The organism is Mucilaginibacter paludis DSM 18603, assembly GCF_000166195.2.
Lineage (GTDB): Bacteria > Bacteroidota > Bacteroidia > Sphingobacteriales > Sphingobacteriaceae > Mucilaginibacter > Mucilaginibacter paludis.
In genome coordinates this window covers 1,152,415-1,210,085 of the sequence record NZ_CM001403.1, presented here as the reverse complement: position 1 = coordinate 1,210,085, position 57,671 = coordinate 1,152,415, and the positions used below count along the sequence as shown (strand labels likewise).

Sequence of the window (57,671 nt, the reverse complement as noted above, 5' to 3'; positions counted from 1 at the left end):
GGAGGATGCAAAAAATTGTTGCAGGCGGATTTGTCAAACAGCGCTATCACATCCACCCAGGTTTTTACGTCTGATGCTACAGCATTGTCCGCAGTTGATGGTATATATGCTTATATGGCCTTGTTTACCGGCCCGCAATATTTAACGGATGATGGTATTGGCGCCATTACCAGTATTGGGGCCGATGACCTGCTGGATTATACCCAAACTTACGCTGATTATCAAACCAACACCATCAGCAGTAGCGGCACGCTAAGCCCCGTTTATAACGTTTGGCGAAACGGATATAAAGATATCTACCTGACCAATGCCGCTATAGAAGGGATCAGTGCGTCGTCGGCTATTTCGGCGGCTGTAAAAAGCCAGTTGCTGGGAGAGTGTTACGTTATACGGGCGTTTAACTACTTTTACCTAACCAACCTTTACGGCGATTTACCACTAACCACCAGCACCACCTATCAGCAAAACAGTACCCAGGGAAAAGCACCCGCAGATGAGGTTTATAAACAAATTATTGCCGATTTACAACTGGCAGAAACGATGCTGCCAGCCACCTACCCATCGGCAGATAGGGCCCGGCCTAATAAATATACCGCCGCCGCCTTGCTTGCCAAGGTTTATTTATACAACAAACAGTGGGCCCTGGCCGAAGCACAGGCAAGCACCGTTATACAGAGCGGCTTGTATACTTTAGTGCAAAACACCGACAATGTTTTTTTGAAAACGAGCACCGAAACCATTTGGCAACTGGCTCCGGTAGGTTCAAAAAATAATACCAACTCCTACCTGCAATATACTCCAACCGCCACAAACGGGCCTACTTTTACACTTACTACCGGCTTGTTAAGTAGTTTTGAAGTAAACCCGGTAACTAATACGCCCGATAAACGCAGGGGCTCTTGGATTGGATCAATCGTTTATAATACCAACACCTATTATTATCCGGCTAAATACAAAGCAAAATCAAGTGCGGCTAATGTAGAGGATAATATTCTATTCCGTATGGCGGAGCAATACCTGATCCGGGCGGAAGCAAGAGCGCAGCAAAATAATGCCGACGGCGCTATAGCCGATTTAAATATCATTCGTAACAGGGCGGGCTTAGGTAACACTACGGCAGTTTTGCAGGCCGACTTACTTGCGGCCATATCCAGGGAAAACAGAATTGAATACTTTGCCGAATGGGGCCATCGCTGGTTTGACTTGAAACGCACGGGTACGATAGACGCGGTTTTAGGTGCTGCCAAAACCACTTATAAGCCTTTTGCCAAACTTTGGCCTTTGCCACAAACAGAAATATTGGCCAACCCGAATTTAATTCAGAATACGGGTTATAATTAAATTAAAACTCATGTTAAAAAAAAGCCTGTTTATCAGTTTTATACTTCTTCTGGCTATATCGGCTCAGTCGCAAAATAGGTTTAATATCATCCCGGCTCAGCCAGAGCCGGGTGATATGATAACCATTACCTATCAACCCGTTGCAGGCATAACAGAGCCTGAAGCAATTGCTTTTATTGCCTCGCATGGCGAAATAAGGGCGATTGATATGAATATGAAAAAAGTAAAAAACCAATATGTTGCTACACTCAAAACAGATACCGCCGATAATTTTGTTTATTGGGCAATTGCTGAAGCGGGTGTTTACGACACCAATCAAGGGAACGGTTACTGGACGGCCTTATATCATAAAGGCAAAGTTGTTAAGGGGAGTTACTTATCGGCTTCCCGGTATTACAACAGTGGGGCCTGGCAGATCGGTATAGAACGAAATACAGACAAAGCTCTTGAGTATATGGAGCGTGAGTTACAGCTGTATCCCGAAAGCAAAAAAGAATTGCTTATCTCTTACCTCACCTTGCAATTAGGGAGCCATCAGGAGCAAACCAACGCTTTGCTGCACGCGCAAATTGATCTCGCATTAAAACAGGGTTTAAATAGCAAACTCGATTTTGCCAACCTCGTGGCTTTGTACAGGCTTGCCAGGCAACCGGAGCAATCGGCTAAGATTAAACGTTTGATGAAAGAGAAATTTCCTGAAGTATTTGACGAGGACCTATACCAGGAGAAATTGGCTGCCGAAACCGATACCGTAAAAATGGATAGGTTGATAGATACCATCAACCAAAAATCGCCATTACAGCAACACTGGAAATTTGCGTATGGGTATATCGCTAAGAAAGATTGGAAAGGTTTTGAAAACGCTATGCGTAAGCTTCAAATAGAAAAAAGCATTAGCGTGGGCGTTTATAACCTGGCTACAAAAGCGATGCTCGCAGACAGCAGCAACCTGGATTATTGCCAGGAAATTGGTTTAAGAGCGTATATCCTGATCAAAGAAAACCTCCTAAAACCTGAAACCGATCTTCCGCATTATTTTAGCGGCAGGCAATGGGATAAATACAAGCATGAACTGTATGCCCAGTCTGCAAGCTTATACGCATCGGTACTATATCAAAAGAAAGAATATCAAAAAGGTATGGTTTATGCACAGGAGGCAATCACTTTGAGTAAAGATGCTATAGCGGAACAAAACCAAACCTATGCTCTTTTAGCCGCCAAATTATTGCCCTATATCCAGTACCGGGATACCTTGCTTGCTTTTATTAAAGCCGGTAAATCTACCCCGGTTATCCGGGGAATTTTAAAGGCAGGTTATAACCAAAATAATACCACGCCTGTTTCCTTTGATGCCTATATTGCCCGGGCTGATGAGCTGAGCAATGAGCTTAAAACTGCCGGTATCCATAAAATGATGCTTAACCAGCCGGCGCCGCTGTTTATGCTGAAGGATTTAGAGGGTAAAAGCGTATCGTTGGAATCGCTTAAAGGCAAGGTGATAGTACTCGATTTTTGGGCAACCTGGTGCGGCCCTTGCAAGGCTTCTTTCCCTGGTATGCAAAAAGCCCTTCAAAAGTATAAGGCGAATCCTGATGTGGTATTTCTATTTATAGATACCTGGGAGAAAGGTGATCAGAAAGAGAAAAAAGCCCGCGATTTTATCAGGCTAAATAACTACGATTTCCGGGTGTTGATGGATAACCAAAATAAAGTAGTAGATCAGTTTAAGATTTCGGGCATCCCGTCAAAATTTATCATAGATGCTAACGGCCACATCAGGTTCAGGCTAACTGGTTTTTCAGGCTCGGTTGATGAAGCCGTTGCCGAAATTTCAACCATGATTGAATTGGCAAGTAAAGGCTGAATATAGGGATCATCAATAAAATTTAAACATTGCCTGAAATAAAACAAACTGCTTGTTAGGCAAGCTTTTGGCTACAACTATTAACATGTGCTAAGTGTGAAAGACGATGCCTGCCCTTTCCGTAGCAATGCGTGCTAATCCCAAAAAAGCAAACCCGCTGCTATACTTTAGCCAGCGGGTTTATATAAGATAGGTTAGTTGTACCTTAAGAGTGATTTACCAGGCTTTCCAGATCGTGTTTGTCTGCGCGGAGTTTTTTCTTCGGATGTGGCTTTAGGTAATCTGAAGCATGTTCCTTCAGCTCCGCTGCGGCAGCGGCAATTTCTTGCCTGCGGCGTATAAACCAGTAAGTAAGGCCGCCCAAAGCGGCGGTGCTGATAGCCAGTGTAGCCACCAGTGCCGTGTTATGATTTTGCGTTACAAATGGATTTTTCATGGTTGATCTATTTTTATAAAGCAACGCCTCAAATTAACTATAGTTTTATTTTTTTTCAATCATCATCAGCCCCCGGCTTAATCCGGATATTGGTATAAAGCTTTGGCCCTGCTATTTCAAATGTTCGGTAAAAAAGTCAATTGTCCGTTTCCAGGCCAGCTCCGCGGTGGCTTTGTCGTACCGGGGCGTGGTATCGTTATGGAAGCCGTGGTTAACGTTTTCATAAATATAAGCCTGGTATTTTTTATCGTTGGCTTTTAAGGCTGCTTCGTAGGCCGGCCAGCCACCGGTGATCCGTGTGTCGAGCGATGCGTAGTGCAACAGGAGCGGAGCCTTAATCCGGGGCACATCTTCTGCCGCGGGCTGGCTGCCATAAAACGGCACCGCAGCCGCCAGATCGGGAATGCGAACGGCCATCATATTGGCAATACCACCACCATAACAGAAACCCACAACGCCAATCTTTCCGTTGCAGTCGGGATGATTTTTTAGGTAATTGTAGGCGTCTATAAAATCTTCCTGCATTTCCTTGGGGTCTCTTTTGCTTTGCATGGTACGCCCTTCGTCATCATTGCCGGGGTAGCCACCCAAAGGGGTGAGCGCGTCCGGAGCCAGGGTGATAAAGCCCGTCAATGCGGCCCGCCTGGCTACATCCTCAATATAAGGGTTCAGGCCGCGGTTCTCATGTACCACCACAATACCGCCTAATTTCTTTTTGTTGTCTTTGGGTTCCGAAAGCAAACCCTTAATGCTCCCGCCGCCTTTGGGCGAATCGTATTTAATATATTCCGATTTTAAATGCGGGTCGTCTGCCGTAATCTGTACATTACCCTGGTAATCGGGCATCAGGAAACTCATTAAAGAAGTAACGGTTAAACCGCCAACGGCATACAGGGATAATTTTTGCATAAAGGCGCGGCGGTCTAACCGGCTGTGCGCGTAATCGTCGTACAGGTCGAATACTTCCTGGCGGATATCTTCTTTTTTAATCTGGTTCATGTTTTATAGGTTTACTCAAATATAAGCATTTGGAGTACTTGGTCGGGGATATTTTTAAAGGCGGTGAGATGCGGGGGATTCGCTTAGTTAATACACTGCTTATAGCTATTACAAGTGGCCTGGCGTAATGAGGATGACGGGATGCGGTTGCGTAGGTTGATAACTCTCCGGTGTACTATGTATGTACTTAAATAATCTACAGGTATAGTCCTTAAAATCATATAAACTGAATATCTTAACTAACAATAAATAAGTTAGTTGGCACTCCCTGACACTACAACTTTATTTCTGAACGAACGATTAAGTTTGAATGGGAAAAATATGGATAAGATTTGCGGGGCCATTCAATGGTTTATACACGCAAACAATTGAAGCAAAATGGTTTGGATGTAATACAACAGGTGTTGCATTACAGAAAAATTTGTAGTTCATGCCATTCTTCAACTGAAAAGAAACAGCAACCGGCACATGCCTTACACCAACAAAGCCTTTCATAGCTTCTTCAAATGCAAGTTTTGCTGCCTCGTCAATTATGCAGGTATATATACTCCATGTACCTGCCGCTAATTCGTCTTCTTTGTTTGACATGATTTTTTATTTTGTATTCTCATTCTCACATGGTCAATAACGTCCTATACATTGTTAAATGCGAAACATAACAACTGCAAAAAAATTGCAGAGCTCATTAATCTTAAGAGCTCTGCAAAGAAATATAATACAAACTTTAATCAAAACAATCCACTACAATACAAGTTTCCAAAGAAAATTATCCGTTGTTGGTGTATCGGCCTGGCAGGCTCCTGCACCATTTGTCTGGCTTGCGCCTGCAATATTTAAATATTGTCCACTACTTTTTACCTGCAGTTTAATGTAATCTCCTTCCGCAATAACCTTCCAAAGAAAATTGTCCGTTGTTGGAGTATCTCCCTGGCATGCCTCTGCACCATTTGTCTGGCTTGCGTTCAAAATATTTAAATATTGCCCACTACTTGCTACTTTAATCAAATAATAGCCAACGGTGGATGAAGGAATAAGTTGCCACAAAAAATTATCCGTTGTTGGGGTATCGCCCTGGCATGCCTCTGCACCATTTGCCTGGCTTGCATTCAGAATATTTAAATATTGCCCACTACTTTTTACCTGTATTTTTAAATACTGGACCGGTTGGATAATATTGGTTGTTGGATTTCTTAGCCAGGCTTCCGCCGTAATCGCAATCATCGATGGAACATCAATAATTCCAATACTATTCCAGGTAAACATAGCATAGCCTGGATCGTTCCCATTGATTTGAGGTGGAACGGAAACACCGAATTGCGTCGCCAGCCAGGATATCGTTCCATACCCACAAAGACTAACACAATGATCTTCGTTATGGTCTTGATTGAAATTTGCTGCAAACCATCCATTTCTACCTGGCGTAACCACATTGTTAAGTTGATCGGCAGCAACACCAATTTTCACAGGTCCTTGAGCGATAGCATTTTGAAGAATGTTAGCGTTGGTCCAGTCTACAGATGAGCTCACCCCATCGTTATACTGAAAATAGTTTTCGATAAAACCATTGTGCACCATTTTTTCTAACACAGAACTAAGGTATGCGCCATTAAGAAAACCATTTGCACTAGCCCAGTTTATAGCAACCTGGTCTGAAATAAATATTTCAGGATTATAACAGGCCTTTGCAAAAGCCTCTTCAGCGGTAACACAGTCACCATATTGATCATTACCCCAAAAGGAGATGTTGGCTGGATTGTACAGAAAATTAGGTGGTGTACTTCCAATTATTTCATGTGGCTTTGCTGCCGCAAGTTTGTATCTCGGAGAGGGTATCGCCCCACGAAAAAATCGTTGATTTTCATTTACGTTTGCCATTTTGATTAGATTTTAAAATGTGAATACTCTCCTACTCTTATGGCTTTTCGGATTCCGCCCCTGCAATTATTCCTTTGCAGAAAGGTTCGTTTATTCAAGTGGTTTCTGCTCCACCTTTTGTCAAAAGCTTTTGCCACAACAAAATTGATCTAATCAAATACCTGAAACAAGCGCATAAATCATCGCTTTTAAAAACAGGCATTTCTATCTGTTTTTGACATAGGCATAGGTATTTGTAGCTGGTTTTGGCAAAGCGATACTTGCATAAGTAAAAAACCTGGAGGATGTTCAATGAATGCAGCCTCAGACTGCCAAAGGAGAGACCCCAGTGGTCCGTTGGAACACTGGGGCCGTTAAGTGTTCCCTTATTCTTCAGTAAGTTATCAAGCATTCCAAAAGAATCAAAATCAATCTATGACCATACATTCCGATAGCCCAAGAAAAATAGAATTCGTTGACGATGATCTTTTGCGGTAAATCCGAATTAACAAGAATGTTAAACATTATGACCCAATCCAGCCACATTGATGGGGCACGTAGCCGAAAGGATGAGCCTGTACTGAAGGCAAAAGATAGCAGCCCAGATGAAAAAATGGCTAAAATTCTTTTGGGTTGGCATTATTGAGACCGAAAAGGATGTGATAGATACAGTCTCTGAAATTATTGCATTAAGAGATAAGATTGAAAAGGACACTATTGTATCATTAGGTAAAAGATTGCCTAATGCAAAAGCATTACTCACTTATTTATACAGCAAAATAATCCGCGAATAGTGCTATAATTACCCTAAACCATGCATTGCTATTCAACTGGTGCGTAGGTTTCTTTGCATCAATGTACTTGTAAAAGTTATGAAGTACGGCAAACACATTACTATCAATAAAAACATGCGAATAGTTACACTCGAAGAACATATCTCTTTTCCGGAAATGGCCGATCAAATACCCAAAGCGGCGCTCGGTAGTTTTGGCCGGTCGGAAGCGATGCAACGTATAGCGCCAAAACTGGCCGATATTACCGGGGAGCGTTTAAAATCAATGGATGCCAACGGCATCAGCATGCAGGTACTTTCGGTAGATAGCTCGGGTGTTAACTTGTTAAGCCCGCAGCAAGGCCCTGCTTTCGCTACGCAATATAATGACCTGATTGCGAATCGTATTGCGGGCTTCGAGAAACGGTTTACAGCTTTTGCCCATTTACCCATGACCGCCCCGTTTGCCGCCGCCGACGAATTGGAACGTGCAGTTAAAGAACACCATTTTTGCGGCGCCATGATCCGGGGCCTAACCGGGGACCAGTTTTTAGATCATCCCCAATTTGCGCCGATATTTGAGCGGGCCCAAAAACTCGACGTTCCAATTTATCTGCACCCCGGCCTGCCGCCCAAAGGGGTAGCCGATATTTACTATAGCGGATTGCCCAATTACTCTGGCATGGCAGAGGCGCTGGCCTGCTACGGTTGGGGATGGCACTCAGAAACGGCTTTACATGTTTTGCGGCTACTTTTTTCGGGCATTTTTGATCAATATCCCAAACTGAAATTGGTGATAGGCCACATGGGAGAGATGCTGCCCATGATGATGGCACGGTCGGAGAAAGCCTTTAAACCCGGCAACGGAGGAGCTAATGTGCGTACGCTTACCGACACCTTTCGCAGCCAGGTGTATTTAACTACCAGCGGCTTTTTTACCCAGCCACCTTTAAAAATTGCATTGGATACCTTTGGAATTGATCATGTGATGTTTTCTGTTGATTATCCCTTTAGTACAAACGAAATGGGAATTGAATTTTTAAATGAGATTGATCTTCCTGATGAAGAAGTAGCCAGGATTGCCCATGGTAATGCCGACAAACTTTTGAATCTGAAAGCATAAACGCGTTTTTTTGGAAGGTGAAAATATTGTGGGATAATTGATTGCCAGCAGTTAAGACCAACTAAGCTTTTTATATCTCAACCAATAGATGAGGTGTTTAATCGTATGTATCCTGGTTTTGGAGTACCCATGGCCTTAAAGCTCCATGGTGAAATATTGTGCTCTTAAATTAATATTGAGGTAATACCAACTTCTTTTCTTTGCGCTTTACTTACTCAATAGAATATAGTAGGCGTAAATGTTAGATGTTACCTCAATAGCGGATGCTGAACTGGTTGTTCTTTTAAAAGAGGGACACCGGGCAGCTTTTTCTGAAATTTATGCCCGGTACCAGGGCTTACTATACATTTATGCCTGCAAAATTGTAAAAGACGAGGACGAAGCTGAAGATATTGTACAAGACATCTTTATTTATTTGTGGAGCAAGCATAGCCAAATTCAGTTCAATTCGTCGTTATCCGCTTACCTGTACAGTGCTGTGCGCTACAAATTTTTTGATTTGCTTGACCGGAAAAAAGTAAGGGTTGACTATGCCGAATCATTAGGGAAGTTTTTAGATACCGGTGTGGCTATTACCGACGAATACATCCGCGAAAAGGAATTAGCCAACCTGATTGAAAAGGAGATAGCCCGGTTACCAGCTAAGATGCGGGAGGTATTTGAATTGAGCCGGAAAGCTCACCTCTCGCATAGGGAAATTGCGCAAAAGCTTAACTTATCAGAAAAAACTGTAAAAAACCAGGTTAATAACTCACTTAAAGAGTTACGATTTAAGCTTGGCCTGTTCTCGATATTGCTTTTTTTATTTAAATAAAAAAAAGTAGCACCCATCTGGGCCCTGCCCCTAATTTAGCCTACATGTATTAAACCGGCTCACAAGCGGTAGCATGATGGATAAAAAAATAGCCGAAGAATTAATAAAAAAGTACAATGAGGGCACCTGTACAAAAGCGGAGGAAGCCCTTGTTGAAAGTTGGTTCCTGCAATACCTGGAAGAAAATCCATCGTATCCCTCACGGGAGAAGATAGATGAGGTAAACCAGCGGATGGAAAAAGCTATCAGCGATACGTTTGCACCCGCAAAACCTGGTTATTACAGGGTATTGTACAGATGGAGTGCGGCTGCGGCCGTCCTGGTAATACTATCCATTGGTGGGTATTTTATGGTTTTACATCGGCCAGCAGCTCAGTCAATCGTTAAAAAAGAAATTCATGATGCCGGTCCCGGCGATAACAAAGCTATATTAACTTTAAATAATGGGCAGCAAATTGCATTAACAACCGCCCAAAATGGTGTGCTAAGTCACCAGGGCGCCGTCCAGATCAACAAAACCAGCAAAGGCGAGGTGGTTTATCAAAAAAACGGCCCGGCACATGTTGCTTCAGCTATCAATTACAATACTTTGTTAACGCCTCGCGGCGGACAGTGGAAGCTTACCCTGTCTGACGGTACACAGGTTTGGTTAAATGCCAGTTCAAGTATCCGGTACCCCACGGTTTTTCCGGAGGGCGAACGTAAGGTGGAAATTACCGGCGAAGCCTATTTCGAAGTGGCTAAAAATAAATCTAAGCCATTCCGCATTTTGAGTAACGGGCAAACGGTTGAAGTTTTAGGCACACATTTTAACATCAATGCTTACGCCGACGAGCAGGAAATTAAAACCACCTTACTGGAGGGTAGTGTTAAAATTATCAAAGGGCAAAACGAATTGATTATTAAACCAGGGCAACAGGCCCGCACCAAGGCAGGCGGAACAGAAATAACAATTAACGATCAGGTTAAGGCCATGGATGAAGTAGCCTGGAAGGACGGGTATTTCCGGTTTAATAATGCCGATCTGCCAACCATTATGCGCCAGTTTGCAAGATGGTATGATGTGAAAGTGATTTATAACGGCAAAATTGGCGAGCATCAGTTTAACGGCAAAATTACCCGGCAGGCTAACCTGTCCAGGGTGCTCAAAATACTGAGTCTGGGCGGCGTGAATTTCAAAATAGAAGGAAAGCAACTCATTGTATTGCCCTGAACTGCATTAACCTATTGCTATTTAAGGAGAAAGGAGGACATGAACGTTATTACACAACTTTAACAAGAGCTGGCCATAGAAAAGAACCGGAAGTGCTGGAAACACCCCCGGTAAATATCTGGGCCACAAGCTAAAAAAAAATCCGACCAAGAATTATTAATTAACAACCCAAACATTACAAAAGTATGGTTTTAAACTTATGTGGTAAAATGCCGCATGCAAAGAATGTTACGCCGAAAATTATCGTGGTAATGAAACTAACATTAATGATTATAATTGCCGCTTCTCTCCATCTGTCGGCGGCCGTATTCTCCCAAAGTATCAATCTCGCTGAAAAAAATGTGCCGATGGAAAAGGTGCTCGGCAGTATACAGGAACAAAGCGGGTACGAATTTTTTTACGATAACAAACAAATTAAACAGGCCGCCAGGGTATCAATCACGGTAAAAGGTGCCACCGTAAAGCAGGTATTGGATCAACTTTTTAAAGGCCAGCCATTTACCTATACCATTGACGACAGAACGATCATCCTTCGCAAAAAAGAAGAAATTCAGCAGCCGGAAATTGCTGCGCCAGTTGTTATTGCCATTACAGGTACCATTGTTGATGAGCTCGGCAATCCCCTTCCGGGTGTTACCATTAAAGAAAAAGCCACCAATCATGTAGCGGTAGCCGATAATAAAGGCCTCTTTACCATCAATGTTACCAATGATAAGGCAACGCTTGTTTTTTCATTTATAGGTTATACTACTCAGGAAATTAAAATTGGCGGTCAGCAGTCGTTAAAAGTGACGCTATTGCCCAGCGTAAACAGCTTAAATGATGTAGTTGTGGTAGGTTACGGCGTGCAGAAAAAAGTTAACCTTACCGGAGCCGTAAGCCAGGTTGACGGTAAGATATTTGCAGACAAACCGGTGGCCAATATAGCGCAATCATTACAAGGGGTTGTGCCTAACCTCAACATCACCTTTAGCGACGGGCATCCGGGCAGCGGCGGAACCTATAACATCCGCGGAACAGCTTCAATAAACGGTGGTACGCCTTTAATTTTAGTTGATGGTGTTCCGGGTAACATCAACATGATCAACCCGAGCGATGTGGAATCCATCTCCGTACTTAAAGATGCCGCATCATCAGCCATATATGGCGCGCGCGGCGCATTCGGCGTTATTTTGGTTACTACCAAGCAAGGCAAAGCCGGAAAGCTGACCGTGAACTATAACATGAATTACGGCATTCAAAAGCAAACCACCAGAACCGATTTTATTACAGACGGCTTTACCATGGATTCGCTTGTTGATGTTTCTTTCTCACGCCACAATGGTAGCTCATACACCAAATATACCGATGCAGATTACGCGGAGTTAAAAAAGCGGCAAACCGATAAATCGTTACCATCAGTTGTGGTTCAAAACCGTAACGGTGTGGATCAGTATGTTTATTACGGCAGTACCGACTGGTATCACTGGCTGTACCAAAATTCGCAGCCTTCCGTATCACAAAATCTTTCCCTATCCGGAGGATCCGACAAGGTTACCTTCCTGATATCAGGCAGGGCGTTTGAACAAAAGGGGATGTATCAGCCATATTTAAATACCGATATTTTTCACTCCTATAATTTCAGGGCTAAGGTTAACGCGCGGGTAAATAACTGGTTGAGCATGTACACCAATACCCAGTTTTCGGCAAATGATTATACCTGGCCGGGTTACGGTATCAATACTAATTTTTTCAATTTCGCGGTTCACGCTATGGCGTCTTATGTTCCGCAGAATCCTGATGGTACTTTTACCTATAAAACCAATTTAAACAGTTATGATATAGGTAACGGTATTTTTGCCGATCTGCAACATGGCAAAACACACGGCGGAAACCGCAATTACGATATCACCAATACAGTCGGCTTCAATATTGATGTCTCCAAAAATCTCGTGTTCACAGGGAATTACACTTTCGAATTAATTCCGTATTCTGATTATCAACGCAAAACGTTGATACCCTACTCCATTTTTCCGGGCAAAGTATCCTATTTAGGTACCGACCAGTTAACCCAGAACACGCATCTGGATAACCAGCATACCGTTAATTTTTATGGCACCTATTCGCAAAACATCAGTAAGCACCATATGAAATTAATGGCCGGTGTTAACCAGGAAATTAAAACCTATACTTCTAACAGCGGTTCGGTGCAAAACCTTTTATCCGAAGATTTGAACCAGCTTGATTTAGGTACTGGATTAGAGCAAAACGGTGGTAACAGCAGCCAATGGGCATTGCTCGGTTTTTTTGGTCGCGCCAATTATGATTACGATAACAAATACCTGGTTGAATTTAATGGCCGCTACGATGGCACATCTCGTTTCCGGCCTGACAGCCGGTTTGGGTTTTTCCCTTCGGTATCCGCAGGATGGCGTGTGAGCCAGGAGCCGTTTTTTAAACCGTTAAAGAGCGTAGTATCTGAATTAAAGCTGCGTGGCTCATACGGAACTTTGGGCAACCAGGACGTAGGCTCGGGTGCCAGCAATTTATACCCTTATATTCCGGTAGTCAATACCGGCCTTTCCGGTTGGATCAGTAACGGAAGTCAAACCCAGACACTCAAATCGCCTACGCCGGTATCGCCCAATTTTACCTGGGAAAAATCGGCTACCATTGACTGGGGTGCCGATGTGAACTTTTTTGATAACAGGTTGCAGGTATCCTATGATATTTATAAAAGAAAGACTACGGATATGCTGGTGAACGGACAAACCTTGCCCGCTGTATTTGGCGCAGGCTCACCCAAGCAAAATGCCGGTAATTTAGAAACCGATGGTTTTGATCTGTCGGTGCAATGGAATAGCAGGTTGATGCTGGCCGGTAAAGATTTTAGGTACAATATAGGAGTTGTACTATCAGACTTTACCACCAAAATAACCAAGTTTGATAACCCCACCAACCAGTTAAGTAACTATTATGTAGGCCAAAACGTTGGCGAAATATGGGGCTATGCCATTGGAGGATATTTTAAGACGGACGCCGAAGCGCAAAGCTATCCCGTTAATCAAACGGCGGTAAACACGCAGATATTGGGATCGCCGGGCGAATGGAAATCGTTACATGCCGGAGATATTAAATACTTAGACCTGAATGGTGACGGTGTGATCAATAACGGCCAAAATACATTAGCTAACCATGGCGATATGCGGGTTATTGGTAACCGGCTGCCAAGGTACTCTTACGGCATCACCGGCGGCTTCAGCTGGAATAACATCGATATGTCGTTCGCGTTTCAAGGTATAGGCAAGCAAAACTGGTTTCCGGGGTCGGATGCAGGAATGTTCTGGGGGCCTTATTCCCGTCCGTACTTTTCCTTTATCCCGAAAGATATGCCGTCACAAATGTGGTCGCCAAGCAATCCGGATGCTTACTTCCCGCTATTGCGCGGATATGAGGCCTACAGCGGCGGCGGCGAGTTGCATACCACTAACGATAAGTATTTGCAGGACTTAGCCTACATTCGGCTTAAAAACCTCACCGTAGGCTATACCTTGCCCAAGCAATTGGTTGAGCGTGTTAAACTCCAAAAGGTGCGCGTTTACTTTAGCGGCCAAAATTTATTAACATTCACCAAGCTGAAAAATAAATACATTGACCCTGAACAAGTGGCTTCCGGCTCAGCAGATGATACCAACGGGAATGATTACCCATTCTTTAAAAACTACGCTTTTGGCATCGATATCACCTTTTAATTACCGATAAAAACACAATGAAAAATATTTTTATAATAGCGATATTAAGTTTGATTTTGTTTGAAAGTTGTACCAAGGTGTTGGACCGGCAGCCGCTTTCGCAAATCTCGCCCGAAAATGCTTTCAACTCCGAAAGTGAGCTGCAACTTTATGTAAACTCGTTTTACGACAGCATGCTGCCGCTGGCTGATAAAGATGATAACGCCTTTACCAGTTTGTATAATGAAAGTGCAGACAATATCGTAAGGGACAGCTATTCTGACCTGCTGACCGGCAACCGTACAATCCCCATTTCAGGGGGAGGGTGGAGCTGGGGTAACTTGCGCAACATCAATTATTTTTTACAGAATTACAAAATTGGAGGCCTCACTAATAACATCACCAATAAATATGTTGGCGTAGCTAAGTTTTTCAGGGCTTACTTTTATTTTAATATGGTGGCCCGCTTTGGCGATGTGCCCTGGTATTCCAAACCTTTGGAATCAAACGACGTAGCCATGCTGACTACCCCCCGTACACCGCGCACTGTGGTGATGGATTCTGTTATGAATGATATTGATTTTGCAATTGCAAATTTAGGAACGGCTAAAGATGTTTCGCAGATTACAAAATCAACGGCACTTGCGCTCAAATCGCGTATCTGTTTATTTGAGGGTACCTTCAGAAAGTACCATACTGAGTTTGGCTTACCAAACGCTACAGATTTTTTGCAGAAATCGGCGGATGCCTCGTTGTTGTTAATGCAATCGGGCCTGTATAAGATTTATAAAACTACGCCCAATATAGCGTACCGCGATCTTTTTGCATCTTACAACCCCGTTACCGACGAGGTGATTTTGGCCCGGCAGTATAACGTGTCGCTGTCTATCTATCACAGTGTTAATTATTATACCATGGTATCATCCTACGGAAGGCCGGGGATGGAAAAAAGTTTGGTGAACAGTTACCTGATGAAGGATGGTAGCCGCTTTACCGATCAGCCAGGTTATGCAACCATGGCTTTTTATGCCGAGATGCAAAACCGGGATCCGCGGCTATATCAAACAGTGCGGGCACCGGGCTATCAGCGGATAGGCGGCACAACTAACCTTACACCTACCTATACCGCGGCCACAACCGGCTACCAGATGATTAAGTTTGTAACCGCAGCCACCGAAGATGGGATCAGTAAATCGTACAATGCCTTGCCTATCTTCAGGTATGCGGAGGTTTTGCTCAACTATGCTGAGGCTAAAGCCGAAACCGGTACCCTGAGCCAGGCCGACGTGGATGCGTCCATCAAACTACTCCGTGACCGGGTGGGGATGCCCAATCTGAACCTGGCCGATGCCATTAACCGCCCCGATCCATACCTTGCCAAACAATACATCAATGTAAGCGGCGCCAACCAGGGTGCCATTTTAGAAGTGAGGAGGGAGCGCAGGTTAGAGTTAGTGATGGAAGGCTTCAGGTGGAACGATTTGATGCGCTGGAAAGAAGGCCATTTACTCGCGGTACCGTTTAAGGGCCAGTATTTTCCGGGAGCGGGTAGCTTCGACCTGGATGGCGATGGCAAAAATGACCTGATCATTTACACCGGCACCAAACCCAGCGGATCGGGCGTCCAATTTTTGAAACTGGGGAATGACGTGATTTTAGATAACGGGTCGAGCGGTAACATCGCCGTGAACGGCAATATCCCCAAAACGTTCAACGAAAATCGCGATTACCTTTTCCCGATACCCGTGCAGGAATTGCAGCTTAATCCAAATTTGAAACAAAATCCGGGCTGGCAATAATATTTTTAGCAGGTTAAGCATGCCTACAGCGTGCTTAACCTGCTTTTGCCTTTTACATCAAGGTATTATAGCAAGCGTGATTTTAGCAACAATTACCCGCATTTAAAAGAATGATTTATGTTGAATAATAAAATACCCCGCAAATCTTTTTTAACCTCTCTATCCCTGGTAACAGGGGCAACATTACTGCCATCCTTACTGCGTGGAGGAATCCGTATGCCCGATAATCAGGAGTTGATTAAATGCGGTCCTTATCTGCAGTCGCCCCGTCAAAATCAGGTAACCATCAGGTGGATAACCAACAAGCCTGTTTACAGCTGGATAAAATTTGGCGAAAGCCCAACGCAATTGGATCAGATACAACATCAATCGACCGACGGATTGGCTAATGCAAACACAACAATACAGGCCATCACGATAGACGGACTAAAGCCTGGCAAAATATACTATTACCAGATCCTGTCGAAAGAAATAATTGATTTTAAACCTTATAAGGTGACTTACGGCAACACCTACACCAGCGAAATTTTAACATTCAAAACCTTAAAGGCTGCCGGGGATGATGCTGAGATCTGGATTTTGAACGATATTCACGACAGACCAGAATCGTTTCAACAAATATTACAATTTCACCACCCCGATGCCGACTTTATCTTTTTAAACGGCGATATGTTTAACTGGCAAAAAGACGAACAACAATTAGTTGATCATTTGATTAGTCCCCTGGTTAAGGCGGCCGGTGCAAACATCCCTTTTATTTTATCTCGTGGCAATCACGAAACACGGGGCGCTTTCGCCCGCGATCTACATGCTTATTTTAACGGTGTGGATGAAAAATACTATTATTCTTTTACGCACGGCCCCATGTATATCATCGTGCTCGACTCGGGCGAGGACAAAGCGGACGATCACCCGGAATATGCTGGCCTGGTTGATTTTGACAGCTACAGGGAACAGCAAAAGCAATGGCTTGAAAAAGAACTCCAGAAAAAGGAATTTAAAGATGCAAAGTATAAAATAGTATTCAGCCATATTCCCTTGTTTTACGCCGGTACCGGCCACGGCGTTCAGCACTGCCGCCAGCTATGGGCGCCCCTGTTAAACGATGCAAAGATCAGCGTGCTGATTAGCGGCCATACCCACGTTTATGGCTTACACCCGCCGAAAGCCGGGGAGCACAATTATCCGGTGATTATAGGCGGAGGCCCGTTGGATCACATCCGTACTTTAATCAAATTAAAATACGACAAAACAGGGTTAAGAGCCACCACCTTTAACGATAGCGGCACCCAGCTTGATTCGTTATTGATAGGTGCTTAATAGTTTATGGTTAACAAACCGTCACAACAATAAAGCCTGCGGTTTTGTTACCGCAGGCTTATTATTTTTTGTTTTGTAAAAAAAATACAGGTGTTATACCGCCTCGGTTATAAAGTAGTTACCGTTATTTTCAACAATATAGCGCTCTCCATCAACAAAATAAATCAGGTCGAAAATAGTAACAGCGCCATAGGGCACATCAATATCTGGCGTAGACCAATCCGTCAGTCCATCTTGCCGTGGTATTGAAACAAGGCCAACCGGAATTTCTGTTAAAGGGCTCGATCCGTTACTTACCCGGTAGCGTATCATTACTTGGTCTACCGTTGCTGATGTAGTAACCTTCACGCTAAAATTAGCTAAACCGGAAGTTTCATGGTTTGTTACCGATGGTTCGATAGCCTTTATATCCTCTGTTTCTAAACGGAAATGAAAGTTTTTCCCGAAATCGCTGTCATAGAAATATTCGCCGTGGTTATCCTTCATGCTGATCCAGGTTATAATCTCTTCCGCGTTTTCCGGTATCTCAAAATTACCGGTTAGCATAGCACCCTGGCCGTTGCGTTGTGGTACTGCATCCGGAACGATGCCGGTATCAGAGCTTAGTTTAACGGTTTGTTGGCCGGTAGGCTTAAAAAGTACATAAGCAGTAAATTCGAAATCGGGGCTACCGTGTACAAAGCCTTCTTTACTGGTAGCCAGCCGCAGCGGATCGTAATTGATGGTGCACTGTTGCCCTTTTTTTAGCTTTCCGCGAACTATTTCGTGAAAGTCTAACGTGAATATTAAATGACTCATGATGCTTTTTATATTTAAAATGTCGCGTTAATTACAAGGCTCGATGCGTTATCAAATACCTTGATGAAAGTGATCTGTATGCTGGCGTTCCAATAATAGCTGTTTACCGGAGCTGAAGCCAGTTGCCCGGGTGTACTTAGCTGCGGAAGTACCTTGTTTTGAATATTGACTGCCGATGGTTTGCCCGTTTGCAGTAAAGCTATAAAATAATAAGGTTCAGCTGGTTGATAATTATCGGTGATCCTGGTGAGCGTTACCGACCTTGTATTGTTGGCTGTATGATGCGCTATCTCAACATAGCGGAACTGCCCGTTCTTTTCCGCATTGGTTGTAGTGCCGTCATCCAGATACAAATGGTAGCTGTCGTCTTTCCCGGGATAAATATTGATGGTTAACGGGTTCACGGGAAGCTGCCCAACATATTGCTCCAGTTCGCGGGTAGGGATGATAGCGCCCTCGCGGATGTAGATCGGTACCAAGGTAAGGTCGGCATAATAGTTGATGGTGGTGCCGCCCGGAACAGGTGCTGATAGCGGGTATTGGTTATTCATGAAAGCATACCAGTTGCATCCTGCCGGCAGGTAAACTTGCCGGTAGGGCGGCGTAGGATTAGGCAGGGATTCGTGCTGGGTAAGGATGGGGGCAACCAGCATATCCTTGCCCACAAAAAACTGATCATTTAAATGATTGTATACATTTGGGTCGTGCCCGTCATTAATAAACAGCGCCCTTGCAATAGGGGTGCCGTTTAATGTCCATTCGTACATGGCATCGTAAAATAACTGGATCAGTCTGTACCTCAGTTGGATGTACTTGCGGCAGTTAGTGGGCACGGGCTCCCCGTAGGCGTATATCTCCTGGAATTGCTTATTGTACCCGTTATAATGGTTGCGGAACCAGGGTAAAAATGCGCCCAGTTGTATCCATCGGGTAAACAGCTCGTAATTGGTAATACCGCCATATACCTTGCCATAGCTCACATAAAAGCCTGAGGTGGTGCCATTGGGGTCGTTTGAAACGGCAAAGCCCCCGATATCGCAACCGCTGATGGGTATCCCCGATAAACCGATATTGAGCACCTCGGGTATATTGATTTGTAAAAAGTCCCAGCTTGAGGCCGAGTCTCCCGTCCATAATGCTGCGTAACGCTGCATGCCTGCATAGCCGCCCCGGGCTATAATGAATGGCCTTTTTTCTGGGCTGAGCCTTTGAAGCCCGCTATAGGTGGCGTTTACCAGGTTAAGCGCATATTCGTTGTGTATGGTGGCATGGGGCACATAGGTAATTCCGTTGCTCTGCATCAGATCAAGCGGAAAGGTGCTGGCAGGTGGATTAGCTATCGCCGGGTCAGTCATGTCCTGCCATATCATATCCATGCCAACTTCATTAATCAGGTGTATGTACTGGTCGCCCCATTTTTTTCTCACATCTTCCCTGCTAAAATCGGCATAGTTGCCGGTGGCTTGTAAAGGTATTTGCCCCTGGTTATTGGGTTGGAGCGGTGGCGCAGGGTAAGGATTATTACCCAGGTTCATGCCGTACGAAACAGTACCCGCGTATAGATTGGGGCTTTCTCCCTGGCCTGCCCTGGTATTATAGATCAAGCCGTTGGAGCCGTTGACGTCCATCATGTTTTTACGCTGCTGGTAAACGGAGGCCTCACCGTTTTCGTCCAGGGGATTCGCCGTCATTAGCGGGGTGATATTGGTACTGCATTTAAAGCCGATGGAATGCAGATAGTCCATAAAATTACTTACGTTCGGGAATTTCATTTTACTGCTGGTGAAAGTGCGGTAATTGTCCTGGAAATCCACGTCGATATGAAGGCCGTCTATCGGGATGTTAGCCGCCCGGTAAGAGTTAGCTACTACAGCCAATATCGAGCTGTTGAAATAGCCGTAGCCGCCCTGGTGATAACCAAATACATACTTCGGCGGCATGGCCGATCTGCCTGTGAGTGTAGTGTATTGTTTTAGTACACCCGTTACCTGGTCGCCATACATAAAATAGTAGTCCATATCGCCGTAAAGCGCTCCAAAGTAATATTTACCTGTCATGTCCGAATAGTCGTTGGAACCCACATTGAAATAAGACTGCGACGTATTGTCGAAGAAGATGCCATAAGCATAGGGGCTGCCCGCGTAAGCACCCTGCGGAGCTGGATTGATCTCCAGCAATAAAGGTACCGAGCAATACAATGGCTCCGACGGATTGAGGGGGCCACCGCTGTTACCGGCGGGAATAATACCCGAAGAATAGCTGTAGTTATCAAAGTTAAAAAACGTCATGGTATAGTTGTTCTTCAACAATGTACTACCTGCCTTTTCGCCGAAACCGCAATATTTGGCATTTTGCGGAGTGGCTTTAAAATTAGCTATCACCCGCTGGCCGGGTATATACACCAGGTTTTGGCCTGAAGTATCCTGGTTGATGAGCTGCCCGTTTTTGAATACCTGGATAAGGTAGGGATTCAGAGCCACACAGATTTGTATCGTGCCGGTGTCTATCACCAGCATGTTGGCAGTTGATTTGGATGTATTAACCGTGACCGGCGCTATAGACCTGTTGATAACAGCCGGAGAGGTTTCTATAGTATAATTGAAATTAGCCGAAGGATTAAACCTTACCCTGAAAGTACTTGGAGATAATACCGATATCTGCAAACTCAAGGTAGCATCTCGCTGTAGCTGTAAAGTAAATACATTGCCGGTTTGCGTATATTTACTGATATTTCCAATGGTGGTCCACCCGCTGGTATTGGGGGTGAACGCGTTAACGTTGACGAATCCGTAACTCATGCTGGTTATTTTTTAGAGGTTGATATTGTACTTGCCGAAGTTTTAAAGTGTGCCTTGCGCTGTAGCAACCACTCGAAATCGCCTATACGCGGAGGGCCAAACTTTGCTGTTTTTATGCCGCCGATAAGGGTATCGCCGATGGCTATACTGGCCGACGAGTGGCAATTGACACAACCTTCGGTGCCGAAGATCATTTTATTTGTATTGGCAGGATCATTATGCGGACTGCCCTCAATCTGGAAATAGGCCGGTTCGTTGGCGATGTACTTATTGTAGTTGGATGTACTGTCGATATTAGTGCCGCCCTGAAAATAGGTTTCCATCACCATATTGGTTAAAAACACCGGCGTAGGTTTACCTCCTGATTTATTGGCTACAGCATCGGGCAATTTATAAACCGAAGCATTGAGCGGATAAGCGGGCGAAGTTGGGTCGGTGGGCCATTGTGTGCCTATCAGCTCATAATACTGCCAGAAAGATTTTTTTTGTTTCAGCAGGGCTTGAACCTGTTTATTCAGGTTTTGTGTGGCCAACGGGATTGGGAAGATACGTTGGATCTGGTTCTTTTTTGGTGTACTGCTGGGGTATAGGTTAACCGGGCAGGTAGCGCAGTCGGGGTCGTAAAAAGAGGGTTTCAGATAATGGCCATCAATTTTTTGGAGCGCATCAGTTGCTACGTTATCTACCTGTTCAAATGTAGCCCAGATCCATTGTGGTGATGATACAGTTTTTGTTCCGATATGCATTCCTACAAGCCCCACGGTTACTTCCCTGCCGTCGGGGTTTTTAGGATCAGGAATGATCACTTTTTTGGCGAAATACCTTTCGAAAATATCTTTACCGGGTACCAGTATTTTCCAGGCGAATTTTAGTTCGATGGAGCCAGGTTGATCTACCGTGCCCGAAGGGAAGGCTACCTTGCTACCATGCTTGTAAAAGGCTATTTGCCCGTCAAAATTATAAAGTACGCTATCCGTAATGTATTTAACCGTTGGTTTATTAAGCCTGATCTCGTAACGCACCACGTTTCCGCTCTGATCCCAGATAGGGGAGGTGAATGCCTGGTCTACATCATCGGGCTGAATGAAAGGCTTCCTACCTTTGCCGCCCCTTTTCCAGCGCTCATCCTTAAATTCAGCAAATTTGCTGGTACGGTACAAAACTTCCTCGCCTTCTTTTACTTTCATGCCTTTAAGCTCATCGGGCAAGTCGGCTTTACTTCCCCATACATGCGGTTTATCGCCGTTCACCCTGAAAACTTCATAACTCTCTTTCCAGCCTTCCCATATCCGTTTGCCGGCATCTGTAATGTCGGCCTTAGGCTCGCCCTTGTCATTCACCGGCCAGTTTAAAGAAATGAACATTTGCCATGATAGTACCTCGAACAGCCGCTGTGCCTCCGCAAATTTTTGCTCGTGCAGCAGTTTGCGTTCCAGCGAGGTATCCACATCATAAGGAGTAACGGGTGTTAATTTCTCGGGGAAGTTGAGATAAGCATCCTGCCCGTCGGTATGCGTAAGCGTACTACAGGCGATAACAATCAGCAGGAGGCTGCCGATGATAAGCAGTGGTTTGATTTTTTTGAAGTTTTTCATAATTGTGATTAAGTTTATAGGTATTATTTAGGTATTAATATTAAATTTTTGGGCATAGCAGATCCATGGCGCCGTCTGTCATTTTTTTAATCATGCGAAAACGAAGCAAGTGCAGGTTGTCAATGGAAAATAAACCCAGTAGTGTTGACTTCCAGCAATATATTACCTTATGTGTATTGATAATTAGGTCTTTGTAGATTTATTCAATTGGTAGCGGCCTCTCCCCATACTGCTAACGATGCAGCATGCCTGGAGCAATGTTATAATTGGGGGAGCAATTACTTTATTGATTACCAACACTTAAAGGTGATAAATTAATATGTTAAAAGCAATTTTTTTGTAAATAATATTTAACCTGAAAATATTGGCGAATTAACGGCCTTAGCCGGGTTTTAGGCAGAATAATGTTATCATACTACTGAAGGATAAACGGGGATGAGGCGAAATAGATGGAATAGTCGGCTTACCAGCAATAGGTGTTATGCCGATAGAAAGTGTGCTGGCGTATGGTAAAAGAAGAGCAGCTAAGCGAGCAGGGTATTCTTAAGATCAAAGGTATCAGCAATAAAAACAAACCCTGATGAATGCAATATAGTTTACCTGATACAGGCAAGTGCTTATACCGCTGTTTTTACAGTCTAACTATCCTGTATCTTCATTTTTTTTTCGCCGGATCATTTTATAAATGTAATTTTAACAGTTATAAACCAATTGTGTATTGTGGCCGTAATAAACGCTATCAATTTTCGATACCTGAACATCCGGGCATGGTACAGATCACCCAAAAGGAAATTCAGCGTATTGCTTATCAGCGGAAACGGATATGCAATTTTAAACCATCGATATGAAGAAAACTTTCTTTTTGCTGCTACTGAACCTCGCATTTTTAATCCCGGTTTCTGCCTTCAGAAACGAGCCTGATTCTGTTTACCTGTTCGCTTACGGAACCAACGGCCTGCGTTTTGCCTGGAGCTTGGATAAAATCAGTTGGACGCCCGTAGGCGATGGCTATACTTATTTAAAGTGCGATTACAGTACCTGGGGCAGCGAAAAGAAAATGATTGCGCCCTGCCTGATACAAGGTCGCAAAGGGGGATGGCAATGCGTATGGCAATTGAACGACCGGGCTTTGCAATTTGCCCAAGCCGGTTCGGCCGACCTGGTACATTGGGGGCCGCAAGCTTACCCTTATGTTAAAAGCGGTAAAAATGTGCTGCGTCCTGTTATCAGCTATAACCGGGCTGCCGATAATTATACTATTGTTTATACCGATGCCAACGGCCAATATTTTAAAACCGTAACCACAGATTTTAAAACTTATACCCCGGCGGTAATTGTTCCCTTTTCTGCTTACCGCAATGTTAACGTAACGGCCAATATCAATGGCCCGGTAACCGGGCAAATGCATCGTGTTGCCTGGACGGTGGTTGACGGCTTGACCAAAACCTACGAGTTACAGCAATACCAAACCAGGCAAAACGCGGAGATCACCAAAGATGATGCCCAACGATTTGCCGGCCTGAAAACCATCGATGCCAAATTGACGCTGCTGCCCGAAAAAACCAAGGCGATCAGCACAATGCTGACGGGCGTTTTTTTTGAAGACATCAACTACGCTGCTGATGGCGGCCTTTATGCCGAGCTAATTCAGAATCGCGATTTTGAATATTTGCCGCGCGATAAGCAGTTCAGAGATACCAAATGGAACAGCAGTTACGCCTGGAGTTTAAAGGGCGATGGTGCAACTTTTTTTATCGATTCGGTAGCGCCGGTGCATTACAATAACCCGCATTATGCTGTACTTGACGTGAAAACGCCCGGAGCTGCTTTGGTTAATACGGGATATGATGCCATTGCTGTGAAAAAGGGAGAGACGTACCATTTTTCGGCTTTCCTGAAACAGCTAAACGGTTTAAAAGGCCAGGTGGCAATCCAATTGGTAAGCGATAAGGCGGGTGTATTGGCCAGGGCCGATGTTAACATGGCGGCTTCATCATGGGGACAGGTTAAAGCCGAACTTGTTCCAACGGAAACGGCCAGCGATGTCAGGTTGGAATTACAGCCACTCCATGCCGGGCGTATGGCGGCAGACATGGTATCCTTGTTCCCCGCAGCCACTTTTAAGAACCGGCCCAACGGATTGCGCGCCGACCTGGCCCAGGCCATAGCCGATATACATCCACGTTTTGTGCGTTTCCCCGGCGGTTGCCTTTCGCATGGTGATGGCTTGCAGAATATTTACAGGTGGAAAACATCGATAGGCCCGCTGGAAGCGCGGGTGCCCGACCGTAACCTGTGGAACTACCACCAAACCAAGGGACTGGGTTATTTTGAGTACTTCCAGTTTTGCGAGGATATCGGCGCCGAGCCTGTCCCGGTGATTGCTGCAGGTGTTCCCTGCCAAAACTCGGCAAACGGCGGCCAGCAAGGCGGGATACCCATGAGCGAGATGCCGCAATACACCCAGGATATTATTGACCTGGTTGAATATGCCAACGGCGATATAAATACTACCTGGGGTAAAAAACGTGCCGAGGCAGGCCATCCGGCTCCTTTTAACCTGAAATATATCGGCATTGGCAATGAAGACCAGATTACCCAGGTTTTTAAAGAAAGGTTCACCTACATTTATAAAGCGCTGCATCAAGCGCATCCCGAAATCACTATCATCGGCACTGCCGGACCCTTTTTTGAAGGTGCGGATTACATAGAGGGCTGGAAGATAGCCACCGCGTTAAAAGTGCCATTGATAGATGAACACTATTATCAAACTCCGGGCTGGTTTATCAATAACCAAAACTTTTACGACCGTTACGACCGCAAAAAATCAAAAGTTTACCTTGGCGAATACGCCGCGAGCCTGCCCGGCGGAAATAAAAGCTATTGGGAAACCTCGCTGGCCGAAGCGCTGTACTTAACCTCGATAGAGCGCAATGGCGATGTGGTGAGCATGGCCTCTTACGCACCCTTGATGGCCCGTGATGGCCATACCCAATGGGATCCCGACCTGATCTACTTTAACAACACCGATGTAAAACCCACCACAGGTTATTACGTACAGCAACTATACGGACAAAACGCTGGCGACCATTATATCCCAGCCAGTTTAACGCTCACCAATCAAAACGATGCTGTCAAAAAGCGGATAGCGTACTCCATTGTAAAGGATAGCAAAACCAATAACCTCGTTGTTAAACTCGTTAACTTTTTACCGGTAAGCGTAAAATTGGCCATTAACCTAAACGGAATTAAAAGAACAGGCGGTACTATCACCAAAACCATACTCTCCGGTAATCCGGCAGATAAAACGGTGCTTCCTGTTGTTAGCCAAATAGTATTCCCGGATGATGATGCGATTGAGTTGCCGCCTTATTCTTTTATTGTTTTAAGAGTGGGGGTGATGTGAGGTTGATGGTGGGGGTTGGGGTGCGGTAAGTGATTGATTTGCTAAGTAATAGATTGCTGGGATAGTCTGTTAGTGGGGTGTTCGCTGGTTCGCACTTCGATATGTTATTATTTCAACATCTTGTTTCGAGGTAGTTAAGGCATTTCTAATTAACGTCTGGTTATTTTAAAAAAAAAGGAAAATATTTTAACCGGTAGTCTGAGACTACCGGCATAGTGGTTCGTAGACGAAGTCTACGAACAGCGTGGGAAAATATATTGTAGAAGGGGCTTTATTAACCGACATACCTGCCGGTTCAATAGTATATATTTATGGTCTTGGCAATTTCTCCATCGCGAAAAAATTATATGCTTCATTTATTCAAGATAAGCTTTTGGAGATAAAGGATATTCAAAAACGATTGAAAGGCGAGCCTACTACATTAGAAATTTGCAGACAAGCACATCAAGATTATTTACACAACCCAAGCAGAAGCAATCAAGAAAAATTAAGAATTGCTTACGAAAATGTACCCAACCATCAGAAAATATATATTGGTGATATGGACACAAAAGATATTGAAGTACGAATGATAATTTATGGGGAACAGGAAATAGAAAATTGGTCTCACTACGTGTTGGCTAAGAAAAAAGGTGAAACACTGCCAACGATTAAGTTTCCAAAGCCGAATGATAGTTAAAGTTACGCAAGGTAAAGCCTTTTTTGCGCGCAGCTACCACAATACTCCTCACTTATGGACCCCAAGCAGCCTATAATGCTTATCAATCCATTCACAACACGTACCCCATAATAGGCTGGTTATTCAGCGCGATGATCACAGGTGAGAGTGCTTGCGGCAGTGATCGGGCGGGCTGGTGTTTGTTTGTTGTGCGCAGTTCCCCGCCCCTCTGCGAGAGAGGAATCGCACGGGGGGCTTCTCTGGATAAAACATAGGCCCTGCTGCTACTGGACGTTTTTAACTTCGAATTACTACCGGCACAGTGATTTTTCGACTTAGGCTAAAATCGTGGGTTTAATTACCGGTTGATAGGTCAAAACGATACCTTCTTGAACGAACTATATTAGGAACAAAAAATATGCTTTGTGTTGGCAAGAAGCAAAATATTCTCCGATATTTAGAAAATATTAGCATGTTTCCTGATGCGATTCTACTTTCTATCTATTATTCTGGCGTTATACGTCTCACCCGCATTGGCGCAACTTAAACTTTCCATGGGTAGCCATTTTTTAACCGGGCAAAACATTAAAAAGGTAGAAGTTTCACCAGAAGATTATACGGTATGGGCGCTAAGTCAGGATCATAAAGTCTATTACAAAAAAGCTGCATCGTCTAATTTTGATTTATATACCCCGGTGAGTGGCATGCCCGTTAACGATGTGGCTGGATACACCATTGATGATATGTATTTTTTGGTTGGCAGTACAATTGTAAATGTTAGAAACGGGGTTGCCACCCAATTAACCATTCCCGACCCTTTGGTGACTCAAATCAACGGCATCGCCATTGTTGATCCGGCATATAATGCATCGCAGGATTTTTACGACTTAAAAGGTGGCTGTTTGATGATCACAACTAATAATAACGTTTACTTATTGCCCAAAGGTAATACTTCGTTTCAACAGTTTACGGGTGGGCGCCCTATACCGGCCCCATCCAACAACTGGGACTATATTCGTTCCTCGTTTAAGGGAATTTCGATGCGAAATAATATACCGAATAATTACTGTACAACTACTGCTGATTACTCGTTTTATAACATTTTTGACTTTACATTATTTGTAAATGGCGATATGAAATTCACGCCTGACAAGGGACAATTTACCGCAAGTATAATGCCGTTCCATTCTTTTGATCTATTTTCGGGTGGCCTCTACGGCTCAAATTATCGCAATTATATTGTATGGTCAAGCACCACCGGCTTGTATGCTTTTTATTCCCTTTCCTGCAATTTAACCCAACTCGTCCATCCTATAACCGAACAGGTAAATGCGATAAGTGAAGCTATGGCCCTGACTGAAATTGCCCCGCAGCACTATTTAATAGCCGGAACTAATACCGGATTACAATATACACCTAATACTATTTTTCCGACAGAAACTCAAGCTGTGAATTTGACTGCTATTAAGTTTACATCGTTCCCGGATTTTCCTGTTGTGAAAGTAAACGACGTTTTGATCGATTCACGAAAAGATCCAGAGCCATCATACTTTACGTTTGTTTGTGATAACACTGCTTACATTGCTACAGCAGATGGTGTTTACCAAGTATATTTATCTTATAATCAGCAAGGCTATGATAACCTTCGTGTTCAAAATTTTGCAACTTATGGTGGTACTACGCCAACTTATAACGCAGATGGTAACGCGGTATTTAACCGATGCGACAACGCACAGCCTGTAAATTTGCAATTGTTGAATCATCCTAATACATCGTTATTAATCAAGTGGTTTAAAGATGGTGTTGAATTGCCGGATAGGTTGAATAAACAAGCTGTAACATTTACGGATGCGGGAATTTATCACGCCGAGGTTATTTCGACATGTGAAGGTGTAGCTATAAAATCTGTCAATTTCATTATTCAATCAGCTTCTGATCCGCAAATTACATTTAACTATCCGGATAAGATTTCAATATGCGAAGGAACGTCTTACACTCTTGCAACAGGATTTTTACCGGGTTATACCTATCGTTGGTTTAAAGACGACGTACAAATATCGGGAGCTACGTCAAGCGATTACACTGCCACTCAGCCGGGACAATATCATGTTGAAGTAAGCAATTGTGGCACTTTTTATAAACAGTCAAAAACCATTACTATTTCAAGGACAGATATACCAATGCCTGTTATCACAACAGACAAAGTATCATATTGCAGTGGTGAGACTGCTATTTTATCAGTAACCAACGATAATCAGTACAATATGAAGTGGTACCTAAACGGTAATGAGCTTATCGCCAATGCCAACCAAAACACAATTTCAGTTACTACTCCCGGCGCTTATAATGCAATATTTCTGAGCAACGAATGCCAAAAGCTGTCATCGGTTTATAATCTCTCTTTTAATCAACCCATTAAATTCAATATCTTAAAAAGCAAGTCCGGATCCATTTGCTATGGGGATCGGGTAACTTTGAGTACAAGCGTTACTGCAGACTCTTATTTATGGTCGACAGGAGAAACTACGCCCCAAATATCTGTAAGCAAATCAGGGCAATATACAGTAAAGCTTAAATCTGCAGGCAGTTGCGAAACTACGCAGGCAGTAGATGTAACGGTGTTGCCTCAAGTGCAGCTTGCCGCAATTGAAAACAAAACCATCTGTACCATGGCGGGTGATAAATTGCGAATTGAGGCACAAAGCGGTTTTGTAAATTATCAATGGAACGGGCGATCTACAACCGTCAATTATCTTGATGTAACATCTCCCGGAACTTATTTATTGATTGCAACTACTGCTGATGGATGTATGGCCCAAACTACCTTCGAGGTAACACCCTGGTGCGAACAAGTTATTATCCCTAATACTTTTACACCAAACGGTGATGGAATAAATGACTTATGGGAAATAGGGGGAGTTGAACATGATGGTACAGCAACTGTTCGAATTTATAACCGATATGGGAATATATTAGTGAATAAACAGGCTAACGGATTTAAATGGGATGGAAAATTTAACGGAAAGGATTTGCCATCCGGTACCTACTATTACGAAATCAAGACAAAAAAGAGTGCTACACCGCTAAGTGGGTGGGTTGCGATAATTCGTTAAGGCTATACACCGGCTATTCGAAGGTTTTGGCTTCGAATCACTATGCTTGTAGTCCCGACTATGTATAACACCGCTACAGCAAGCGCCCCAGCTTGTAGTTAAACAACCACAACTAAAGCAACCTGTATGCAGCGAGGACTCATATAGATCATGTTTCGTCGGTGAGCTGCTCACCAGGAAATGGCAAGCTGAAACAACAGGTGGTACCTATGTTAACTTTGCTTTCGAGCCATAATTTGCCACCATTAAGCTCAATAAATTCCCGGCAAAGTACAAGGCCTAACCCGGTACCTTTTTCGGCGGCTGTGCCTGGGCTGGTGTAGCTTTCGCCTGTTAACATCAGCTTCTTTTGCATGTCATCTTCAATACCTACGCCCGTGTCTGTCACCTTGAAGATGAGCTCTTCGTGTATTTGTACCGTACTTAAAACAACGGTACTGCCCGGGTGACTGAATTTGATGGCGTTGCCCGTTAAATTGCGCAATACTGTGCCTATCATTTGTTCGTCGGTGTTAATTTTTACATCCGGGCTATCCTCTATCACAATAACGATGTTTTTGGCTAAGGCCATCGGTTCGCCAAAACGTTTGGCTACCTGTAATAACTGCATAGCGGCTACAGGTTGTGGATTGACCCGCAGAACACCGGTTTGCGCCCTGCACCAATTAAGCAGATTTTCCAATAAAAAATAAGCTTGTTTGGCAGATTGATTCATACGCACCCCCATTTGGCTTATTTTTTCTTTCTCCAGATTATTGGCATTTTTAGCGATGATTTCGCTGTACGACAATAGCGAGGTAAACGGATTTCGCAGGTCATGAGCGATGATCGAAAACAACTTGTCTCTGGTTGTATTCAATGCCTGTAATTCCTGTTCGGCAACTTTTAGGTTGGTAATGTCCTGACAAATTACCAGGTAATACTGTTCTCCCTTACCGCTGATTCGTTCTGGAATTACTTGTGTTGCGTAATAATGAATTTTATTGCCGATGGGTATTTGGAGCGTGGTTTGTTTTACTTCCACGTCCTGATGCGCCTGAAGCAACAGCAGCTCAATGTGTTCTGCAATTGATGTCGAGTCTAATGTATTATCGTTGGTGTAAATACAGGTCAGGTCGGGTCCAAAACGCATAATGAGGCCGGGCATATTTTTTGCGAGCGTTCTGTATTTTTCCTCGTTATCGGTAAGGTTTTTAAAAATCAAGTCTGTTGGCCTTGAAAATCCAGTTTCTACGTTGCCTTTATAAATTAAAATAAAGGCCAGCAATTTGGCGCAATGGCCTATGGCGTTAGCCGTACTGTAGTTAGAGATGTACAATGTAAAACAGAACTCGCTCAGTACGGTAAACAGTAGTGAAACAAATAGCAAGCGGTAAACATACAAACTGAAATGCGGCCGGTTTTTGCGTAAAAGATAGCAGGCTAAAAGTAGTATGGCTATGATGATATATTCGGCGTAAACCTTAAATGTGGTTTGCCCTTTCCCCTCAATAAAACATACCGGAAAAACAGGCCATAACAGGATAGAAAATGAAATAAGAACAGCGATGAAAAAATAACAGATCAAAATCAAGTCGGCGTTTAAACGCTTATGTTTATTGATAAAAATGAAACCTGTAACAAAAGTTAAGGCCTCGAACATCCTGGTGGCTACCCAAAATTGATTGGCGTAAAAGTGATTCTGGGGGATGATATTCATTCCTTCGTAGGTGAGGGTATGCAATAGATCAAGCGCGGCAATAGCCAGGTAAGCAATACCCACAAAAAAGAGATAGTTATTATCCTGCATTTTGCGGGCATTCCAGCTCACGATAAATACAGCGAAGGCCACCACAATAGAGAAAAGCTCGATTACGGTGTGAAAGAGTAAATAGCTTTGCCTGATGCTCAAAATGCAAATGGCAATCAGTACAATTAATGAAAATAAACTGTGATAATTTTTTTTGAAAATTAAAGCAAAGTTGAGCTTCATCAGGAGGATGTTTTGGAGTATATCACAAATTTATAATCGTTGTTGCAACTTATAGAATGTTTATAGGAAGGTATTGTATAACTTTCGGTTGTGATTCGGTTTCATTTTAATCGACACATAAAATTTGTTGTGTAAAATAATTCAAAATTTTTAGAATGGTGATATAGCAAATGTTATTTTCTGTGTAACAACGGTATATAGTGAATGTTTGTGGGAGGGGGAGTATACAGCCAATGCTATTAACGGTACAGTACATTTCGGGGGGTACTTATGATGACGTGATTTTAAGTTATTGATTATCAGTATTAAATCGTCATTGCGAGGTACGAAGCAATCTTTACATAGGCAGCGCTGCTCTGCAAGTTCGCCATATATAGCAGAGGTCGCCTCGTCGTATCTCCTTATAATGATGTCTTATTTAAGTTGTTGATTATCATTGCGTCTGTTTTTGCTCCTATAATCAGTATTCTTAACTTAGAACATTGTCCCGCTCAAACGCCGCGGGAGGGGGCTTGTCACTTTATTCACGGGTGTTTGTTTTCGGTGTGAATGAATGCTACGCAGTTTTGTCTTGATACAAAAGTAATCAAAACTAAGCGGCAGCGACCTCATGAATACCTTGAAAAACAAACAATAATGAATAAACCGACCGTAGGGAGCTCATGAACCTTAAAAAAACAAACAACAGGTGAATAACATCAAGACTGCCCGATCATTCCGCCCACAGGCCAGCTCCCGGCCCGGCGTGCAGTCGGGCTTTTGTGCACTTTCTTTATGCACCTAACGGTCTGCGAGGTTCAAACGTCATCCGTGATTTTTCCGGATGGCGTGTTGTTTATAATTAAAGTGTAATAACTCTTTAGCCAACAAGTAATTAACCGATAAACCGCGTTAGCGTTAGTAGCGGATACCGGCCAAGTGGCTAAGGCCTGCGCAGTATGAGCGGATAGCGCGGCCGGAGGCAACGCCCACATGCTTAAATAAAGGAAATTTAAAAGTCGGTTACGCGGGTGTGGATACGTTTAACGTAGTTGCGGATATCTAAAACGATGCCGGCGAAGAAGTAAAAGATAAGCGGGAAACCTACTGCCAGAAACGAGGAGTAGATAAAAAATAACCTGATTTTGGAGATGGAAATATTGAAACGCTCGCCCAGGTAAGTGCAAACCCCGAAGGAGTAACGTTCAAAAAAAGTAATTATCCGCTGCAACATAATCTTTCAAGCTAACTTTAATATTTTAATTCCAACGCCGCATTGCAGGCATTTTTTGTGATCACAATACGAGTTTTTTAATTCGAGCAAAGCCTGCGATTCGTAGGCCGTTTTAACTTTTACGCCAAGTAAAGCAAAATTATCAATTATCCGATTCTTTTCAACAGGGATAAGCTCTAAAAGTTTTAAACTCCGGTTAATATAGCGCTCCTGCTGATGGTGATTGCCATACGCAAATAAAATTAAGCATAATGTATTTAATAACAAAATGTTAACTGATGATTTGCCCAGTGTTTTGGCTACAGGTACCGATGGCTTATCAAACTGGTAATGGTTATCCCAGTAGGGGTTTACCGTTACCTCGCTAAAAAGTTTGTACAGAGCCTCGGGCTCGCGGGTGTCAAGTACTTTAGAAAACAGGTGATTTGAACGGCTCACCAGGGCGGCAAACTGGGCCAGCCGGATGGTGGGGAAGTTGAGCGGGCGCAGGCGCAAAAATTTCCACAAGTGTTTTTCGATGGGCTGAAGTTTGTACTTTTTTTGAAGAAAGCGGTATTCTGTTTTGAGGGTGTTGGGATAATCGTCCTGTAAATCGTCGGTTAAAAAGCCCGCCTGTCCAAAAATAAGGGCCTCAATTTGCATGGGGTTATTTTTGTGCTTAGCCAAAATATTCTGGGGTAATGATTTGGCTAACAACTCGAACGGCAGAGCGTTTACTTTGAAGCCAAAGTTGGCGGCCAGCACCTGGTAAAAGGTTTCTTCCCAATCGCCCCGATTGGCGGCAAGGGCTTGGTTAAGGGCTATCGAGCGGTTTTGCAGACGCTCAACCAGTACACGGGTAAGCCAGTTTTGCAAAATAAGCCCATCAATGCTGCCGATGGCTTTTTCGCAGGGGATAATTTGCTGCTCGCCAAAAATGAGGTGGTGGTAGCGTTGGTAAAGTTCGGGCGGGATGCGGTTATGCAGTTCGAGGGTAGGTATCGGGCTGCCGTTGGGATGATAAACTTCTTCGTCGTGCTTATAAACCACATGCAGTATCACATTATGATAAGCATTGTCGGTTTGGTGTCCATGTTTTTTCCATTCGGACGAACTGATGTGCACTTCGGCATTGCCAACCCAAAGGGTATTGCCAATGCGTACTTTGGCATCATGAAAATCGGGCCCGGCATGGGTGTTTTGTAACCCAGGGGAAAGGATCTCGATGGTTTCGCCGTCGGTAGTGATAAGGGCCTTCAGGTCAAAGAGCCTAAATTTCCATACATATTGGAGGAAGTCTTCGGTGAAGAGCATGGGTGGCTTTTTTGTCCATGGTCCATAGTCGATGGTCCATGGGGGGAGATGGTTTTTAGTTAATTGTTTTTAGTTTTATGGGTTATAGATGACGGTTCATCGTGTTAGCTATCTTCTTCATGATTCAGGTTGGTGATAGACGTTTGGTTTGTTATTTATTGAACGCAATTTAGATAATCTGTGTGAATTGTTATTACTCATTATATAAATTAATGAGTGGATGTGAATACAATCCGCCGCTTTTTGTTACCGCCTTTCAATTCAAACCGAATAGTTTTCTTACTATGGACCATCAACCATGGTCCAAAAAAACTAAATCACCCCCGCCTTTTCCAGCTCCAGTTGCATCTGCTGCTGCAGGCTTTGGGCTTCGGCGCGGGCCGCTTCGGCAAAGTCGCGTCCGTTGGAGGCGTAAATGATGGAGCGCGATGCGTTTACAATAAGGCCGCAATCTTTGGTAATACCATATTGGCAAACATCGGCAAGGCTGCCGCCTTGCGCGCCTACGCCGGGTACCAGCAAAAAGTGATTGGGCGCGTATTTGCGGATGTTGGTAAACTCGGTGCTTTTGGTGGCGCCTACAACAAACATCATCCTGTCGTCGCCGGCCCAGGTGGCTGCTTTTTTTACCACCTCTTCGTACAGGTATCCCCCTTTGGTAACCAGGTATTGAAAATCTTTACTACCGCTGTTTGAGGTAAGGCCTAACAGGATAACCCACTTACCATCATAGCTTAAATAGGGTGTTACGCTATCAGCCCCCATATAGGGTGCTACGGTAATGGCATCAAAACTTAGGCCCGATGATGCTTCGTCAAAAAAAGCTTTGGCATACATATCGGTGGTGTTGCCCAGGTCGCCGCGCTTGGCATCAATGATGTTTAAACACTCCTGCGGCAAATACTGCCAGGTTTTGGCTAAGCTTTGGAGCCCCTTAACACCCCGGCTCTCGTAAAAGGCCGAATTGGGCTTGTAAGATACACACAGATCGCGCGTGGCATCAATAATCTGGCGGTTAAATTCGTATACCGGGTCTTCGTGGTCTAACAGAAAAGAGGGTATCTTTTGGATATCGGTATCTAAGCCAACGCATAAAAAACTTTTTTTTATTTTTATTTGTTGGATGAGTTGCTGGCGCGATGGCATAGTTTTTGGTTGTTGTTTTGTGCAAAAAAAGTAAAATTAGGTAATACCTGCCAGTTTAAGCTATTATATTTATAAAAAAATTTGATCTTTTAAATTAATTGTCTAAAATTGTACCGTTTTCCTGAATTTCTTGCACCAAAGAATCAGTTTAAAATTTTTCCAATAATTTATTAATAATTGCAGTTTTAAAATACACGCGCTGGTTGCAAGGTAATTTCTACCCAAAAATATCCTTTTGAAATATTTATTCATCACATGTCTAACAACAATCAATTAAACGATAAGCTCGTATCGGAGTTACGCGTAATGGCCAAAAGCTTTGGTATTGCCGAGGCCGATAGCCTGAGAAAGGCCGAGCTGATTACAAAAATAGTTGAGCAGCAACAATTAATAGAAGCTGCACGCGCCCAACAAGAAGCTGTTACCTCCAATTATACTCCCGCCGCTACTACCGAAGAGGCTCCTGCAGTTACAACTGAAGAAGTTGCTGCCGTTGCCGAGTCTGACGCTAATGCCGCACCACGTAAAAGGGTACGTACCATTAAAACCAAGAACGAGCCGCGGGTTGAGGTACAGGTGAATGACACTAATTTTGATAGTCCGCTTGACCCCGAACCAGAGCCTTTAGAACAACAGCCAAAAGCTAAAAAAACTGAAACGCCTGCTACCCGGACTATCGCCGAAGCCATTGCCAAAGGGCCCGAACCACCACCCCTTGGCACCGACGGACGCCCGCAAAAATTTGAGCGCCGTTTTAACGCCAACAATACTAACGCCAACGGCAATACCAATGGTGCCGTGGCTCAGCCAAAAAACCAGGAGCCTGCCATTAACCTTGATTTTGACAATGTGATTGTTAACGAAGGTGTTTTGGAGATTATGCCCGATGGTTACGGCTTTTTACGCTCGTCTGATTATAACTACTTAACCTCGCCGGATGATATTTACGTATCGCAATCGCAAATTAAGCTGTTTGGCTTAAAAACGGGCGATACCGTAAGGGGCAGCATACGCCCACCCAAAGAAGGCGAAAAATATTTCCCGCTGGTACGTGTAGAGGCCATTAACGGCCGCATACCTGCAGAAGTACGCGATAGGGTTCCGTTTGATCACTTAACGCCACTTTTCCCATCAGAAAGGCTGAACCTGTTTACCGAAAGCGGTAATTACTCCACCCGTATTATTGATTTGTTTGCACCCATTGGTAAAGGGCAGCGTGGTTTAATTGTGGCCCAGCCTAAAACCGGTAAAACCATGTTGTTAAAGGATGTAGCCAACGCTATTGCCCGCAACCACCCCGAGGTTTACCTGATCATCTTGCTGATTGATGAGCGCCCAGAGGAGGTTACCGATATGGCCCGCAGCGTGCGCGCCGAAGTGGTATCATCAACTTTTGATGAGCCTGCCGAGCGCCATGTTAAAATAGCCAACATTGTTTTAGAAAAAGCGAAACGTATGGTTGAGTGCGGCCACGATGTAGTGATCCTGTTGGATTCTATCACCCGTTTGGCACGTGCCTACAACACTGTGGCACCAGCATCAGGTAAAATACTATCGGGTGGTGTGGATGCCAACGCGCTTCACAAACCGAAACGCTTTTTTGGAGCGGCCCGTAAAATTGAAGATGGCGGATCGTTAACCATCATCGCTACGGCACTTACCGAAACCGGATCAAAAATGGACGAGGTTATTTTTGAAGAATTTAAGGGTACCGGTAACATGGAGCTTCAACTGGATCGTAAATTATCCAACAAGCGCATCTTCCCGGCTATCGATCTTACTGCATCAAGTACCCGCCGCGACGATCTGTTGCTTGATCGCGATACACTGCAACGCATCTGGATACTACGTAACCATTTAGCCGATATGAATTCGCAGGAATCGATGGAATTCCTTCAGGCTCAAATGAGAGGAACAAAAACTAACGAAGAATTCCTGATATCCATGAATTCTTAATAGTTTTGTGTAACGGAATTATTGCGCAACCGGTAATTACACTTGATGCTCAATAATTCCGTTATAAATACATGAATCAATTTCATCCACAGCAGATGCAGCAACGAGTAAGGAAACATATTCCTAATGCTATTACCTGTGCAAATTTGTTCAGCGGCTGCTTAGGCATCGTTTTTACTTTTCAACATAATTTACTGCTTGCCGCTTACGCCATTTTTTTAGCGGCACTGTTTGATTTTTTCGACGGATTTGCCTCGCGCCTGCTGCAATCCTTTTCTGGCATAGGCAAGGATCTGGATTCGCTGGCTGACCTGGTGAGCTTCGGCGTATTGCCATCGGCCATATTGTACGAGCTTTTATTGCAGGCCCCGCAAATTGAACATGTAAGCCGTTACTTAAACTACATTGCTTTTTTAATCCCGGTATTCTCTGCCCTGCGTTTGGCTAAGTTTAATACCGACGAGCGCCAAACCGATATCTTTATCGGGCTGCCCACACCTGCCAACGCCATCCTGATAGCTTCCTTTCCGCTTATACTTTGGCAGGGCAATCCGTTTTACCGCGAATATATTTTAAACCCCTTTTTTCTGTCGTGCTTTGTGCTTATTATGTGCTCATTGCTGGTGGCCGAAATTCCTTTAATGTCGCTCAAGTTTAAAAGCCCTGATTTTCAGGAGAATATTTACCGATATTTATTGCTGATATTCTCGACAATTGCGATAGTAATTTTTAAATTTGTGGCAATTCCGGCGATTATATTTGTGTACATCGTCTTATCAGTAATCCAATTCAGATTTTCCAAATGAACAAATATCAAGCAGAAATTGATGTAATGCCTAAAAAAGAAATACTTGACCCACAAGGTAAAGCCGTAACCGGAAGTATGAAAAATATAGGCCTTTCAGAAATCCAGAATGTACGTATCGGAAAGCACATTTCGCTTGAAATTGAAGCCGCTAACGAAGAAGCCGCTACTGAGAAGGTTGAACAGGCTTGTAAAAACCTGTTAGCCAACCTGATTATGGAAAGTTATACCTTTAAACTACACCTGGTTTAAAGTTCAGCTGCTTTTGCATTCTTAATTACTTCGAGCTTAACTAAGGTAGGTGTGATGATGGCTTGTAGCTCATCAAATTTAGCTTTGATAAGTTGGCTGTCCGGTGCAGTTTTGGCCAGGGCTTCAAGTTCCTGCATCAAAGTTTGCCCACCCAACATGCCAAAAAAGCCCAGGTTGGGTTTTAATTTATGGGCAGATTGTCCGGCTGCAGCCCAATCCTGGGATTTGATGGCATGATCAATAGCCAGCATGAGCTCAGGAGTTTGTTTTAAAAATAACTCAATGGATTCAACCAGGAACTCGTTACTTCCGTCAGCAATTTCCATTAAAAAGGAGAGATCAAAATTTTGATCCGATATTTCAATTTCAGGCATATTTTATTTAATTGCACCAAAACTACAAATATAATAGAATAATTTGTTGCCGCCGGTTGGATTTTTATTGACAAGTGAGAAGTAGAATCAATAGGGCAGTGGGCAGTTATAAAGTTTATTAAAGTGCGTTATGTTTAACGCACTTTAATTGTTGGTATCGCTAAGTTTAATGATCACGCAAAAGCATTTGAAGCGTGTGTTTGTTGTGATGAGACACATACCAGTATAAGCAAGCAAGCCACTCCCTGGGGTTGCGTCATGACGCTTGATAAGATACCCTGTTTCAAAATAATTAGCAAGCCTGTCACTACAGGTTGCCCCTGTTCAGTCTTTGTCATCAGCAATGCTCACACCCCGGCATCTTCCGCAACACCTTTGCCAAAAGCTTCAACCCAATCCTTATCGCCGTCGCCTTTGGCAATGGAGGTTAATAAACGGTTGTGGGCAAGCATAGCCAGTGGCATGGGCGTTTGGCTGGTTTGCGATAGTTTAACCGCCAGGCGGGCATCTTTAAGTCCCAGGCTCGCTTTAAACCCTACGGGTTGGTACTGTTTGTTAGCAATCAGTTTGCCGTAGTTTTGGTAAATAGGGGCGTTAAATAAAGTGGCCCCAAAAAAGTTGGCAACGGCGGCACGGTCCAAGCCGTTCTTCTCGGCCAAAGTAAAGGCTTCTGCCATCATCTCAAGCGAAGCCAGTATCATAAAATTACCGGCTATCTTAACCACGTTTGCGCCACCCGGGGTTTCGCCAAAATCATAAATTCCCTGGCCGAGTGCTTCTAAAATTGGGCGGGCCATTTCTTTGGCCTTGGCACCGCCGGATGTGCATACAAATAATTTTTTTGCCGCCGCTGCTTCTGGTCTGCCAAAAACAGGGGCGGCAATGTAATGGCTCCCGGCTTGCTGGTGCAGACCGTGGAGCAGTTGGGAAGTTTCGGGCGAAATGGTACTCATGGAAATATGCACCCCGCCTTTCTGCAAGGAATGCAACAGTCCGGCTTCGCCCGAAACAGCTTCTTTTAATATTTCATCTTCCGATAGCATGGTTACCACAAACGGTACGTTTGCGGCAGCTTCGGCAGGGCTTTTACATTTGGTGATCGACGCTTGGTCGAGGTCGTCGGCTTTTTGAATGGTGCGGTTGTAAACCTGTAAGTGGTAACCCGCTTTAATTAAGTTTTGAGCCATGGGCGTACCCATGTTTCCGAGACCGATAAATCCTATTTTCATAGAGGTTTTACGTTGTGTTAATACAAAGCAAAAATCAAAAACCTGATTGATGTTTTGATGGAATTAAAACGGCGAATTGCAGATAACATTGTGCGGGGTAAAATTAATTAATATACTCCCTGTCTTCATCACTTAGTGTATCGGATTTCTTGCCGGTAGGGTTATCGAGCGATGGGTGCGTGTTGTCAAATTTTACCTTTCGCGGCCTACCTATCAGGAAGCCTATTACAAAACCAGCAATGGCCATCAGCGCCATAATAATGAGGTTTGAAATGTAGAACTGTGAAAACAGTACCGTAAATTTTACATCCTGGTTGTTCTGCATAATAATGACAGTTAGCAGAATGGTGATGACGATGAGGAAGATGGTTTTGATGCGCATAGTTAAATAGTGAACAGATAAACCAATATCGGGTTTTAAAAATTTAATAAAGCATCAGTAGTAAAAAATAATGTACCGCTTTGTTGTTTCGGCGATTAATGGAGAAAGGTGAGTTTGGGAGAAATATATGATACTATATTATACAGTAGGGCCCGATCTGGATCGAGATATTTAGTATGCTTTTTTATCAAAAAGTAGAATTGCCAAGAACACTTGTTTTGAGTGATTACGGCTTTGTAGGATGAGTATGTTGGTACCTCTTCAGGCGGTTCAATGGACATTGCCTTGGGTCGATACAATGCAGCTCGCTGATCGTCCCGGAAGGGTGAGTTGAAAAGTTGCTTTTTGAAAAAAAAGATTTTTTTGTTGATGGCAATGGAGTTCCTAAAGAGCATTGCCGAAATTTGATTCTTCCTCTTGAGATGCGCGTAGAGATGGGGCTTTTTGGAGCGGTTTATCAATGACATGATGAGATGCTATTGCATATTCGTTGCACAGCGACACAGGCACTCGCAACCGCGCTGAAAATGCCGAACCTCGCCCGGTAATGAAATTGGATTGGTATTCAAAAGTGATTTTTGTTGACGGTAATTAAACCATTAAACGAGCATCGGCCAAATGCAACTCCGTTCTTGAGAGTTACTAATGGGTATGTTTTTTCGGGTGGCTCGAAACCGATATTTCAGAAAGTCATTATATGCTCTTCGGGCCGCTGTAATGAGAGCGCATCCGCACTATCCGGTACCGCCTATTTTTCTTGAGACGGGAGTTGGAAATCGACTTGGTTTTCTTTTGATGTGAGCTGGACTTTTAAAGTGCACTGTTCAAGTAGGGATTCCCTCTGGAGAGTGGTAGATGGATATGCTCTTCGGTCGGTTTACCGGCGTATTTAGGACACAGCCAAGTGCTCGTATACTGGCGATCGATACACCAGCGGCGACACCGTCAAACCCGGCCTTCTCTGTATCGATACATCAGCTGAAACCTCCATCCAAAATTGATTTTCAGCAGATGAAATCGAACTCAAAAAGTTCTTGGCTCCGTGCGATTTCCCCCCGGGTATGGCCGGGAATTTGTATTGACTTCTATTAAATAGGAGAGATGTTACCGGAAGCTATAAGTGAGTATAGATTTTCCAGTGATCTTAAAACACCCAACGTTTGTTGCTATTTCTTCTCTGACAACGGCATGCTGCTGCTTGTACCAATGGCTGATCATAGCTTTGGACGTATATAGAAGTATAGTTTTAATTTTAATCAGTTTGGGCCGATATTAACAATCGATGACTGGATTCTCTTGTTTTTCAATTTGTTATGTGTATATGGATCCCTGGGTTAATCTAAGTCGATTTTTTGGGTTTTTTTGCCGTTGCCGAAAACCTGATATGCATCTGGCTTTTTTTCTGGTTTTTGATTTTGTAACCTGATACACTAAGTCACCATATTCGCCATCAGCACTTAGGGCCAAGTATTGGTTTATTTAAAATGGATTAGGTACTGATTATAAAACAGTAAGGCGTTTTGTTACACTGGCGAAAATTGATTGCTAAATTTATTAGTTATTTGGTTTTTTAGTTAAATTTATTTACTTAAATTGATTGATTCGTTAAATAGTATATCAATTTGAATTATAAGGTTATAATTTAAATTGATATTGTTTTTATGTGAGATTTTGAGTTTTATTTTACGGGTTTTTATGCGGATTTAGAATTTTATTTCGATTTGGTTAAACGTACACTAAGTTGAAGGATGAATTTGCGTGTGTGCGATTATTTTCTCCAGAATGGTTTATGGGTCGTAGCGATGGTTAGAGTTGCTTAAACGGGCTAAAAATAGGCCGTGGATAAAGTCTTGTAATCGGCGAGTGATGTGGTGTTAAGTTGTTGGGCGACGTACAGTACCGGGGGCGGAATAAATCGTTATCGTCCGAAACTGAATGTTGCTTTTGTAAATAGATGGTTAAGAGCCATGGCTTAATAGCGTAGTTAAATTCCTGGAGTTGGATATAGCAATATCACGCATATATTCAGGGTTAAAAAAGTGGATTTTTTTGCTGCGCTTAAAGAATGATTTGCTCAATTTAGCCATAACCGGATAGGTTGGTTTTCTTCGGTTGTTACATCTATACAACCTTTGCTATGCCGATATGGAGTAACGATTTTAGGGCGATAAATTTAGATAGATGAGTAACGTTTTTGATGCCTAAATGGAGTAGTGTAATTCATTTCCTCAAGGCTTATTCAGCGCGATCGTTCTGCTTTTTCTATCGTGCTTCAGCTGTTTTTTTGATGGCATTTCACCGGTTGAAACTATGTTGAGACTCCGGGGCATAACTATGATTACTTAATATTGGTGGGTATAGGTTATGATGGATTTTAGACTGGGTATGGTATGATAAATTTCTTAATGGGGACAGTTTCGGAGGAGTGATTCTGTTTATATTTCAGCCTCAGGATTTGTGCTTCTTGAAAGGTTTGTGGAGATTTTTTTACTAAAGAAAATAAATATCTGGAGGTTAAACAGATCAGATTTATTCGAGATGTTTTGCTATTAAACATTGACGCTAAGCGGAACTATTTTATTTTTTTTAGCGTTAGCGATTGCAGTGGATACCGGCCATGTGGCTAAGGCCTGCGCAGTATGAACGAAAAGCGCGACCCGAAGGGAAACGCCATAACGGAACGAGAAGGGGCGATAGAAAATATGCAGGAGGCAGAACGTAGGAAGGGAAAAATAGGAACGGATAGAGTGATGAGATTGGGTGTGAGGGCTACAAGATGCATACAAGCGGCGGGATCAGGGAGTGATATAAAGCCGGTGAACGAGGGATGATAAGTTGCTTTTTATTTTAAATTTTTATCAAAATTTTCACTGTTGCATTTTCGGCAACATGGTATTAAAGGCACCTGTTTCAGGATGCCTTTCTGCGGTTGATTACCTGGGTTTGTACTATAGGGAAAAGAAAAATAGTTGACAGGATGATCACGGCCCCGGCCCAAAATCCGATGGTCATTTTGCCCAGGTCGCCAAAAAAAACGAATGCCATGATGATGCCATATACCGGCTCAAGGTTGGTGATAAGTGCTACCCTAAAGGCCGAAAGTTCTTTCATTACCGATACCCCGGCTACGTAGGCAAGGGAGGTACACACCGTGCCGAGTATTAAAAGATAGCCCATATCTGATGGTATAAGCTTCATATCGCTGTTAAAGCCCCCGGTAAAAAGCAGGTAAATACTGATCCAGAATAGGGCGCCCATCAATTCGTAAAAAGCAATTACCGGGGCTTGGCGTTGTTTAATTTGTTTGGAGTTGATGATGGAAAACAAGCTGGCGAAAGATGCGCTTGCCAAACCCAGGATGATACCCAAAGTGTATTGAGTTTCGAATTTGAAAATTAAAAAGATACCGCAAATGATGAACAGGCCGGCCATGATTTCCAGTTTCGAGATCTTTTTTTTGCTGAGTAGGGGCTCGAAAATTGCGGTGAATAAAGTGATGGATGATAGGCATACCAGCGTTACCGATACCGTTGATGATTTAATGGATTGGAAGAACAGGAGCCAGTGGCCGCCTACCAGCGCGCCGGTAAAAAACAGCCTTAAGAAAGTGCTGCGGTTTACCTTAATATCGGTACGGTTAAATTTAAACCAGGCAAACAGAGTAACAAGGGCTATAAGCACACGGTACCACACCAGGTATACAGAATGTACATGGATAAGCGCGCCCAGTATGCCTGTAAAACCCCATATAAAAACGGTGAAATGCAGTATCAGCAGGTTCTTGTTCAGCCCGCTTTTGGTAGTAGTTAAAGTTGTCATTAGTGTTATTTAGGGGCCTTGCGTAAAAGATAATAGCCTAACAGGCCGAATAAGGTATTGGGGATAAACACCGCGATAATAGGCGGTAAGCCGCCTTTAAGCGAGAATACGACCGCGAACTGATCAACCACGATATAGGCGAAACATAAGAAAAAGCCTATACCTAACGGTAAACCAACGCCGCCGCGCACCTTGCGGGATGATAGCGAAACGCCTATGAGGGTAAGCACAAAGGAGGCCATGGGGTGTACAAAGCGTTTGTATTTTTCAATCAGCATATCGTTAATTACGCCCGTGCCGCGGTACTCTTCTTTTTTGATGTTATTGTCGAGCTCTTTCCGGGACATGGCACTATAGATGTTGTTATGCAGCACAAAATCTGCCGGAACCATATCCAGTACGGTATCCTTTTTCTCACCATGCACCATCTTTTCGCGCAGTCCGTTTACGTAGCGGGTGTCAAATTGCTGGATAGACCATACCCTTTTCAACGAGTCGTAAACTATTTTATTGGCCGTTAATTTCTGTTTTAAAACATCGCCGTCAAACTTTTCGAGGGTAAACTGGTAGCCTGTTTTACTGGCATTATCAAACGATTGCATGTATACAAAAGTATGCTCGTCCAGTTTGATATGCACATCGCTTTTAGTAGGATCTTCGAGTACTACGTAAGCATTTTCAAAAGTGATTTTAAGTTTGTTGGTAAAGGGGATGAGGTAGATATCGGCCAGTAAGGACACAATAAATATGAGCGAAGCGCAAATAAAGTACGGCCTTAAAAAGCGGTTAAAGCTGGCCCCGCTACTGAGTACGGGTACAATTTCGGTTTGGTTTGCCATTTTGGCCGTGAAAAATATGACCGCCAAAAAGTTAATGAGTGGCGATAGCATATCGATATAAAAGGGAATACTACCGGCGTAATACTCAAAAATAATCTCTTTTAAGGATACGTTGTTCTTTAAAAAGTTATCCAGTTTTTCGGATACATCAAAAACAACAATCACCACAATAAAAATAGCAATGGTAAACACAAAGGTGCCCAGGTATTTTTTGATGATGTACCAGTCGAAAATTTTGATGTATTTGCCTAACATGTACTATAAGCGTTGAGAGAGTGATTTAACCATGGTGTTTTTCCAGTTGTAAAATTCGCCCGAAATGATTTTTTCCCTGGCCTGCTTAACCAGCCAAAGGTAAAAATGCAGATTATGCAAGGTAGCAATTTGAGCGCCAAGCATCTCTCCGGAGTGAATGAGGTGGCGAAGATACGCTTTTGAATAGCTTATATCGGCAAAAAGGTCGCTATCCTCGTCAATGGCCGAGAAGTCGTTCTTCCATTTTTCGTTCTTGATGTTGATAATACCGTTTTTAGTGAACAGCATACCGTTGCGGCCATTGCGGGTAGGCATTACGCAATCAAACATATCAATACCCAGGGCAATGTTTTCCAGTAGGTTTACCGGGGTACCCACCCCCATCAGGTAGCGGGGCTTTTCTTCGGGTAAAATATTGCATACTACTTCCGTCATGGCGTACATCTCTTCGGCCGGCTCACCAACAGATAAGCCGCCAATGGCGTTGCCTTCGCGCTCGAAGGATGCAATCACCTCTGCCGATTTTACCCTCAGATCCTTATATACCGAGCCCTGCACAATAGGGAACAGGGTTTGGTTGTAACCATATTTAGGTTCGGTTTCGTCAAAACGGGTGCAGCAGCGCTGTAGCCAACGGTGCGTCATCTCGATAGATCGGCGCGCGTAGCCGTAATCGCAGGGGTAGGGGGTACACTCATCAAAGGCCATGATAATATCGGCGCCTATGGTGCGCTGTATATCCATCACGTTTTCGGGTGTAAACAGGTGTTTGGAGCCATCGATATGGGAGCGAAAGGTAACCCCTTCCTCCTTAATTTTGCGCACTTCGGTTAACGAGTATACCTGGTAACCGCCGCTATCGGTTAAAATTGGGCCGTCCCAGCCGTTAAATTTATGCAGTCCGCCTGCCCGTTCAAGGGTATCCAAACCGGGGCGCAAGTATAAATGGTAGGTATTACCCAGGATAATTTGCGCCTCAATATCCTGCTTTAATTCGCGCTGGTGTACGGCTTTAACCGTTCCGGCGGTGCCTACAGGCATAAATATAGGCGTTTGTATGGTGCCATGATCCGTAGTTATCTCGCCCGCGCGGGCTTTTGATGACGGATCGGTTGCTGTTAATTTGAATTTCATTTAGGGAGGCAAAAATAGCAAATAAAGCCCTTATTTATAAGGTGAATTATTTTATCAATACCAAGGTAAATTCGTCTAATTTTAACAAATTTGCTCCCTGTAATTAAGTACCCCGTTTTGGAAGTTTATATTAAAGATATATTATTCGTTGTTTTCCTGCTTTGTTTTATAGCCCAGCTGTATTATCTGATAGCCAATCATAATCGCCTGGCAAGGTACAAGCCCCAAAACGATACCCCGGTTGGCCAGTTACCGGTATCGGTTATTATAGCCGCCCGTAACGAATATGCTAACTTAAAGCATAACCTGCCCCTTATTTTAGATCAGGATTATCCCGAGTACGAGGTGATTGTTGTGAACGATTGCTCGTTTGACCATACCGACGAGTTACTCAATATTTACGAAAAGCAATACCCTAAACTTAGGATAGTAACCATTGAGGAACACCCCCGCTTTAAAACCGGCAAAAAATTTGCCCTTACCCTGGGCATTAAAGCTGCCCGGTATGAGCACCTGCTGTTTACCGACGCCGACTGCGAACCCACATCAAGCCATTGGATAAGCCGGATGGCCAGTAAGTTTAAAGGAGATGTGTCTATTGTTTTAGGTTACTCGCCATACCAACGCAGCCGTGGCCTGCTTAACCTGTTCGCCCGGTTTGAAACCCTCAAAACGGCCATTAATTATTTATCTGCCGCGCTAAGTGGCGATGCCTATATGGGTATTGGCCGCAACCTGGCCTATACCAAAACCTTGTTTTTTAAAAATAAGGGCTTTGCAGCGCATATGCACATCCTATCTGGCGATGATGATTTGTTTGTAAATCAAAACGCTACCCCGGCTAACCTTGATATTGAGATACACCCCGATGCGCATACCCAAAGCGAGGTTAAGCCAACGTTACGATCCTACTACCGGCAAAAAAAGCGTCACATGGGCGTGGGTAAGTTGTATAAAAGCAAACACCGCCGGTTTTTGAGTTTTGATGCCCTGAGCGGCTTTGTTTACTACGGTTTGTTTATTTATTTGTTAACCATCCAATTGGAGCCCCTGCTGATTCTTGGTTTATATCTGTTCAGGCTAATTCTACAGGTGGTTATCTATAATAAGGTATTTACCAAATTGCGCTGCGCCGACTTGATCTGGTGGTTGCCCATATTCGATTTTGTTTATTACTTATATTTAAACATATTTGGCTTAATAGGTACCTTTACTAAAACGAAGCAATGGAAGTAAATGCTAACTTTTCTGAAAATGCTAAAAACGACTTTAAGTTAGTTAACAAAGCCCGCGAGGGCGACCAAAAGGCCTTTGCTGAATTGATGCACCGCTATAAGGATTCGATCTACTTTATGGCCCTTAAAATGGTGAATAACAAGGAGGACGCCATGGACCTTACGGTAGAAACCTTTGCCAAAGCCTTTGAAAAGCTTGATCGTTACCAACCCGAATATGCCTTTAGTACCTGGCTTTTTCGTGTAGGTACCAATAATTGTATTGATTTTATCCGCAAAAAGAAACTCAATACCACCTCTATCAACAGTATGGTTGATGAGGACGGCGACGACCGGCAGCTGCAAATTAAATCGGACGCGCTGAACCCGGAAGAGGTTTCGATGAAGCGCGAACAAACCCAGCTACTCAAACTCCTGATAGACGGCCTGCCACCGCGCTACCGTAACCTCATCGTGTTGCGCTATTTTGATGAGCTATCGTATGAGGAAATTGCCGAGCAGCTCGACCTGCCTCTGGGTACCGTTAAAGCGCAACTATTTAGGGCCAGGTACCTGTTAAGCAACATTGTAAACGCGCGCAACCGTGATGACATCTGATATCATAACCAAATACTTCCCGGCTTTAACCCACTTACAGCAAAGCCAATATGCCCGGTTGTTAGATCTGTATATCCATTGGAATAACCAGATCAACGTGATATCCCGTAAGGATATCGACCTGCTTTTTGAGCGCCATGTACTGCACTCCTTGGGTATTGCTAAGGTAATGCCCTTTTTACCCGGCGAGCAGGTGCTTGATGTAGGTACCGGCGGCGGTTTTCCAGGCATCCCGCTTGCTATCATGTTCCCCGAGACCGAGTTTCATCTGGTTGATTCGATAGGAAAAAAAATCAAGGTAGTAACCGAAGTGGCCGCTGCCCTGGGCCTGCAAAACGTAAAGGCATCCCACAACCGTGCCGAGGAGATACCCGGCAAGTTTGATTTTGTGGTATCGCGAGCGGTAACGCAGCTCAAAGATTTTTATCCCTGGGTAAAAGATAAGTTTAACAAAACATCCAAAAACACGCTGACCAACGGCATACTCTACCTCAAAGGGGGCGACTTGGGCCAGGAGATCAAAGAATCGGCCCTCAAGGTAAAGCAATACCACTTGAAAGACTATTTTGACGAAGAGTTTTTTGAAACCAAACAGGTGATTTATGTGAAGGGCTGAGGAGCTAAAACCGCTAAAAAATCCGTCACTCCATCCACAAATCAATCACTCAAAAATCAATCATTCAATCATTAAAAAAACTCAATCCATCAATATCCCTTCGATATCGTCGAACGTGTTGTTCGTAGACTTTGTCTACGAACCTGTATGCGGGTAGTCTCCGACTACCGGCTAACATTAAACTCTTTGTACTTGGCCAAAATCATCACCGGTAGTCGGAGACTACCCGCATAGTCGTTCGAAGTCAGAGACTTCGAACAGCGATTTCGGACAGCGACAGGGTTCAAACCGCTAAAAAATCCGTCATCCCTCCATAATCAATCACTCAAAAATCAATCATTCAATCAATAAAAAACTCAATCCATCAATATCCCTGCGATATCGTCGAAGCCTTTTTCCAGGGCCAGGTCTGCGGGTACTTTGCCGCCTTCCATGCGGGCATCAATGGCGGCGTTGTTTTCGAGCAGCATAATCAGTATCTCAACGTTGCCGTTTTGGGCAGCTGAGTGCAGGGGCGTTACGCCCAATTGCTGTTTAACGTTTACGTTGGCACCGTGCTCAATCAGCAGGCGGGTAATTTCAGTTTGGTTGGCGGCCACGGCGGAGTGGAGGGGCGTGACGTGGAAGCCATTGCGCGACGACAGGTTGACATCGGCCCCACTGCTGATCAAAAAGCTGGCCACCTGGGGCTGGCCAAAATAGCAGGCCAGGCCGAGGGGTGTAAAGCCATCGGTCGAAAACTCGTTCACCATGCCGGGCTGTTCGGCCAGCAGGCGGCTCAGCACATCGAGCCTGCCGGTGGCGGCGGCTTCAAACAGGCTCAGCTGACTAATGTATTGGCTTAAAAGGGCTATAACCTGGGGCTTGCGGTAGTAGCAGGCCAGCATCAGGGCCGATACGCCTGCGCTGGTAACACTGCCAGCCAGGGCGGGTTCATGGTTAAGCAGGGCGGTTAAGCCTTCAATGTTACTTGTTTCAATGTATTGTTCCAGAGTAGCAGCATTCATCGATTTCAATATTAGTAAAAAAATTAAAAAGCGTCACAAATAAGTTGTTTTATCTATTAACTTTATATTTGCGCTTTAACACTGTTGAATAGAGGTATGCCTGTGAAAGGAAATCAGTTTAAGTCGAATACTTTTAAAGACGAAAGTAACCCCAAGGCATCTGTAAAGGGCGAGAGGCCCCTTAAGCAAGTTAAACAAAAGGTAGAGAGCCTGCCCTTGTTTAACCTGAAGGACGGGCGCTTTATTAAGGTACTGGGTTTATTTTTCCTGGTGGTATCGGTTTATTTTTTAATTGCCTTTACATCGTACCTGTTTACCTGGCAGGAAGATCAGAGCTATGTTTTAAAGGCCAACGGCGGCTGGCACAACCTGTTTAAAACCCAGCAGGAGCTGATGGATAACGGCGTTAAAAACCCTATGGTTGATAACTGGCTGGGTAAGTTTGGCGCGCTGCTATCCAACCAGTTTATGTTTGAGTGGTTTGGCATAGCCTCGTTTATATTTGTGGCCGTATTTTTTATTATCGGCTACCGGCTGTTGTTTAAGGTGCGCCTGTTCCCGGTTAATAAAACGCTGGCGTACGCCTTGTTCGGCATCATCTTTTTTTCGATAGCCATTGGCTTTGTACATGGGTTTATTATTGATTATCCGCATTTTTTGGAGGGCGAGTTTGGCTACTGGACCAACCGTTTGCTCGATGCCCAGATAGGGCAGGCTGGCGCAGCAGGGCTACTGATATTTGCCGCCGTTACGTTTCTGATCATCGCCTATAACATTGATTTTAAACTTCCCGAACGTAAAAAGAAAGAGAACAACCTGCCCGGCTTTGACGATGTGGCCGATATTGGCGAGCCCTATATCAGGGCCAATACATCCAAAATACCCGGCGAGCCCGAAACGCCCTTTACCCCGGTTGAGTGGCCCGGCCGAGGCCCTAAGCTTACGCAGGAGGGCGTACTGCCATCAACCCGCTTTACCGAGCCTGAGCCCGAACCTGAGGTAGTAGAGCCCAAGGGCCCCATCTTCAATATCGAAAAACCCATCCACGAGCCATTGGTTTTAATGCCCGAGCCAAGCCCCGAAACGGAGATTCCGCTTACGGTGAGCGAAACCCGGCCCGATTCGATCCTGAGTATCGAGAAGGAAGATGTGGTAACGGCCAACGATCTGGTAGAGCAGTTCGGCGCCTTTGATCCGCGTTTGGATCTGTCGTCGTACCAGTTCCCTACGCTCGATCTGTTGGAGAATTACGGTTCGCATAAAATAGTAGTGAATACCGAGGAACTGGAGGCCAACAAAAATAAAATTGTTGAAACCCTGAACCATTACAATATCGAGATTGATAAAATTAAGGCGACTATCGGCCCCACGGTTACCCTGTACGAAATTATCCCCGCGCCAGGCGTGCGCATCTCCAAAATTAAAAACCTGGAAGATGATATCGCCCTCAGTTTAGCCGCGCTGGGTATCCGCATCATAGCGCCTATGCCGGGTAAGGGTACCATTGGTATCGAGGTACCTAACCAGCATCCCGAGATGGTGTCGATGCGCTCGGTTATCGCGTCGGAGAAATTTCAGAACACCACCATGGATCTGCCCATCGCCCTGGGCAAAACCATCTCGAATGAGATTTTTATTGCCGACCTGGCCAAAATGCCCCACTTGCTGGTAGCAGGGGCCACCGGTCAGGGTAAGTCGGTAGGTATCAATGCCATCCTGGTATCGCTGCTCTATAAAAAACACCCTGCCGAGCTTAAGTTTGTACTGGTTGACCCTAAAAAGGTGGAGCTTACGCTGTTCCGTAAAATAGAAAGGCACTTTTTGGCCAAACTGCCCGACGAGGCCGACGCCATTATAACTGACACCAAAAAGGTGATCAACACGCTCAACTCGCTCTGTATCGAGATGGACCAGCGCTACGATTTATTGAAGGACGCCCAGGTACGTAACCTCAAGGAGTACAACGTTAAATTTGTTAACCGCAAGCTGCTGCCCACCGAGGGCCATCGCTTTTTGCCCTTTATTGTGCTGATAGTGGATGAGTTTGCCGATTTGATGATGACGGCCGGTAAAGAGGTTGAGGTGCCCATTGCCCGTTTGGCGCAGCTGGCCCGCGCTATTGGTATCCACCTGGTGATCGCCACGCAGCGTCCGTCGGTTAATATTATTACCGGTACCATTAAGGCCAACTTCCCGGCGCGTATCGCGTTCAGGGTACAGTCTAAAATCGATTCGCGCACCATTCTTGATTCCGGCGGTGCCGATCAGCTCATTGGTCGCGGGGATATGCTGCTCTCTACCGGTAACGATCTCATCCGCCTGCAATGCGCCTTTGTAGATACGCCCGAGGTAGATAAGATCTCCGATTTTATTGGCGCCCAGCGCGGATACTCTACCGCCCACCTGCTGCCCGAATACGTAGGCGAAGGTGCCGAAAGCGGCCCCAAAGAGTTCGATGCTGATAACCGCGATCCCATGTTTGAGGACGCCGCCCGCCTTATTGTGCTGCATCAGCAGGGCTCCACATCGCTCATCCAGCGCAAGCTCAAGCTGGGCTACAACCGCGCCGGCCGTATTATTGATCAGCTGGAAGCCGCCGGCATTGTAGGCCCCTTTGAGGGCAGCAAGGCCCGCGAGGTTTTAATACCCGACGATTACGCTTTGGAGCAGTTTTTGAGCAACATGGACGACAAGTAAATTTTAAAACAAGCTTATGAAACCCTACATTATATATTTATTACTTTTTACCGCCACCCTGGGCACCACTTTTGCTCAGAAAGACGCGCAAGCCAAACTGATTTTAAACGAGGTAAGCCGCAAGTACAAAACGTACGACGTTATTAAAACCAACTTTGTGTACACGCTCGAGAGCCCGCAGGCCAACGTAAAAGAAAGCCAAACCGGTACGTTGATAGCCAAATCAAAAACCAACAAGTTTAAGGTAACCCTGTACAGCAAAGGCAGCAGTCAAACACCTGTAATTGCCCAGGAGCTGATAAGCGACGGCAAACAGCAATGGACCTACCTTAAAAAAGATAACGAGGTACAGCTCAACAACGTAGCCGTAAACGACGATGCCCTTAACCCGGCCCACATCTTCACCATTTACGAAAAAGGCTTTAAATACATTTACGCCGGCGAACAAAAAGCCGGAGCCACCACCTGCCAGGTGATTGACATGACGCCCACCGACGCCAAGAAACCCTTTTTTAAAGTGCGCCTGCTGATTGATAAAGCCAAAAAGCAAATTTACAGCGCCCAGATATTTGATAAAAACGGTAACAAATACACCTACAGCATGCAAACCTTTGTGCCTAACTTCAAAGTATCCGAAGAAGTTTTCGCCTTCGACGTCAAATCGCACCCAGGCGTTGAGGTGGTTGATTTGAGGTAGTGAGGGGAGAGGCGAGAAGCGAGAGGTAAGAAGTAAGAAGCGAGAGGCGAGAAGTAAGAGGTAAGAAGTAAGAAAAAAAGCGGCGGCCCGCGCGATTCCCCTCTCGAGAGGGGCGGAGGGGTGTGTTCTATACGAGCGATGAACAATTCCGCAAAAAGTTCGTCGCGCGTCGAAACACACCCCCTGCCATCGCGCACCGCCCAGCCCGCCCCCTCTCAAGAGCAGGGCTGTTGCATTTAAAAGAAGAAGGATTTAAATTTGCAGAAAAAAGAGTATGGACAAGGGCATCATAACCTATTTGCAGAAGTTGCCAGACGTGCGTAGAAAGGCTGGTCAGCGGCATGACCAAACGTTTATTTTGTTATTATTTGTGATGGGGACGATGAGTGGTTATTACGGCTATCGTGCTCTGGGTGATTTTATAAAGCGTAATCAAAAAGATCTTTTGACTTATTTCACTCCGAAAAAATCCCGTTTGCCTACGTTTTATACCGTGAGGCGTGTACTGCAGAATTTAGATTTTGAAAGTTTAAGCGAAGTTTTTTATCAATGGGCCAGTCAGTATACAGAAATCAATAAAAATGAATGGATGAATATAGATGGCAAAGCGATCAAAGGGACAATGAGTGATTATGCGCTTGAAAAACAGCGATTTGTAAATTTGGTAAGTATCTATAATGGGAGCCGTGGTCAAGTATTAGCCCAGGGTCTTGTAGACAATTCAAAGGAAAGTGAAATTCCGGTGGTACGCAAGCTTATTGCTGAACTGGGATTGGAAGGGGTAACGTTTACGCTTGACGCCTTACATTGCCAAAAAAAACAGTTGAGCTGATAATAGGTACGAATAATGATTATATGATAGGCGTAAAAAAGAATCAAAAGGGCCTTTATGAAAAAATAGCGGCGCTGACATCGGATACAGCAAAGGTTTGCAGCAAGTTCGTTGAATTGGAGAAAAATAAAGGACGTACAGAGCGCAGATCGGTATGTATATGCCCGGCGCCAGAAGAAATCAGTAAAGCCTGGATAGGCGCCAGTCAGGTAATCAAGGTAGAGCGTTGGGTAAAAGACAAAAATAAGATCAGTGAGGATTGCGCATTCTATATCAGCAGTGTGAGGGAAAATGCACAATTGTTATGCTATGGAATCAGAAGTCATTGGGGGATAGAGAATAAGCTACATTGGGTAAAGGATGTCACGTTTAAAGAGGATGCCTCCCGCATTAGAACTTCTCATGCACCAGAAAATATATCGGTGTTTAGAAACATCGCTATTAACGTTTTCAGAGCTCATGGCTTTCAAAATATAGCACAAGCACAAAGACTCGTTTGCAATGACATCGGCAGATTGAAACAATTACTCACTTAGAATGCAACAGCCCTGCTCTCAAGAGGGGAGCCTGAAAAAAAAGCGGCGGCCCCGCGCGATTCCCCTCTCGAGAGGGGAATCGCGCGGGGTGTGTACTATACGAGCGATAAGCAAGGCGGGCAAATTTCGTCGCGCGAAGAAACACACCCCCTGCCATCGCGCACCGCCCAACCCGCCCCCTCTCAAGAGGGGAGCCGCTCGGGATGTGTTTATAAGTAACACATCCCGAGGCCATCCGGAAAAAAAAGGGATGACGTTTGAACCTCGGTAATTATTGCGGCACAGGCAAAAGTGCGCAAAAGCCCGACTGCACGCCGGGCCGGGAGTTGGCCTGTGGGCGGAAGGATCGGGCAGTCCAAAGCCCCCTCTAATCTCCCCCGGTAGGGGAGACTTTTTAAGCCCTCCCTACCGGGGAGGTTTGGGTGGGGCTTCTTCGCGCGGCGATTGAGCGCGCCGATGTTCTAATTTAAGAATACTGATTGTCAACGCAAATACCGACAAGTTGATAATCAATAATTTAAGAATATATTATTATTCAAGCGATCAACAAATTAAAAAAAACATCTCAATACGCAATACGCACATCTCAATACTAAACCATGACTCCCACCCAACACTCCCTCGAAAAACTGGAGAACGTGCTCAAGTCCGCAGGTTATAAGGTGCGGTACGAAAAAGGGAACTTTAAAACCGGCGCCTGTTTGCTGCTCAACAGTAAGATCGTGGTGATCAATAAATTCTCGAACCTCGAAAGCAAGATCCAGTCCATTGCCGATTTATTATCCGAATTAGAAATCGATCATCAATTGCTTGATGAAAAACAGATAGCTATATTGCACCAGGTAAAACAAACAAAGCTACAACTGTGATCATAACATTTTTAGGTACCGGAACATCACAAGGCGTACCCGTAATAGCCTGCGATTGCGAGGTCTGCACCTCGGCCGACAAGCATGATAAGCGTCTGCGCTCGTCCATTATGGTGGAGTCGGAGGGCAAAGTAATCGTGGTCGACTCCGGTCCCGATTTCCGGTACCAGATGCTGCGCGCCCACGTTACCCACCTCGACGCCATCGTATTTACCCACGAACATAAAGACCACGTAGCCGGGCTCGACGATATCCGCGCCTTCAACTACAAGCAACAATCCGCCATCGATATTTACGCCACCGAGCGCGTACAAGCCGCCCTGAAGCGCGAATTCGCCTACATCTTCCACGAATTTAAATACCCCGGCATCCCCCAGGTAGATCTGCATACTATCGACGATCGGCACTCCTTTAACATTGGCCGGGTGCACATCACCCCTATTGAAGCGATGCACTACAAGCTGCCTGTACTCGGCTTCAGGATAGGCGATTTTACCTACATCACCGATGCCAAAACCATTACCGATACCGAAATCGAAAAAATAAAAGGCACCAAAATATTGGTGATCAACGCGCTACAAAAAGAAAACCATATATCACACTTCACCTTAAGCGAAGCCATCGCCTTCGCCCAGCAAATAGGTGCCGAGCAAACCTACTTCACACATATCAGTCACCGTCTTGGTAAACATCAGGATGTGTCTCAGCTGCTGCCTGCAGGTATTTACCTGGCCTACGATGGTTTGCGGTTGGATTTGGAGTAGAATTTTGCTGTGCAATAGGTGATATAATCCAGCCTCTGGGATGCTTTAGGGTTTGAACGGATTGGGGGAAACTTGATGAAAGATTAGTCCATATCCTCGGCCTGATGGTGGCCATATGCTTAGCTTAAATTTATAATAAGGATGATTTTTTTTAATATGTTAATCAAATATTCTACTCATATTTGATCAATATATTACTGACATGAAACCTTTAAACCTACCTTATTTAATTAAAGCTCTTGCTTTTTTTGTTATTGTTTTTGTTTTTCAAAGTTGCGGACCAGGCGACCCTGGCGTATGGAAAAACAACCAGATTAACAGCGGCAGGCATCAGGATTTCCGTAAATTAAACGATGAGCTTTTTGCCGCTTTAAAAGCCAATAAGTCAGCCGATGTAGAAAACATGATGTCGAAAGAGTTACTTGATAATGGTGATAACAAAAGGCTGATAGAGTTGCTGAGCAACCAATGCCAGCTGGGTAGCTATCATATGCTGGATGAATGTTATATTATTAACTATAAGCCCACAGATACCCATGTTGTAAAAACTACCGCCCTTGACGGTAATAAATATACGCTGAGGTGCCGGGCCTTAACCGAAGAAATGTATATCGCTTTTATGATACCTAAGACTACAGGCGATAAGTGGGTGATATCTGCCGTATATTGTAACTACGACTATGGTTGGAAATTGAATAAACTTGATTTGCAGCAATATACCTGCAATGGCAAAACAGCGCCCCAGTTATTTAAACAGGCAAAGGATGAATATGAAAAAGGCTATTTGATTGACGCAACAAACTCGATGGACCAGGCAGGCAAATGCAACAACCCGAGTATAGTGTGGGAATACCCACAAGACGCAGAAATGAGAAAGTTTTACAGGCAATTAGTAAACGAGGCTAATACCAAATACAAGCTGCCTTTGGCAGTTAGCCAGGTATCAACCAAACCCCAAATATTCAGGATAACCAACCAGACAAATGATGCTGGTGTATTTCCGGCCATTTATTATTTGTCGCGCATTAAATTAAGCGATACCACCGGATTAAGAAAAGAGAACGAAAGCATTAAAAAGGTGATAGGCCAAGTGTTTCCGGGTATAGATAAGAATAATAAATATATCTTTTTTTCTGCATTTAACCAGAAACCTCAGGGGAGCCAAATAGTTCCCTTTGTTGATATGACTGCCAAGTTTTAAGATGATTTAATTGTTCACCATGGTTATAGCATTCGTGATATGGCCTAATGTGCGCTGTGGCTGTATCCGCCTATATCAATTTTGTTGCTAAAGGTTTTTTATTCCGGGAGAAGCCATTTGAGGATATGGGCATAACAATGCTGTAGGTTATACATTAACTGTAGGATATTAATTTCCTTTTTGAAAAAAATACTTTTAGGTTTAGTTAATTATCATTAGCTTGCATTCAGCAACAAGATTATTCGGGAGATTGAGACAACTTGATGCTCTAAAGAAATAATAAATGCAATGCATGGCTAACTGGTTTTTTGCATCTGGTTTAGTTTTAATAAAGTGAC

General features: G+C 44.2%; 41 protein-coding genes and 1 pseudogene (1 of these 42 running past the window's edge). 24 read left to right on the top strand and 18 right to left on the bottom strand.

Annotation, left to right across the window (positions count from 1 at the left end):
- Together MUCPA_RS05165 and MUCPA_RS35715 are read left to right on the top strand one after the other, a co-directional pair.
- Positions 1-1,341, top strand: the 3' portion of a protein-coding gene (locus tag MUCPA_RS05165) for a RagB/SusD family nutrient uptake outer membrane protein (RefSeq protein ID WP_008504876.1). Its footprint begins 69 nt before the window's first position; the window shows 1,341 of its 1,410 coding nt (coding positions 70-1,410); its start codon lies beyond the left edge, outside the window; the stop codon is at positions 1,339-1,341.
- Positions 1,342-1,351: 10 nt separating this feature from the next.
- Positions 1,352-3,205, top strand: coding sequence for a TlpA family protein disulfide reductase (locus MUCPA_RS35715; protein ID WP_008504874.1), 1,854 nt, complete (start codon positions 1,352-1,354; stop codon positions 3,203-3,205).
- A 205-nt stretch (positions 3,206-3,410) separates the two neighbouring features.
- Here the strand turns inward: MUCPA_RS35715 and MUCPA_RS05155 are convergent, their stop codons facing one another.
- The 4 genes from MUCPA_RS05155 to MUCPA_RS05140 form a co-directional block, all read right to left on the bottom strand.
- Positions 3,411-3,641: a hypothetical protein gene (locus tag MUCPA_RS05155; protein ID WP_040625728.1), complete on the bottom strand. Its 231-nt coding sequence runs from the start codon at positions 3,639-3,641 to the stop codon at positions 3,411-3,413.
- Positions 3,642-3,752: 111 nt separating this feature from the next.
- Positions 3,753-4,640, bottom strand: a complete 888-nt coding sequence (locus MUCPA_RS05150) for a dienelactone hydrolase family protein (RefSeq protein WP_008504870.1) — start codon at positions 4,638-4,640, stop codon at positions 3,753-3,755.
- 300 nt (positions 4,641-4,940) lie between these two features.
- Positions 4,941-5,228, bottom strand: coding sequence for a hypothetical protein (locus tag MUCPA_RS05145; RefSeq protein ID WP_008504869.1), 288 nt, complete (start codon positions 5,226-5,228; stop codon positions 4,941-4,943).
- Positions 5,229-5,381: 153 nt separating this feature from the next.
- Positions 5,382-6,515: an RICIN domain-containing protein gene (locus MUCPA_RS05140; protein WP_008504867.1), complete on the bottom strand. Its 1,134-nt coding sequence runs from the start codon at positions 6,513-6,515 to the stop codon at positions 5,382-5,384.
- Between the two features lie 584 nt (positions 6,516-7,099).
- Here MUCPA_RS05140 and MUCPA_RS05130 point away from each other — a divergent pair.
- The 7 genes from MUCPA_RS05130 (at position 7,100) to MUCPA_RS05100 (ending at position 17,245) form a co-directional block, all read left to right on the top strand.
- Positions 7,100-7,288, top strand: a complete 189-nt coding sequence (locus MUCPA_RS05130) for a hypothetical protein (protein ID WP_040625726.1) — start codon at positions 7,100-7,102, stop codon at positions 7,286-7,288.
- A 114-nt stretch (positions 7,289-7,402) separates the two neighbouring features.
- Complete coding sequence (locus MUCPA_RS05125) at positions 7,403-8,389, top strand: amidohydrolase family protein (RefSeq protein WP_040627068.1); 987 nt, start codon at positions 7,403-7,405, stop codon at positions 8,387-8,389.
- Between the two features lie 238 nt (positions 8,390-8,627).
- Entirely contained in the window at positions 8,628-9,203 is a 576-nt protein-coding gene (locus MUCPA_RS05120) for an RNA polymerase sigma-70 factor (RefSeq protein ID WP_008504864.1), read from the top strand.
- A gap of 73 nt (positions 9,204-9,276) precedes the next feature.
- Positions 9,277-10,416, top strand: coding sequence for a FecR family protein (locus MUCPA_RS05115; RefSeq protein ID WP_050982029.1), 1,140 nt, complete (start codon positions 9,277-9,279; stop codon positions 10,414-10,416).
- Positions 10,417-10,667: 251 nt separating this feature from the next.
- Positions 10,668-14,147 carry a TonB-dependent receptor gene (locus tag MUCPA_RS05110; protein WP_040627067.1) on the top strand — a complete coding sequence of 1,160 codons (3,480 nt, stop codon included), beginning with the start codon at positions 10,668-10,670 and terminating at the stop codon, positions 14,145-14,147.
- A 17-nt stretch (positions 14,148-14,164) separates the two neighbouring features.
- Complete coding sequence (locus MUCPA_RS05105; RefSeq protein ID WP_008504861.1) at positions 14,165-15,925, top strand: RagB/SusD family nutrient uptake outer membrane protein; 1,761 nt, start codon at positions 14,165-14,167, stop codon at positions 15,923-15,925.
- 117 nt (positions 15,926-16,042) lie between these two features.
- Positions 16,043-17,245, top strand: a complete 1,203-nt coding sequence (locus MUCPA_RS05100; protein ID WP_008504860.1) for an FN3 domain-containing metallophosphoesterase family protein — start codon at positions 16,043-16,045, stop codon at positions 17,243-17,245.
- A gap of 93 nt (positions 17,246-17,338) precedes the next feature.
- On the opposite strand, the gene MUCPA_RS05095 is transcribed toward MUCPA_RS05100, so the two are convergent.
- From MUCPA_RS05095 to MUCPA_RS05085, 3 genes are read right to left on the bottom strand one after another with little or no spacing between them, the layout of a single operon-like run.
- Positions 17,339-18,043 (bottom strand): DUF6209 family protein, encoded by a 705-nt coding sequence (locus tag MUCPA_RS05095; RefSeq protein WP_008504859.1) that lies wholly within the window; start codon positions 18,041-18,043, stop codon positions 17,339-17,341.
- Positions 18,044-18,057: 14 nt separating this feature from the next.
- Positions 18,058-20,841, bottom strand: coding sequence for a TIM-barrel domain-containing protein (locus MUCPA_RS05090; RefSeq protein ID WP_008504858.1), 2,784 nt, complete (start codon positions 20,839-20,841; stop codon positions 18,058-18,060).
- A gap of 5 nt (positions 20,842-20,846) precedes the next feature.
- Positions 20,847-22,436, bottom strand: coding sequence for a hypothetical protein (locus MUCPA_RS05085; RefSeq protein WP_008504857.1), 1,590 nt, complete (start codon positions 22,434-22,436; stop codon positions 20,847-20,849).
- An 844-nt stretch (positions 22,437-23,280) separates the two neighbouring features.
- Between MUCPA_RS05085 and MUCPA_RS05075 the strand changes: the two genes are divergently transcribed.
- The 3 genes from MUCPA_RS05075 (at position 23,281) to MUCPA_RS05065 (ending at position 29,613) form a co-directional block, all read left to right on the top strand.
- Positions 23,281-25,842, top strand: coding sequence for an alpha-L-arabinofuranosidase C-terminal domain-containing protein (locus tag MUCPA_RS05075; protein ID WP_008504856.1), 2,562 nt, complete (start codon positions 23,281-23,283; stop codon positions 25,840-25,842).
- A 244-nt stretch (positions 25,843-26,086) separates the two neighbouring features.
- Positions 26,087-26,521 (top strand): DUF7639 domain-containing protein, encoded by a 435-nt coding sequence (locus tag MUCPA_RS05070; protein ID WP_008504855.1) that lies wholly within the window; start codon positions 26,087-26,089, stop codon positions 26,519-26,521.
- 461 nt (positions 26,522-26,982) lie between these two features.
- Positions 26,983-29,613, top strand: coding sequence for a T9SS type B sorting domain-containing protein (locus MUCPA_RS05065; protein WP_008504854.1), 2,631 nt, complete (start codon positions 26,983-26,985; stop codon positions 29,611-29,613).
- Between the two features lie 148 nt (positions 29,614-29,761).
- On the opposite strand, the gene MUCPA_RS05060 is transcribed toward MUCPA_RS05065, so the two are convergent.
- The 4 genes from MUCPA_RS05060 to pyrF form a co-directional block, all read right to left on the bottom strand.
- Entirely contained in the window at positions 29,762-31,585 is a 1,824-nt protein-coding gene (locus MUCPA_RS05060; protein WP_008504853.1) for a sensor histidine kinase, read from the bottom strand.
- 991 nt (positions 31,586-32,576) lie between these two features.
- Complete coding sequence (locus MUCPA_RS05055; RefSeq protein ID WP_008504852.1) at positions 32,577-32,798, bottom strand: PspC domain-containing protein; 222 nt, start codon at positions 32,796-32,798, stop codon at positions 32,577-32,579.
- Between the two features lie 6 nt (positions 32,799-32,804).
- Positions 32,805-34,091 carry a DUF2851 family protein gene (locus tag MUCPA_RS05050; RefSeq protein WP_008504851.1) on the bottom strand — a complete coding sequence of 429 codons (1,287 nt, stop codon included), beginning with the start codon at positions 34,089-34,091 and terminating at the stop codon, positions 32,805-32,807.
- A gap of 312 nt (positions 34,092-34,403) precedes the next feature.
- A complete protein-coding gene (gene pyrF, locus MUCPA_RS05045) occupies positions 34,404-35,237 on the bottom strand; it encodes an orotidine-5'-phosphate decarboxylase (RefSeq protein WP_008504849.1) in 834 nt (277 codons plus the stop codon).
- A 255-nt stretch (positions 35,238-35,492) separates the two neighbouring features.
- Here pyrF and rho point away from each other — a divergent pair, with 255 nt between their 5' ends.
- From rho to purS, 3 genes are all read left to right on the top strand, one after another.
- The gene (gene rho, locus MUCPA_RS05040) at positions 35,493-37,193 is read left to right on the top strand and encodes a transcription termination factor Rho (protein ID WP_008504847.1); all 1,701 of its coding nucleotides are present in this window, start codon (positions 35,493-35,495) and stop codon (positions 37,191-37,193) included.
- Between the two features lie 71 nt (positions 37,194-37,264).
- Positions 37,265-37,999: a CDP-diacylglycerol--serine O-phosphatidyltransferase gene (pssA, locus tag MUCPA_RS05035; RefSeq protein ID WP_008504845.1), complete on the top strand. Its 735-nt coding sequence runs from the start codon at positions 37,265-37,267 to the stop codon at positions 37,997-37,999.
- Positions 37,996-38,250, top strand: a complete 255-nt coding sequence (gene purS / locus MUCPA_RS05030; protein ID WP_008504842.1) for a phosphoribosylformylglycinamidine synthase subunit PurS — start codon at positions 37,996-37,998, stop codon at positions 38,248-38,250. The genes pssA and purS overlap by 4 nt, the downstream gene beginning before the upstream one ends.
- On the opposite strand, the gene MUCPA_RS05025 is transcribed toward purS, so the two are convergent.
- The 6 genes from MUCPA_RS05025 to tgt all read right to left on the bottom strand — a co-directional run bounded on the left by MUCPA_RS05025 (position 38,247) and on the right by tgt (position 46,282).
- Positions 38,247-38,624, bottom strand: a complete 378-nt coding sequence (locus tag MUCPA_RS05025) for an Hpt domain-containing protein (RefSeq protein WP_008504840.1) — start codon at positions 38,622-38,624, stop codon at positions 38,247-38,249. The two genes, purS and MUCPA_RS05025, sit on opposite strands and share 4 nt — an antisense overlap.
- Positions 38,625-38,971: 347 nt before the next feature.
- Positions 38,972-39,853, bottom strand: a complete 882-nt coding sequence (locus MUCPA_RS05020; RefSeq protein WP_008504838.1) for an NAD(P)-dependent oxidoreductase — start codon at positions 39,851-39,853, stop codon at positions 38,972-38,974.
- 103 nt (positions 39,854-39,956) lie between these two features.
- Positions 39,957-40,235: a LapA family protein gene (locus MUCPA_RS05015; protein ID WP_008504836.1), complete on the bottom strand. Its 279-nt coding sequence runs from the start codon at positions 40,233-40,235 to the stop codon at positions 39,957-39,959.
- Between the two features lie 2,910 nt (positions 40,236-43,145).
- On the bottom strand, positions 43,146-44,054 hold the full coding sequence (locus MUCPA_RS05000; RefSeq protein WP_008504833.1) for a DMT family transporter: 909 nt from the start codon (positions 44,052-44,054) through the stop codon (positions 43,146-43,148).
- 5 nt (positions 44,055-44,059) lie between these two features.
- The gene (locus MUCPA_RS04995) at positions 44,060-45,148 is read right to left on the bottom strand and encodes an LptF/LptG family permease (protein ID WP_008504832.1); all 1,089 of its coding nucleotides are present in this window, start codon (positions 45,146-45,148) and stop codon (positions 44,060-44,062) included.
- Between the two features lie 3 nt (positions 45,149-45,151).
- Positions 45,152-46,282 (bottom strand): tRNA guanosine(34) transglycosylase Tgt, encoded by a 1,131-nt coding sequence (gene tgt, locus MUCPA_RS04990; RefSeq protein WP_008504831.1) that lies wholly within the window; start codon positions 46,280-46,282, stop codon positions 45,152-45,154.
- 117 nt (positions 46,283-46,399) lie between these two features.
- On the opposite strand from tgt, the gene MUCPA_RS04985 reads away from it, so the two are divergent.
- The 3 genes from MUCPA_RS04985 to rsmG are packed head-to-tail and all read left to right on the top strand — an operon-like array spanning position 46,400 to position 48,730.
- Positions 46,400-47,518, top strand: coding sequence for a glycosyltransferase (locus MUCPA_RS04985; protein ID WP_040625722.1), 1,119 nt, complete (start codon positions 46,400-46,402; stop codon positions 47,516-47,518).
- Positions 47,509-48,114: a sigma-70 family RNA polymerase sigma factor gene (locus MUCPA_RS04980; RefSeq protein ID WP_008504829.1), complete on the top strand. Its 606-nt coding sequence runs from the start codon at positions 47,509-47,511 to the stop codon at positions 48,112-48,114. Before MUCPA_RS04985 ends, MUCPA_RS04980 begins: the two co-directional genes overlap by 10 nt.
- Positions 48,104-48,730, top strand: a complete 627-nt coding sequence (gene rsmG / locus MUCPA_RS04975; protein ID WP_008504828.1) for a 16S rRNA (guanine(527)-N(7))-methyltransferase RsmG — start codon at positions 48,104-48,106, stop codon at positions 48,728-48,730. The genes MUCPA_RS04980 and rsmG overlap by 11 nt, the downstream gene beginning before the upstream one ends.
- A gap of 356 nt (positions 48,731-49,086) precedes the next feature.
- Here rsmG and MUCPA_RS04970 read toward each other — a convergent pair whose 3' ends face one another.
- On the bottom strand, positions 49,087-49,737 hold the full coding sequence (locus tag MUCPA_RS04970) for an ankyrin repeat domain-containing protein (protein ID WP_008504827.1): 651 nt from the start codon (positions 49,735-49,737) through the stop codon (positions 49,087-49,089).
- 96 nt (positions 49,738-49,833) lie between these two features.
- Here MUCPA_RS04970 and MUCPA_RS04965 point away from each other — a divergent pair, with 96 nt between their 5' ends.
- The 6 genes and pseudogenes from MUCPA_RS04965 to MUCPA_RS04935 all read left to right on the top strand — a co-directional run bounded on the left by MUCPA_RS04965 (position 49,834) and on the right by MUCPA_RS04935 (position 57,333).
- On the top strand, positions 49,834-52,434 hold the full coding sequence (locus MUCPA_RS04965; protein WP_008504826.1) for an FtsK/SpoIIIE family DNA translocase: 2,601 nt from the start codon (positions 49,834-49,836) through the stop codon (positions 52,432-52,434).
- 16 nt (positions 52,435-52,450) lie between these two features.
- Positions 52,451-53,131, top strand: a complete 681-nt coding sequence (locus MUCPA_RS04960; RefSeq protein ID WP_008504825.1) for a LolA family protein — start codon at positions 52,451-52,453, stop codon at positions 53,129-53,131.
- Between the two features lie 274 nt (positions 53,132-53,405).
- Positions 53,406-54,499 (top strand): annotated as a pseudogene (locus tag MUCPA_RS39470) (ISAs1 family transposase).
- Between the two features lie 599 nt (positions 54,500-55,098).
- Entirely contained in the window at positions 55,099-55,368 is a 270-nt protein-coding gene (locus MUCPA_RS04945) for a hypothetical protein (RefSeq protein WP_008504824.1), read from the top strand.
- Positions 55,365-56,132, top strand: a complete 768-nt coding sequence (locus tag MUCPA_RS04940; RefSeq protein ID WP_008504823.1) for an MBL fold metallo-hydrolase — start codon at positions 55,365-55,367, stop codon at positions 56,130-56,132. The genes MUCPA_RS04945 and MUCPA_RS04940 overlap by 4 nt, the downstream gene beginning before the upstream one ends.
- 202 nt (positions 56,133-56,334) lie before the next feature.
- On the top strand, positions 56,335-57,333 hold the full coding sequence (locus tag MUCPA_RS04935) for a hypothetical protein (RefSeq protein WP_008504822.1): 999 nt from the start codon (positions 56,335-56,337) through the stop codon (positions 57,331-57,333).
- The last annotated feature ends 338 nt before the right edge of the window (positions 57,334-57,671 follow it).

What these genes read in the sequence shown, in the direction of transcription:
- MUCPA_RS35715 (WP_008504874.1), top strand. Translation starts at nt 1,352, where the DNA reads ATGTTAAAAAAAAGCCTGTTTATCAGTTTTATACTTCTTCTGGCTATA.
- MUCPA_RS05155 (WP_040625728.1), bottom strand. Translation starts at nt 3,641, where the DNA reads ATGAAAAATCCATTTGTAACGCAAAATCATAACACGGCACTGGTGGCT.
- MUCPA_RS05150 (WP_008504870.1), bottom strand. Translation starts at nt 4,640, where the DNA reads ATGAACCAGATTAAAAAAGAAGATATCCGCCAGGAAGTATTCGACCTG.
- MUCPA_RS05145 (WP_008504869.1), bottom strand. Translation starts at nt 5,228, where the DNA reads ATGTCAAACAAAGAAGACGAATTAGCGGCAGGTACATGGAGTATATAT.
- MUCPA_RS05140 (WP_008504867.1), bottom strand. Translation starts at nt 6,515, where the DNA reads ATGGCAAACGTAAATGAAAATCAACGATTTTTTCGTGGGGCGATACCC.
- MUCPA_RS05130 (WP_040625726.1), top strand. Translation starts at nt 7,100, where the DNA reads ATGAAAAAATGGCTAAAATTCTTTTGGGTTGGCATTATTGAGACCGAA.
- MUCPA_RS05125 (WP_040627068.1), top strand. Translation starts at nt 7,403, where the DNA reads ATGCGAATAGTTACACTCGAAGAACATATCTCTTTTCCGGAAATGGCC.
- MUCPA_RS05120 (WP_008504864.1), top strand. Translation starts at nt 8,628, where the DNA reads ATGTTAGATGTTACCTCAATAGCGGATGCTGAACTGGTTGTTCTTTTA.
- MUCPA_RS05115 (WP_050982029.1), top strand. Translation starts at nt 9,277, where the DNA reads ATGATGGATAAAAAAATAGCCGAAGAATTAATAAAAAAGTACAATGAG.
- MUCPA_RS05110 (WP_040627067.1), top strand. Translation starts at nt 10,668, where the DNA reads ATGAAACTAACATTAATGATTATAATTGCCGCTTCTCTCCATCTGTCG.
- MUCPA_RS05105 (WP_008504861.1), top strand. Translation starts at nt 14,165, where the DNA reads ATGAAAAATATTTTTATAATAGCGATATTAAGTTTGATTTTGTTTGAA.
- MUCPA_RS05100 (WP_008504860.1), top strand. Translation starts at nt 16,043, where the DNA reads ATGTTGAATAATAAAATACCCCGCAAATCTTTTTTAACCTCTCTATCC.
- MUCPA_RS05095 (WP_008504859.1), bottom strand. Translation starts at nt 18,043, where the DNA reads ATGAGTCATTTAATATTCACGTTAGACTTTCACGAAATAGTTCGCGGA.
- MUCPA_RS05090 (WP_008504858.1), bottom strand. Translation starts at nt 20,841, where the DNA reads ATGAGTTACGGATTCGTCAACGTTAACGCGTTCACCCCCAATACCAGC.
- MUCPA_RS05085 (WP_008504857.1), bottom strand. Translation starts at nt 22,436, where the DNA reads ATGAAAAACTTCAAAAAAATCAAACCACTGCTTATCATCGGCAGCCTC.
- MUCPA_RS05075 (WP_008504856.1), top strand. Translation starts at nt 23,281, where the DNA reads ATGAAGAAAACTTTCTTTTTGCTGCTACTGAACCTCGCATTTTTAATC.
- MUCPA_RS05065 (WP_008504854.1), top strand. Translation starts at nt 26,983, where the DNA reads ATGCGATTCTACTTTCTATCTATTATTCTGGCGTTATACGTCTCACCC.
- MUCPA_RS05060 (WP_008504853.1), bottom strand. Translation starts at nt 31,585, where the DNA reads ATGAAGCTCAACTTTGCTTTAATTTTCAAAAAAAATTATCACAGTTTA.
- MUCPA_RS05055 (WP_008504852.1), bottom strand. Translation starts at nt 32,798, where the DNA reads ATGTTGCAGCGGATAATTACTTTTTTTGAACGTTACTCCTTCGGGGTT.
- MUCPA_RS05050 (WP_008504851.1), bottom strand. Translation starts at nt 34,091, where the DNA reads ATGCTCTTCACCGAAGACTTCCTCCAATATGTATGGAAATTTAGGCTC.
- pyrF (WP_008504849.1), bottom strand. Translation starts at nt 35,237, where the DNA reads ATGCCATCGCGCCAGCAACTCATCCAACAAATAAAAATAAAAAAAAGT.
- rho (WP_008504847.1), top strand. Translation starts at nt 35,493, where the DNA reads ATGTCTAACAACAATCAATTAAACGATAAGCTCGTATCGGAGTTACGC.
- pssA (WP_008504845.1), top strand. Translation starts at nt 37,265, where the DNA reads ATGAATCAATTTCATCCACAGCAGATGCAGCAACGAGTAAGGAAACAT.
- purS (WP_008504842.1), top strand. Translation starts at nt 37,996, where the DNA reads ATGAACAAATATCAAGCAGAAATTGATGTAATGCCTAAAAAAGAAATA.
- MUCPA_RS05025 (WP_008504840.1), bottom strand. Translation starts at nt 38,624, where the DNA reads ATGCCTGAAATTGAAATATCGGATCAAAATTTTGATCTCTCCTTTTTA.
- MUCPA_RS05020 (WP_008504838.1), bottom strand. Translation starts at nt 39,853, where the DNA reads ATGAAAATAGGATTTATCGGTCTCGGAAACATGGGTACGCCCATGGCT.
- MUCPA_RS05015 (WP_008504836.1), bottom strand. Translation starts at nt 40,235, where the DNA reads ATGCGCATCAAAACCATCTTCCTCATCGTCATCACCATTCTGCTAACT.
- MUCPA_RS05000 (WP_008504833.1), bottom strand. Translation starts at nt 44,054, where the DNA reads ATGACAACTTTAACTACTACCAAAAGCGGGCTGAACAAGAACCTGCTG.
- MUCPA_RS04995 (WP_008504832.1), bottom strand. Translation starts at nt 45,148, where the DNA reads ATGTTAGGCAAATACATCAAAATTTTCGACTGGTACATCATCAAAAAA.
- tgt (WP_008504831.1), bottom strand. Translation starts at nt 46,282, where the DNA reads ATGAAATTCAAATTAACAGCAACCGATCCGTCATCAAAAGCCCGCGCG.
- MUCPA_RS04980 (WP_008504829.1), top strand. Translation starts at nt 47,509, where the DNA reads ATGGAAGTAAATGCTAACTTTTCTGAAAATGCTAAAAACGACTTTAAG.
- rsmG (WP_008504828.1), top strand. Translation starts at nt 48,104, where the DNA reads ATGACATCTGATATCATAACCAAATACTTCCCGGCTTTAACCCACTTA.
- MUCPA_RS04970 (WP_008504827.1), bottom strand. Translation starts at nt 49,737, where the DNA reads ATGAATGCTGCTACTCTGGAACAATACATTGAAACAAGTAACATTGAA.
- MUCPA_RS04965 (WP_008504826.1), top strand. Translation starts at nt 49,834, where the DNA reads ATGCCTGTGAAAGGAAATCAGTTTAAGTCGAATACTTTTAAAGACGAA.
- MUCPA_RS04960 (WP_008504825.1), top strand. Translation starts at nt 52,451, where the DNA reads ATGAAACCCTACATTATATATTTATTACTTTTTACCGCCACCCTGGGC.
- MUCPA_RS04945 (WP_008504824.1), top strand. Translation starts at nt 55,099, where the DNA reads ATGACTCCCACCCAACACTCCCTCGAAAAACTGGAGAACGTGCTCAAG.
- MUCPA_RS04935 (WP_008504822.1), top strand. Translation starts at nt 56,335, where the DNA reads ATGAAACCTTTAAACCTACCTTATTTAATTAAAGCTCTTGCTTTTTTT.